The sequence below is a fragment of the Phenylobacterium koreense genome (assembly GCF_040545335.1).
Lineage (GTDB): Bacteria > Pseudomonadota > Alphaproteobacteria > Caulobacterales > Caulobacteraceae > Phenylobacterium > Phenylobacterium koreense.
Map to the genome: position 1 here is coordinate 280725 of NZ_JBEPLU010000003.1, position 55720 is coordinate 336444.

The window sequence follows — 55720 nt, forward strand, 5'->3', positions numbered from 1 at the left end:
GCCATTCTGCTTCAAGGTCCGGGCCGCGGTCAGGGCGAGCCGCGCGCCCGAGGCGCCCAGCGGGTGGCCGATGGCGATCGCCCCGCCATTGGCGTTCACATGGGCCGCGTCGTCCGGCAGGCCCCAGGCTCGCGTGCAGGCCAGGGCCTGAGCCGCGAAGGCCTCGTTCAGCTCGATCACGTCGAAGTCGCCGACCTTGATCCCCAGGCGCGCGGTCAGCTTCTCGACCGCCGGGATCGGCCCGACGCCCATGACCCGCGGCGCCACGCCGCCGGCCGCGCCGCCCTGGATGCGGGCCAACGGCTCCAGGCCCAGCTTCTCCACCATCTCGGCCGAGGCCAGCAGCAGGGCGGCCGCGCCGTCGTTGACGCCCGAGGCGTTGCCCGCCGTCACGGTGCCGCCCTCGCGAACGATCGGCTTGAGCGCCTGAAGGGCTTCCAGAGTCGTGTCGGGGCGCGGATGCTCGTCCTGGCCCACCACCGTCTCGCCCTTGCGATCCTTGATGGTGACCGGCGTGATCTCGCCGTCGAAGAAGCCGGCGGCGCGAGCGGCCCCCACCCGCGCCTGGCTGCGCTGGGCGAAGGCGTCCTGGTCCTCGCGGTTGACCTGATAGTCGGCGGCCACGTTCTCGGCGGTCTCCGGCATCGCGTCCACGCCGTACTGCTTTTTCAGCGCCGGGTTCACGAAGCGCCAGCCGATGGTGGTGTCGTAGATCTCCGGCGTGCGCGAGAAGGCCGTGTCCGGCTTGGCCATCACGAAGGGCGAGCGGCTCATGCTCTCCACGCCGCCGGCCACGATCAGGTCGGCGTCGCCCGAAGCGATGGCCCGCGCGCCGGCGATCACCGCGTCCAGGCCCGAGGCGCACAGACGGTTCACCGTCATGCCCGGCACCGTCTCCGGCATGCCGGCCAGCAGCAGGGCCATGCGCGCCACGTTGCGGTTGTCTTCGCCGGCCTGGTTAACGCAGCCATAGATGACCTCGTCCACCCGCGCCCAGTCGAGTTTGGGAAAGGCGGCCATCAGCGCCTTGAGCGGATGGGCGGCCAGATCGTCGGCCCGCACCTTGGAGAGCGCCCCCGCATAACGGCCGATCGGCGTCCGCAGTCCGCCACACAGATATACAGTCCGGCCTTGCATACTGGTTTCCCGCCGCCTAGTTCGCTGCTGATAGAGGCCGCAAACTAGTGTTTGAAGGCGCAACGAGCAAACCCCCAAAAGGGGGCCAGGGGATGGAATGGACGGCGGCGAAGAGCAGGAGATCGGCGGCTGGAAGCACCAGGTCGTCAAGGACGGCGAGTGGGCCGGATGGGTGCTTTACGGCAATGATCCGTTCGAGGATCACGCAGGCCCCTTCTACTACCGCATGGACGATGACGGCCGGCCGGTCTGCGCCATGCGCGCCGAAAAGCATCACATGAACGGCGGCGGCTTCATGCATGGCGGCGCCATCATGACCTTCGCCGACTACTGCCTGTTCGTGATCGCCCGAGACTCCCTGCAGGACAGCCGCAGCGTCACCGCGTCGTTCAACGGCGACTTCGTGGGCGCGGTGCCGCAAGGCTCGCTGGTCGAATGCCGCGGCGAGGTGGTGAAGGCCGCCCGCAGCATGGTCTTCGTCCGCGGTCTGATCACCACCGGAGGCGAGCCGGTCATGAACTTCTCGGCGATTATCAAGAAGACTCGCCCGAGGATGGCGGCATGAAACTCGACGCCGCCGCGCTGAAGCGCCTGGCCCCCGCCGCCGTCATGGTGCTGCTGGCCGGCCCGATCTTCCTGTTCATGGCCGCCGACCTGATCATCTTCATGGTCATCACCCGCGGCCGGCCCGCCGCCTCCGCAGAGGTGGTGAACCTCTCCATGGAAATCGTGGTCTGCATCTTCACCGGCCTGGTCGCTTCCTACGGGATCCGGTCGATCATGCGGACGCTGAAGGAGTAACCGCCGCCTCTCCTTGAGTGTCATCCCGGTTTCGGTCGCAGACCGAGGACCGGGGCCCATGAACACCGGATACTGCGGGACTGCGCGTCGGAGCCCGACCTCCGTCTCACGGCGCGAATGGGTCCCGGCCTTCCGCTTCGCTTCAGCCGGGATGACACTTCGGGGATGGCGTCAGCTCATCCCCGCCTTCGCCGCGGGCCGCTCCCGCATCGCCTGCATCCAGCGGCCCAGGTGGGTCATTTCCTCCGGCATCGGCAGCTTGATCATCCGGGTGAAGTCGATGCCGATGAAGGCGACGATGTCGGCGATGGTCAGGCGCTCTCCACCCAGCCACTCGCTCTGCGCCAGCCGCCGGTCCAGCACCCTCAGGCCGCGCAGACCCATATCCCTGTTGTAATCGGCCACCGGCGGATTCTGCGTCTCCAGGGCCGCCAGGGCCGGATGGGTGTGACGCACCGCCAGCATGAAAGGCGTGGCCACCAGCATCTCGGCCCGGCGCATCCACATCTCGATCACCGCCGTCTCGTGGACGTCGCCGCCGAACAGGTTCGGCTCCGGATAGATGCTCTCCAGATAGCGGCAGATGGCGATGGATTCGGTGATGGTCACGCCGTCGTCCATCTCCAGGGCCGGGACGTTCGGCAGGCCCGCCTTCTCCAGGTAATCCGCCTGCTTGTGCTCGCCCTGGATCAGGTTGAGGGCGACGACCTCGATGTCGTCGATCCCCTTCTCGGCCATCACCCAGCGCACCCGGCGCGGGTTCGGGGCGATCGGCGTATCGTAGAGCTTCATCCTCGTCTCCTCCCACGGCCGGCCCACGGCTCGCCGCTACTGGCCGAACAGTTCCCGCGGCATCGCCCCCACCAGGGCGCCCGTCATGCAGGTGGCGAGGAAGCCGGCCAGCAGCGCTTTCCACACCATGCCGATGATCTCGTTGCGTCGTTCGGGCATCAGCACGCCCATGCCGGACACGGTTATCCCCACTGACCCCACGTTAGCGAAGCCGCAGAGTGCATAGGTGAGGATCATGCGGGTGCGCTCGGTCATCTCCGCCTCGGGGATCGCGCCGAGCTGGATGAAGGCGATGAACTCGGTGAGCATCAGCTTCACGCCCAGCAGGTAGCCGGCCTTCAGCGCCTCGTCCCAGTGCACCCCCATCGCCCAGGCGAGCGGGGCGAAGATGACGCCCAGGATGCGCTCGATGGTCAGCGGCGCGCCGTTCACCGCCGGCAGCACCGACAGCACGCCGTTGCCGATCGCCACGAAGGCCACGAACACGATCAGGATGGCCGAGATGTTCAGCACCACGGTCAGGCCGTCCATGGTGCCCTTGCTGATGGCGTCGATGGAGGAGTCATATTTCAGCAGCGAGCCGTAGTCGGCGTAGAAGCCGCCCTGCCCCGGCTTTTCCGGCACCATGATCCGGGCCAGCAGGATGCCGGCCGGCGCCGAGATGATCGAGGCGACCAGCACGTGCGCCGCCGCATTGGGCAGCACCGCCTTCAGGATCGTCGCATAGGCCACCATGGTCGAGCCGGCGACCGTCGCCAGCCCCACCACGATCATCAGGAACAGTTCCGAGCGGGTCAGCTTGTCGAGATAGGCGCGGATGACGATCGGGCTCTCGATCATGCCGAGGAAGATGTTCACCGCCACCGCCAGGGCGGAGGCCCCGCCCAGCCCCATGGTCTTCTGGAACAGGAGGCCGAAGGCCCGGGTGATCAGCTTCAGGATGCCCCAATGCCACAGCAGCGCCGAGAGCGACGAGATCACCAGGATCAGCGGCAGCACCTGGAAGGCGAACACGAACAGGGCGCCGGAATTGGTCACCTGATAGGGCTGGTCGCCCCCGCCCATGTAGCCGAACACGAACTGCGTGCCCTTCGCGGTGGCCGCCGCCAGGCCGTCGACCCCGTCGTTGATCGCCTGGATCATCGCTTGGGCGCCGGGCAGGCCGAACAGCAGCACGATCAGCCCGATCTGCACGACGATGGAGCCCAGGGCCAGCCGCCAGGGAAACGCCTTCCTGTTCTCCGACAGCGCCCAGCAGACGGCGATGACAAAGCCCAGGCCCGCCAGGCTCTGGGCGTTTTCAGGTCGGAACATTCATGGCCCCCGGACCGGCCGCCGCGCGCGGCGGTCCAACACTTACTGTCGCGCCCCGTGCGGCGCAGTTTTTCGCGCCTATTGACTACGGAGGGGTATGGCCGCGCAAGCGGGGCGTAGCGCCGCGCTTGCAACGAAAGGAGGCGACTAGGACGCGCCCAGCCGCATCAGCACCTCGCGCGGAATGCCGTAATGCTCGATCGCCGGCTTCTGGTTGCGGATGCCGCAGGCCTCGCGCTGGATGAAGTAGTACCAGACAGCCTTCGCCGCCTCCTTCAGCAGCGCCGGCCGTTCGTCAACCGGCCCGCCCCGCGCGTCGAACGCCCGCAGCGCCGCCAGCGCGGTCTCGACCCGCTGCCCCGCCCGGCCGAGCGCATAGCCGCGCTCCTCCTGGATCTCGTAGTCGAGGATGCTCGCCCCGGTCTTGAAGAGCGGCGAGGACGAGCCCTGCGGCATGCGTAGACTGGACATGCGGCCAATATGGCCGCCGAGGGACGTCGAACCAAGACCCCAACGCGCCCACCCTCCCCTTCATGGGGAGGGTGGATCGGCGCGTAGCGACGAGACGGGTGGGGTCTTGCTGACTCAGGGAGGAAAAACTACTTCCCGGTCAGTTCCTTCACCAGCTCCGTCCGGCCATAGACCTTGGCCAGCGCCTCGGTCGCGGCGGAGGTCGCCACCACCACCGTACGGTTGATCGAGCCGTCGTAGCCGAACGCCCCGCCCAGCGAATGGATGTTGCCGTCGAAGGCCGCGCCAAGAATCTCGCCCTTGGCGTTGACTACCGGCGAGCCGGAATTGCCGCCGATGATGTCGTTGGTGGTGACGAAGTCAAAGACGGTCGAACCGTTCAGCCTGTCCTTGGCCGCCACCCACCGCGGCGCGAGCTGGTAGGGCTCGGCCCCGGTCGCGCGCTCATAGAGGCCGGCGATGTTCGTCGTCGCCGGGATCGTCTGGCCGCGGTAGGTCCAGCCACCGACCTTCCCGTAGGAGAGCCGCAGGGTGAAGGTCGCGTCCGGATAGACCTCCTCGCCATAGGCGGCGAACTTGGCGCGGGCCACGCGCTCGGCGGCCGCATCCGTCGGCGCCTGGACCTCGGTCTCCCAGGTCTTGCGCACCGCCCGGGCGTTCGGATCGTTCCGCAAAGCGAGCTGGATCAGCGGATCGTCCGAGGCGGCGATCGCCTTGGCCCCGCCGTCCCACAGCGCCTTGCGCACCGCCGGGTCGGCCAGCTTGGAGCCGGCGACCGCACGCTGGGCCAGGCCCTCGGGGCTTTCCTTGCCCAGCAGGGTCTTCACGGCCGGATCGTCGGTGGTCAGGTATTCGCGGGTCTTGGAGAGCCAGAACGAGAGATAGGTCTCCTCCAGCGGCGCATCGACCGGCTTGGGATCGAGCAGCGTCTTCTCCATCAGCGCCAGGCGGGCGTCGGCGAACTCGGGCAGACGCTCGGCGCTCGGCTTGCTCCGCTCTTCGGCCGCGCGCACCAGGGTCCGGGCGTAATCGTAGAGCTTCGAATAGGTCGCCCCGCCCTCGATCTGGCGATAGCGGACATAGTTGTTGGCGTAGGCCTCCTGCGCCTTGGCGATGTCGCCCCACGGATCGCCGATCTCGGCCGCCAGCTTCGGATCGGCCGTGATCTTCGCCTTCAGCTCGGCTTCCTGCGCGCGCTTGGCGTCCATGAACGCCTTGTCGTTCAAGGCGAACTGCTGGCCGAAGAAGACCTTGTAGGAGTTCTCGATCCCGAACAGCGGGTCGGTGGCGATGCGCTTGTGCTCGGGGCTCTCTTCCGAGAACCGGATCAGCCGGCCGCGGATCTCCGAGCGTTGGAGCTGCCCGACAGGAATGGTCAGGTCGCGCAGGGTCTCGAGCTGGGAGACCGTCATCAGGCGGTTGGTCGAGCCCGGATTGCCGGAGACGAATGTCGCCTCGCCGTCCTGCGGCGCGCGGCTCGTCCAGGTCAGGTGCTGCGGCGTCGCCGCCGGCTTGCCGTTCTCGTAGAGCCGCACGAAGCCGATATCGAGGTTGTAGCGCGGGAAGTTGAAATTGTCGGGATCGCCGCCGAAGAAGGCCGTCGCGAACTCCGGCGCGAACACCAGGCGCACGTCCGAATACTTGCGGTACCGGTAGAGCTTGTACTGGCCGCCGCGGTACAGGGTCACCACCTGGCAGCGGAGGTTCGGGTCATCGCCGCAGCCGGACTTTTCCAGCGAGGCCATGACCGCGTCGCGCGCCCGCACGAAGTCCTGTCCGGTCTTGCCCAAGCCGGCCGCCTGCACCTCCCTGGTCACGTCGGTGATCGAGGTCAGGATCTCGGCCTGCATGCCCGGGCACTTCTTCTCCTCCTCGCGGGAGGCGGTCAGGAAGCCGTCCTGCACATAGTCGGTCTTGTCCGACGAGAGGTCCTGCGCGCACTCGACCACGCAGTGGTGGTTGGTGAAGACTAGGCCCTTGTCCGAGACCAGCGAGGCCGAGCATCCGGTGGTCAGCCGCACCGAGGCGCCCTGCACCCGGTCCAGCCATTTCTGGTCGAGCTTCAACCCGTAGGCTTCGTTGACCTGGGCGAGGGGGAAGTTGTCGTAGGTCCACATGCCTTCGTCGGCCAGGGCCGGCGCAGCGGAAATCGAGAACGCAGCGGCCAGGCCAAGGCCCGCGCCGTACTTCAGTCGGATCATATTCAGCAGCCTGATGGACACGGGCGCCCCCGAGCGCCCGCCGGATGCTTCCATGTAACGCTCGCGTCCTGGTGTGGCCAGCGCGGCAAGTTCGCCTTACCTCGATTTAACTAGGCCATCGGCCCCGCCTCGCACACATGCTGCGGCTGAGGAGGCCCCATGTCACTGGCTCTGGCGACACTGATCTTCGAATGGCGGCGCTATCTGGCCGCGGTGATCGCGCTCGCCTTCTCCGGCCTGCTGATCCTCGCCCAGGTCGGGATGTTCACCGGCATGGTCCAGGCCGCGACCGCCACCATCGACCGCTCCCGCGCCGACCTGATGATCATGCCGGCCAAGTCGGAGAGCCTGATCAATTCCGGCCCCTCCAGCCTGCCGCGGCGCATCGGGCCGCAGCTCTATCTCAATCCCAACGTCATCGAGGTGGCCAGTTTCGACGGCGGCGGCGGCCGCTGGACCAACCAGCCGGAGGGCGGCCAGAAGCAGGTCACCACCTGGGTCCAGGTCAACATGGTCGACACCGAACCGGGCGCCCTCACCCTGCCCGTCGACTATCCCGAGAACGTGCGTCTGGCGCTCATGGAGCCCAACGCCGTTGCGATCGACCGCTCGGCCCTCGGCCGCCTCGGCGTAAAGCTCGGCGACACCGCCACGGTGAACGGCAAGACGGTCCGAGTCCGCGCCCTGCTCGACGGCTATCCGGACGTGAACCAGGCCTCGATCGTCGTCTCCCGCGACACGCTTCGCCGCCTAGGCATGAACGAGAAGGGCGAGAAGACCGGCCCGCTGATGGTGCGTATCGCCAACCCCGCCCAGGCCGAGGCGATCCGCGACCAGCTCAACGCCGGGGCCAAGGGCGCCTATCGCGCCTGGACCCGCGCCGAGCTCGCCCGGGCCAACGAAGGCGCGCTGATGAAGGAGCAGATCATCGGCATCTTCCTGGGCTTCTCGGTCTTCCTCGGCTTCCTGATCGGGGTCGGCATCACCTCCCAGACCCTGCGCGGGGCGATCCTCGCCAACATCAAGGAGTTCGCCTCCCTGCGCGCCCTCGGCGTCTCCATGGGCTCGCTGCGGCTGATCGTGCTGGAGCTCTCCTTCTGGGTCGGGGTGGTGGGCCTCGGGGCCACCGCCCTCTTCACCTTCCTCATCTCGCTGCTCGCCCGCAGCGCCGGACTGCCCATGGGCTTTCCGACCGGGTGGGTGGCGCTGGTCGCCGTGCTGCTGATGGCGATCTCCCTCGCCTCCGGACTCATGGCCCTGGGCGTCCTCAAGAAGAGTCAGCCTGCGGACCTGCTGCGATGAACGCCCCGCACCCCCAACCGATCGCCCTGCAGGGCGCCGGCCTGGTCAAGCGCTTCAAGACCGGCCGCACCCACATCGAGGTGCTCAAGTCGATCGACTTCGATTGCCGGCACGGCGAGATGACCATGGTCATGGGCCCCTCCGGCTCGGGCAAGTCGACCCTGATCGCCGCGCTCTCGGGCCTCCTGCGCCCCGACGAGGGCAAGGTCACCGCCCTCGGCGAGGACCTCTGGAGCCAGCGCCCAGGTCGGATCGACAAGTTCCGCCTCGACCACTGCGGCTTCATCTTCCAGGGCTTCAACCTGTTCGGAGCCCTGACCGCCCTGCAGCAGGTGACGACGATCCTGAAGTACAAGGGCTACTCGCCGGCCGAGGCCCGCGACCGCGCCGCCATCGCCCTCACCGAGGTCGGCCTCGGCAAGCGGCTGGAGCAGCGCCCGGCCGAGCTTTCCGGCGGCGAGAAGCAGCGCGTCGCCATCGCCCGGGCCCTGGCCAAGGACCCTCGCCTGCTGTTCGCCGACGAGCCGACCAGCGCCCTCGACGGCGAGAACGGCCAGATCGTCATCAAACTCCTGCAGCGCGCCGCCAAGGAGCATGGCGCAGCCGTGATCTGCGTCACCCACGACCCGCGGCTCGAGGCCTATGCCGACCGCATCATCCACATCGAGGACGGCCGCATCCTGGACGACCGGCGCACCGCCGACGTCGCGGCCCAAGCCAAGCAATCAGCGCTCGCCGGAGCCTAGGAAGACCATGTTCGCCTTCGTCAGATCAAACCGCATCAAGATCGCCGCCGTCGCCGCCCTGGCGGTGCTCGGCGCCGGCGGTTTCGTGCTCTCCAGCCAGGCCAAGGCCAAAAAGGCCGAGGAGGCCAAGGCCGCGGCCGCCGCTGCGCCCAAGAGCCCCTTCGTGGCCGTCGCCAACGGCAAGGCCGATGTCGAGGGAGGCATGATCCAGGTCGCCGCCCGCCGCGCCGGCGTGGTGCGCGAGGTCTATGTCCAGGAAGGCGACAAGGTGGTGAAGGGCCAGATCCTCGCCCGCCAGGAGGACGACGACGCCAAGCTCGCCGCCGCCCGCGCCGCCGCCGCGGTCGACCAGGCCCGCGCCCAGATCGGCCTCATCCAGGTCCAGCTCGCCACCGCCGAGCGCGAGCATCGTCGCCTGCAGGGCCTGGCCGCCACCAACTACGTCGCCGCTCAGAAACTGGACGAGGCGGCCGATAGGATCCGGGAGGCCCAGGCCAATCTCCAGGCCCAGCGCGCCGCCGTCGCCACCTCCCAGGCCGCGCTGGAAGAGGCCCGCTACGAGCTGGAGCTCACCGCCATCCGCGCCCCGACCGACGGCCGCATCGCCCGCCGCTACGCCAATCCGGGCTCGGGCGCCTCGACCCTCAACGTCTCCAACATGTTCGACCTGGAGCCGGACGCGGCCCGCATCGTCCGCGCCGAGATCGCCGAGGGCTCGCTGAGCAATGTGGACATCGGCCAGAACGTCCAGATCGCGCCGGAATCCGAGCCCGGCAAGATCTACGCCGGCAAGGTCCTGCGCCGCGCCGCCGTCTTCGGCGCCCGCAAGCTGCAGTCCGACGACGCGACCGAACGCGCCGACGACCGCGTGGTCGAAGTGGTCGTCAGCGCCGACAACGCTCCCTTCCTGATCGGCCAGCGCGTCCTCGTGAAGTTCATGCGCTAGCCGCCCTCCCCTCGTGTTCGTCACGGCCGGCCGCCAGGTCCCGGCCGTCCGTGAACGCCGAGGCTCGTCAGGAAACGCTAGCGCATATCGATCCCCGGCGCGCTTCTCGGCCGAGGATGACGGCCCAGGGGAAGAGCCATGCCTGGGATCCAAACACCCTGTTGACCTCATCTCTCCCGCACCGCACAAACCGCGGCGAGATTTCAAACCCCTGTTTGGATGGGAGACTACCATGGCGGACATCCGCTTCGACGGTAAGGTCGCGATCGTGACGGGCGCGGGCGGCGGTCTGGGCCGTCAGCACGCCCTTGAACTGGCCCGCCGCGGCGCGAAGGTCGTGGTCAACGACCTGGGCGGCTCGGTCGACGGTTCCGGCGGCTCCTCGGCTGCGGCCGACGCCGTCGTCGCCGAGATCAAGGCGGCTGGCGGCGAAGCCATCGCCAACGGCTCGTCGGTCACCGACGACGCCGGCGTCGCCCTGATGGTCAAGCAGGCCATGGACGCCTGGGGCCGCATCGACGTCCTGATCGCCAACGCCGGCATCCTGCGCGACAAGTCGTTCGCCAAGATGGAGATCGCCGACTTCGAGCTGGTGCTGAACGTCCACCTGATGGGCACCGTCAAGCCGGTGAAGGCCGTCTGGGAGATCATGCGCGAGCAGAACTACGGCCGCATCGTCGTGACCACTTCCTCGTCGGGCCTCTACGGCAACTTCGGCCAGTCGAACTACGGCGCGGCCAAGCTCGGCATCGTCGGCTTCATGAACACTATCAAGCTCGAAGGCCAGAAGAACAACATCCACATCAACGCCATCAGCCCGGTCGCCGCCACCCGCATGACCGAGAACCTGATGCCGGCCGAAGTGCTCGAGCGCCTGAAGCCGGAATACGTCACGCCGGGCGTCGTCTACCTGGCCTCGGAAGAAGCCCCCACCGGCGCGATCCTGACCGCCGGCGCCGGCGCCTTCGCCCTCTCGCGCATCTATGAAACCGAGGGCGTCTACCTCGGCGAAGGCGGCCTCTCGGTCGAGGAAGTCCGCGACAACTGGGCCAAGATCACCGACCCGACCGGCCAGCAAGCCTACGTCGCCGGCGGCGAACAAAGCGGCAAGTTCTTCCGCAAGCTCCAGGGCGGCTAAGGGCGCCCAGGCATTCGCCAAGGTTTACGGGCGGCTGTTCCTCACCGGAACGCCGCCCGTTTTTCATTGGGACGCGCAGAGGACTGTTTCCAGGGGCGCCCGCGCCCTACTCCGGGACCACCGGCGGCCGTTGGCGGTACCAGGCAAGCTGCTCGCTGGTCGCCAGCAGCCGCCCGTCGCGCGACCAGTAGCTCGACCGCTCGTCGGAGGCCCCGCCGCCGCCGACCCGGCCTTCGCACTCGATCAGGATGAAGTCGTCGCCCAGCTCGGCCAGTTCCTCGGCCTGTGCGTGCAGGTAGACCGTCAGCGAGAGCGTCGTCGCCATGACGCGATCGAGCGCATACATCGCCCGCGGCGCGGAGTTGTCCGTGACCATCGCCAACAGCGCCTTGTCCCAGGCGCCGAGCCGCGGCCGCACCCAGGCCAGGGACCGCGAGTCCCCGCCGGGCTTGGGTGGAAAACCGTCCAGGGTCCGCCGCTCGAACGCCGCCGTGCCGAAGTGCTCCGTCCCGGCCGGCTGATCCGGGCTCGGCAGGCTCTCCGGAGCCGGAGCCGCCGGGAGGCTTGCGAACGCGAAGGGCGGTGTGGATGGCCGGCGGGCCACGGTGACCATGCCGTGCACCCCGACCTCGCCCGCGCCCTGCGGCGAAAGCTCGACTTCCCAGATCCCGATCGACCCGCCCTGCCGCAGCCGGCGCGTGCGCACGTCCAGTTCTCCGGACGGCAGGGCCGTCGCAAAGGTGAGCGTCAGGGACAGCGCTTCCCCCATCGCCTCCGGCTCGGCCTCCAACGCCCGAACGCAGAGGGCGAGCGCGTAGCCGCCCCAAAGCCCGCCGCCAGGATTGCGCCATTGCGGCGCGGCAAGCGTCGTCCACCGCCCCGGGGCGGCGGCGTTCAGGGAGATGTCGAAGGCCGGATTGGCGGAAGTCGTGGACATCCAGCGGTTCTACCCATTGATCGCCCAGGCGCAAGGCGGTCACGGGTGCAACCTGGGGCGATGGTTCGGGGCCGGAGAGACAACTTCGCCCATCCCGACGAATTCACTTGCCGCCCCCTAGGTGATCGCGCGTAACCTGAGAATAGGAGCAGGCCCGTCAGAGGTCCGCCCGCCCTAGGGAGAAACGAACCTTGACCAAGGCCCCGCCGGCGCAGCGCGCCTCGCTGCCGCTATCCACCATTTTCGCATTCGCGGCGACCAGCCTGCCCATCCAGGCCGTGACGATCGCAGTGGCGGTCTATCTGCCCCGCCACTACGCCAGCCACCTGGGCGTCAGCCTCGCCGCCGTCGGGACGGCCTTCTTCATCGTCCGCATGATCGACATTCCGGTCGACGGCCTGCTGGGTTGGGTCATGGACAAGACCCGCACCCGCTGGGGCCGGTACAGGGTCTGGACCCTGGTCGGCGCGCCCTTCCTGATGGCGGCGATGTATTGGCTGTTCATGCCGGCCGATGGGGTAGGAACCACCTATCTGATCTTCTGGCTGCTGGTGATGTATCTCGGGACCTCGATCATCAGCCTGTCCCACGCCGCCTGGGCCGCCACCCTGGCGCCGGCCTATAATGACCGGTCCCGGGTGTTCGGGATCATGACCGCGGTCGGCGTGCTCGGCGCGGCCACCGTCCTCGCCATTCCGATCATCGCCGAGGCCCGCAACATGCCGGATTCCGGCAACGTGGCGACCATGGGCTGGTTCATCCTGCTGCTGACGCCGATCGCCGTCGGCCTCGTCGTCTGGCGCACGCCCGAACGCATCGCGCCCGAAGTCCCGGGTCATCAGTTCCGCCTGCGGGACTACTGGTCGCTGGTTTCGCGGCCAAGCATGGCCCGCATCCTCGCCGCCGACCTCTGCCTGGCCCTCGGCCCGGGCTGGATGAGCGCCCTCTATCTGTTTTTCTTCACCGACAGCCGCGGCTTCACCACCGGCCAGGCCTCGATCCTGCTGGCGATCTACATCCTCGCGGGCTTCGTCGGCGCGCCGATGGCCGGCCGCCTCGCCATGATGATTTCCAAGCACCGGGCGGTGATGGTCACCACCACCGGCTATTCGCTGATCCTCATGTCGCTGATGCTGATCCCCAAGGGGAGCATGCTGATCGCCATCGGGCCGATGTTCCTCGCGGGCTTCCTCGCCGCCGGCTTCGGCGTCCTGACCCGCGCCATGACCGCCGACATCGCCGACGAGGTCCGCCTCGAACAGGGCCGGGAGCGCTCGGGCCTGCTTTACGCCGTCACCACCATGACCTCGAAGATCGCGGGGGCCTTTTCCATCGGCCTCACCTTCATGGTGCTGGAAGCGGTCGGCTATCAGGCCAAGGAAGGCGTGGTGAATACCCCCGAGGCGATCCGCAATCTCGAACTGGCCTATCTCATCGGCCCGATCGTCTTCGTGATGCTCGGCGGGGCCTGCATGATCGGCTACGGCCTGGACGCGCGGCGCCATGCCGAGATCCGCCGGTTGCTCGACGAGCGCGACGCCCTCTACACCGAAACCGTCACTGTCGAGACGGTCGCCACCGAGAATGCGATCATCGAGACCGTCACCGTAGAAACGGCCATTGTCGGCCGGCCCAATCCGGGTCGATAGTTAGAACCTGTTCTTGAGTCCGCGCCCGACCTCAGCGTCGGGCGTCTAATTTCAAACCGCCCCGCTATATTTCAGGGGCCCGAAATTTGAGGCGTTCATGGCGAATCCCGCCCCCGGCGGCCAAAACCGGCTGCCACTGCATGTGGTCATGGCCTTTGCCTCCACAGCCCTTCCCGTCGCCGCGATCGGCCTGGTCATGGGCGTCTATCTGCCCCGGTTCTTCGCCAGCGCAGTCGGCCTGTCGCTGGCCGCCGTCGGCGGGGCCTTCACCATCGTGCGCCTGATCGACATGGCCCTCGACCCGCTGCTCGGCATGGCCATGGACCGCACCCGCACGCGGTTCGGCCGCTACCGCGTCTGGCTCTCGATCGGCGCGCCGATCGTCATGGCCGCCGTCTACATGCTGTTCATGGCCAAGCCCGGGATCACCGAGTTCTATCTGATCGGCTGGCTGCTGGTGCTCTATCTCGGCATCTCGATCGTCACCCTGTCACAGGCCGCCTGGGGCGCCTCGCTGGCGACCGGCTATCACGACCGCTCGCGGGTTTACGGCCTGATCCAGGCCGTCGGCGTCGTCGGCGCGGTGCTGATCCTGCTGCTGCCGATGGCCCTCGGCCCGAAGGCCGCCGGCGCGGCCGGCGTCCACGCCATGGGCTGGTTCTGCATCATCGCCGTCCCGATCGCCCTCTTCATCTGCCTCTCGCTGACGCCCGAGCGGGTCGCCACCGACGTCGCCAAGGAGCGCGTCACCCTCAACGACTACATCTCGCTGGTCCGCCGTCCGGAAATGGCCCGCCTGATCTTCGCCGACCTGTTCATGGCCCTCGGCCCGGGCACCACCGCGGCCCTCTACCTGTTCTTCTTCCACGACGCGCGCGGCTATTCGCACCAGCAGACCAACTTCCTCCTGGTGCTCTACATCGCGGCCGGCCTGGTCGGCGCCATGTTCTGGGGCTGGCTCGCCCAGAAGGTCGGCAAGCACCGCGCTCTGATGATCTCGACGGTCTGCTACGCCATCAGCCAGTCGGCCCTGATGCTGATCCCGCCGGCCACCATGCCGCTGGCCATTCCCGGCATGATCTCGGTCGGCTTCGTCTCCTCGGCCTTCATCCTGATCGTCCGGGCCATGGTCGCCGACGTCGCCGACGAGGTCCGCCTGGAGACCGGCAAGGAGCGAGTCGGCCTGCTCTACGCGCTGGTCACCACCACCCAGAAGATCGGCACCGCCATCACCGTCGGCATCAGCTTCACCGTCCTCGACCTGGTCGGCTACAACGCCGCCGAGGGCGCGGTGAACACGCCCGCGGCCATCCGCGGCCTCGAGCTCTGCTACGTGTTCGCCCCGATCATCCTGGTGTTCTTCGGCGGCGCGGCCTTCATCGGCTGGAAGCTTGACGCCAAGCGTCACGCCGAGATCCGCCGCAAGTTGGACGAACGCGACGCCCTGGCCGCGGAAGCCGGCCTGCTCGACGCCGTCGCCGGCGCCAGCGTCGCGGTGCAAGCCCCGCACTAACTGGCGCTGATGACCTCTCTCTCCCCTTTCATGGGGGGAGGGAGAGGAAAAGCGGGCCGCCGCCAGGCGGTCCCACCTCTCGATCCCTAAAAGTCAGCCCAGCGCCGTCGCAGCCGCCACGAAGGCAAGGGCCGCGGCGCTCTCGGGCGCCGTCGCCACCAACGGCCGGCCGGCGTCGCAAGCCTCGCGCAGCGTCATCTCCAGCGGGATCTCCGCCAGCAGCGGCACGCCCAGCCGCTCGGCCTCGGCCTTGGCCCCGCCAGAGCCGAAGATCGGGATCGGCGCGCCGGTGCTGGGGTCGGTGAAGAAGGCCATGTTCTCGATCACACCCAGGATCGGGGTCGCGGTCTTGCGGAACATCGAGGCCGCCCGCCGCGCGTCGATCAGCGCGATCTCCTGCGGCGTGGAGACGATCACCACCCCGTCGATCTTCATTTTCTGGATCAGGGTGAGCTGGATGTCCCCGGTCCCCGGCGGCAGGTCGACCACCAGCACGTCCAGCGGATCGGCCTCGCTGCCCCAGGCCACGTCGTTCATCATCTGGCGCACCGCCGAGGAAGCCATCGGTCCCCGCCAGATCATCGGCGCGCCCTCGTCGACCATGAAGCCGATGGACATCACCTTCAGGCCCCAGGCCTCCAGCGGCTGCAGCTTGCCGTCCACGAAGGCCGGCTCCTCGTCGATGCCCAGCATCCGCGGAGCCGAAGGCCCATAGACGTCGGCGTCCAGCAGGCCCACTCGCTGGCCCTTCGCGGCGAACGCCGCCGCCAGGTTCACCGAGACGGTCGACTTGCCCACTCCGCCCTTGCCGCTGGCCACCGCGATGACGCGCTTCACATGGGCCGGGCGCGCAGCGTCGGCCGGCGGCGCCGGGGCGGCCTGCGGGTCCTGGGAGACGCGCGCGCCCTTGCGCACCCGCGTCACGCCCTCGGCGGGCGGTGCGGCGGCGTGTTCGGCGGTCAGGACCACCTGCGCCTTGGCGACGCCCGGCAGGCCGGCCAGCACGCGCTCGGCCTCGTCGCGCACCGGCGCATAGAGGGCGGTCTCGCTGGCCGGCACCTCCAGCATGAAGCCGGCCCGCCCGCGGCCGATCGTCAGTCCACGCACTAGTCCGGCGGCCGACAATCCCCTGCCCGACTTGGGATCTATCACTGCATCGAGCGCCCGAAGCGCCGCGTCGCGATCTGGGTTTGTCGGCTCCATGGGACCCTTTGTCTTGCTTTAACCGGCGTTGGGCCACATATCCGGCTCACAGCGCCGGTTTACAAGCCCGGGATGGGCAGACGACGCGGCCGCGCCGACACGAAGGCAATACGACGCGCCCATGCCTTGGAACGACAACGCGAACCCCGGTCCGTGGGGCGCACCGCCCCCCAATGACGGGAATGGCGACAAGAAACCTGGCCCCCGCCGCCCGCTTGGAGGACCGCGCGGGCCTCGCCGGCCGGATGGGCCCGAACTGAACGCCGCCCTGGAGCGGCTGCAGAATCGTGTGCGCGACTTCTTCACCGGCCCCGGCGGCGACGGCGTGCGCCCCGGCGCGATCGCCGCGGTGGCCGGCGTCGGCGTGGCGCTCTGGGCGCTGTCGGGCATCTATATCGTCCAGCCCAACGAAGTCGGCGTGGTCACCACCTTCGGCGCCTATTCGCGCTCCGAGACCCCTGGCATCCGCTACCACCTGCCCTCGCCCATCGAGCGAGTGGAGAAGGTCCCGGTCACCACCCTCAACCGCATCGACATCGGCGGCGTGGGCGAGACCGACATGCCCGAAGAGAGCCTGATGCTCACCGGCGACGAGAACATCGTCGACCTGGATTTCAGCGTCACCTGGCGCGTCGCCAACGCCCGCGCCTATGTCTTCACCCTTCGCGACCCGGACGTCTCGGTGAAGGCCGCAGCCGAAAGCGCCATGCGCGAAGTGGTCGGCAAGTCCGAGCTCCAGGCCGTCCTCACCACCGGCCGCGGCCAGGTGCAGGCGCAGACCGCCGAACTGATGCAGCGCACCCTCGATAGCTGGGGCGCGGGCATCAGCGTGGTGGAAGTCCAGATCCGCTCGGCCAACCCGCCGGCCGAGGTGGCCGCGGCGTTCCGCGACGTGAACAGCGCCGGCCAGGACCAGGAGTCGGCCCGCAACGAGGCCAACACCTACCGCAACCGCGTCGTCAACGAAGCCAAGGGCGACGCCTCCAAGCTGATCCAGTCCGCCCAGGGTTATCGCGAGCAGGCGGTCCGCGAGGCCACCGGCGACGTGTCGCGCTTCAACCAGATCTACGGCGAGTACCGTCAGGCCCCCGGCGTGACCAAGGACCGCCTCTACATCGAGACCATGCAGCGCGTGCTCCAGAACTCGAACAAGGTGATCATCGACGGCAAGGGCGCCAGCGCCCCGATCATCCTGCCGCCCGACGTCTTCCGTCCGCGCGCCAGCGCCGCGGCCGCCGCGGTCACGCCTCCGGCGACGCCCGCCCCCGAGACGCCCGCCGCGGGAGCCGCCCGATGAACCGCAACTACGCCGTCCTCGGCATCCTCGCCGCCGCCGCCCTAATCGTGCTGTCGCAGACCTTCTTCGTGGTCGACCAGCGCCGCCAGGCCGTCATCGTCCGCCTCGGCGAGCCGGTGCGGATCATCAACGCCCCCGGCGACCCGGGTCCCGGCCTGAAGATGAAGGTCCCCTTCATCGAGACCGTGATCCAGTTCGACAAGCGCAACCTCTCCATCGAGGCCGCCCAGGAAGAGATCACCGCCGCCGACCAGCAGCGCCTGGTGGTGGACGCCTTCGTCCGCTACCGCATCTCCAACCCGCTGCAGTACTACCGCACCCTGCGCGACGAGCAGACCGCCAGCGACCGCATCGAGCGGCTGGTGAACTCCTCCCTGCGCCAGGTGCTCGGCACCGCGACCTCCAACGACATCATCTCCGGCCGCCGCGAGGCGCTGCTGGCCCAGACCAAGGCCGACGTGGCCGCCCGCGCCCGCTCCTCGCGCCTGGGCATCGAGATCATCGACGTGCGGATCAAGCGCGCCGACTATCCGGCTCAGATCCAGGAGTCGGTCTATCGCCGGATGCAGACCAGCCGCCAGCAGGAGGCCGCCCGTATCCGCGCCCAGGGCGAGCAGGAAAAGCGCGAGATCATCGCCGCCGCCGACAAGGAAGTGGCCATCACCCTGGCCGCCGCCCACGAGCAGGCGGAAGCGACCCGAGGCGAAGGCGACGCCGTCCGCACCCGGCTCTTCGCCCAGGCCTTCGGCAAGGACCCGGCCTTCGCCTCCTTCTATCGCTCCATGCAGGCCTACGAGGCGTCCCTCGGCCAGGGCGACACCACCATGGTGCTCTCCCCCGACAGCGCCTTCTTCAGGTACTTCGAACGCGGCCCGACGGGGCGCTGAGGGCGGCGCCCCCTCGGTCGGCCATTCGCTGGCGGCTCCCTAGCGTCTCCTCCCCCTTGATGGGGGAGGTGGATCGCCGAGGGCGAGATGGAGGGGTTCGCCGCCGCTCAGTCCCGATCCGGGGCGCCGAGCGGGAAATACGACCGGTACGGCCGCGCATCGTCCACCGCCCGAACCACTGACGGCCGCGCCAGCAGCCGCGTGCGATAGGCCCGCACCGTCGGATAGGCGTCTGAAATCAGGTGCGTCCAGTCGGCGTAGAACAGGAACGGCGCGGCCGCGCAGTCGGCCATGGTGAAGTCCTCGCCGCACGCCCAGGTCCGCCCGGCCAGCTTGCCTTCCAGCCAGCCATAGGCCCGTTCCAGCTTCTCGACCGCCAGCGCCATGCCTTCCTCGCGCTTCGTCGGCACGCCGCTCAGCGCCCCATCGACCGCGTGCTGGGCCGCGTTCATCACGTGCAGGTCGAAGAAGCGGTCCATGAACCGCACCTCCAGCGCCGCCATCGGATCGGCGGGCAACAGCCGCACCGGCCCCGGATGCTTGAGTTGGAGGTACTCGATGATGATGCTGGTCTCGGCCACGTCGCGACCGCCGTCCACCAGCAGCGGGAACTTCGCCAGCGGCCAGCGCGCCAGCCACTCGTTCGTGTTCTCCGGCTCGTCCGGCGCGATGGTCCGGAACTCGAAGGGCGTGCCGTTCTCGTAGAGCGCGATCAGAACCTTCTGCGTGTACGAGGAAAACAAGTGCCCATAGACCACCAGCGCCATCGTCGACCTCCCATCCACACCACTTGCATTTCGCAAGCGGTTGAACCCTAACTGACTCATTGCATATTGCAAGCAGTCTGCTTCGGAGTTCGGATGTCGCAACAAGGCCGGTCCGGCTGCCCGATCAACCTGACGCTGGAGATGCTCGGCGACCGCTGGAGCCTCATCGTCATCCGTGACGTCATGTTCGGGAACCGGCGCACCTATGGCGAGCTGCTCGCACAGAGCGAGGAAGGGATCGCCTCCAACGTCCTCGCCGACCGGCTCAAGCGCCTGACCTCTGCCGGCCTGCTCACCCGCAGCCCCGATCCCGCCCACCGTCAGAAGATCGTCTACGGCCTCACCGAAGCGGCCATCCAGCTCGTCCCCCTGCTCGCCCACATGGCGGCCTGGGGTCTGCGCCACACCCGGCCCAGCCGCGAGCTCTCGATCCGGGCCGAGCTTCTGGAACAGGGCGGTCCCGAGCTCTGGGCCGCCTTCATGGACGAACTGCGCCACATCCACCTCGGCGCCCCACCGCCGGCCCGGCGGGCGTCACAGGAACTCCAGGCCGCCTACGAAAAGGCGCTCGCCGCCTCGGGCTGACCGCGCGCCTCGCCCACCGGCAGGTCGAAGAACAGCAAGCCGGGCGCATCCAGGGGCAGTTGCGCCACCACGTCGCCGGCCGGGTTCAGCACCGCCGTCGGTCCCCAGGCGACCCGGTCGCCGCGCACGCCGGTCACGTCGGCCGAGATCAGCCAGAGGCCGGTTTCGCGGCACCGCTCCCCGCGCACGGCGTTGTGCCTGTCCTTCCAGGCCTCCGCTGCGGCCCGCGGCAGCATGTTGTTGGCCGGCGACACCAGCAGCGAGGCGCCCCCCAGCGCCACCGCCATCGCGACCTCCGGGAAATTGCTGTCGAAGCAGATGTTGATCCCAAACCGCAGGCCCTCGACCTCGAAGACCGGGCAATCCTCACCGGGCGTAAAGCACAGCTCCGACTTCAGCAGCCGCCGCTTGCGATAGCGCCCCACCACCGCCCGGCCGCCGATCACCGCAGCCGTATTGTAGAGCTCCCCGCCCTCTGCCTCGATCAGGCCGACGACCATCATCGGCGCCCCTTCGGGAAGCTGCTGCAGGAGCCCGGCGAACTCCGGCGAGGCGAGATTGACCGCCGCCCGCCGCGCAGCCGCCTCGTCCGTCAGATAGCCCTGCAGGAAGCCCTCGGGCGTGCAGAGCAACGCCGCCCCGCCATCGCGCGCAGCCTCGGCCGCCTGCGCCAGATGGACGAGCGCCGCAGCCACGTCCTCCCGGAACTCCGGCGTCTGGGCGGCGGCGATCCGCACGGTTCTGGCTGCGTCTCTCATCCGAGGGACTATAGGCGGAAGGATGGCGACCTCGTGTAACGTTCTGCAGCGAGCACGAGGACAAGCCCATGGACTATCGCCATTACGCCGAAGCCGATCTGCCCGGCGTCCTCGAACTCTGCGCCATGGAGGGCTGGCCGAGCCTGCCGGAAGATCCGGGTCGCGCGCACCGCGCGCTCACCGCTCCTGGTGTGACCACCGTCGTCGCCACCGAAGACGGCGCGCCCGTCGGCTTCGCCCAGCTTCTCAGCGACGGCCAGATCCAGGCCTATCTCGCCCTGATCTCCGTGCATCCGGAGCATCGCCGCAAGGGTGTCGCCCGCAAGCTCATCGTCACCGCCCTTCGCCTGGCCGGCGGCCTGCGCGTGGACCTGCTCACCGACACGGCCGACGGCTTCTATCGGTCCCTGCCGCACCTGCGCATGAGCGGCTATCGTCTCTATCCCGAATATTCCGGCCCGGATCGCTACGATCCCGGCGTCTCCTGGGATCGCGGCAGGAAGGTCCCGAACCCCGGCTGATCGACGCCCATCGCCAAAATCGTCACGCATCGAGGTTAAGCCGCGAACCCGCCCCACTCACCCGAGCCGCCGAATGCCGCAACCTGTCGTCATCTTCCCCTATGACCCAGCCTGGCCGCAGGTCTTCGCCGCGATCGAAGCGCGCCTTGCCGAGGCCCTCGGGGGGTGCGCCCTGGCCATCGAGCACGTCGGCAGCACCGCGGTTCCCGGGCTCGCCGCCAAGCCGATCATCGACATAGACGTCGTCATTGCGGCCGAGACCGACCTGCCGCTCGCGGCCGGCAGACTCGCCAGCATCGGCTACGCGCACAAGGGCGAACAGGGGGTGGCCGGGCGGCACGCTTTCAGTCGCCCGCAGGACCTGCCTTCGCATCACCTCTATGTCTGCGCCGCCGACAACCTGGAGCTGGCCCGCCACCTCGCCTTTCGCGACCATCTGCGCGCCAGCCCTGGCGACGCCGGAGCCTATGCCCGACTGAAGTACGAACTCGCCGAGCGCTTCGGCGCCGACCGCGACGGCTACTCCCAGGCCAAGTCGGCCTTCGTCGAACAGATGCTACGCAAGGCTGCGTCCCACTGATCGCCAGGGCGAGCCTCGCCTCCCCTAACCACTTCGTCGCACCCTTTCGATGGAACCAAGCTGCGCCTTGGCCGCTTTCGCCGTGAATAAATTCGTCCGGAGCCAGCCTTGCGTACCCAACAGCTTCTCTACGCCGCGGCCGGCGTGGTCGTCTTTGTCATCCTGCTGCTGATCGGCTGGGGGCTCACCCACAAGCCCGAGGGCGGGACGGTGCGGGGCGCGACGAATTTCGTGAGCGCCGTCGACCGCGCCCAGGCCGCCACCGTGATGGTCACCGTTTCCGGATCGGGTGACCAGGAAACCATGCAGATGGGCTCCGGCTTCGTCGTCTCTCCCGACGGCCTGGTCGTGACGGCCGCCCATGTCACGGGCCGCCTGCCGGTGGTCAACATGGTCTTCGCCGACGGCAGCGTCGCCCGCGCCGAACTGGCGGCTTCCGACGACGCCTCGGACGTGGCCGTCTTCCGCGTGACACCGGGCAAGCCGCTGATCGCCCTCTCCTTCGCCGACAGCAACCAGGTCAAGGCCGGCCAGCCGGTGCTGCTGATGGGCGCCCCTTACGGCCTCGTCGGGACGGCGACCTCCGGCATCGTCTCCGCCGTGAACCGCCAGATCGGCGCAGCCCCCATCGACGAGGACGATCCCTTCGCCCAAGGCTCCCTCAGCGGCCCTGTGAAGTCCTACATCCAGACCGACGCGGCCCTGACCGCCGGCGGCTCCGGCGGCCCGCTGCTCAACGCCGCCGGGCAGGTGATCGGCATGGCCAGCGCCCGCGAGTCCCGCGGCGAACCCGGCGCAGGCCTGGCCTTCGCCATCCCCTCCAACGTCGTCAAGGACGCCGTCGAGCGCGTGAAGAACGCGCCCCAGCAAGCGCCGCCTCCGCCCATGCCACAGCCGAACAAGCGGTAGGACTCCTGCCGGCGGCCCCCGCAGGGGAGGATGCGGCTTAACCTGCCACCCTGATCCAGCGCTCCACCTCGTGCAGGTCGCGGGCGATCTGCACACACAGCGCCTGCATCTCTTCGGTGGCGTCCAGCAGGTCCGGCACCATCACCGTCATCATCCCGGCGGACGAGGCCGCACGCACGCCGTTGTGGCTGTCCTCCAGGGCCAGGCAGTCCTCCGGTGAGATTCCCAGCCGCGCGGCGGCGGTCAGGAAGGGATCGGGATTGGGCTTGCCCCGCGCATAGTCTCCGCGCGCCACGACCGCATGGAACCGCGGAATGATCCCGCTTCGCCCCAGATGCGCCTCCACCGCCCGGTGGCTGGACGAGGTGGCGATGGCCCGCGGGACGGCCAGTTCGTCCAGGTGATCGAGCAGCTCCAGCACCCCGGCCTTCAGCGCGATGCCAATGGCGCAGGCCGCGTCCACGTGCTCCATCACCCGCGCATTGAAGGCGTCGATGGGAAAGTCGCCGCCGAAGTGGTCGATGACCTTCTGGTTGCTGGCCGGTCCCGGCAGCCCGATCATGCTCTTGAACAGCGAGAGCGGCATGTCGTGGCCATGCTCGACCGCCGTGGCGATCATCGCGTCGCGATAGACCACCTCGGTGTCGCAGAGCAGGCCGTCCATGTCGAACACGACGGCCCTGGGTTTGCGCGGCAAGCTCATGCTGGGCTTCTACCGCCTCGCCGCGCCGGCGGAAAATCAAACCCGGCTTCAGTCGGTTACGAACTCGTCGGCCCGATAGCCCTGGAAGTAGAGCAGCGCCGTCAGGTCCGCATGGTCCACCTTGGCGTCGGCCTGGGCCGCGACGATCGGTTTGGCGCGATAGGCGACCCCCAGGCCCGCCTCCTCGATCATGCCCAGGTCGTTGGCCCCGTCGCCGATCGCCAGGGCCTCGGCGAGGGTGATCCCCTGCCCCTGCGCCTCATCGCGCAGGGCCGCGAGCTTGGCCTCGCGGCCTAGGATCGGCTCGCCCACCGTACCGGCGAGGGCCGTCTCGTCGTGGTGCAGGATGTTGGCCCGGTCGGCATGGAAGCCCGCAGCCGCCGCCACCTTGCCGGTGAAGAAGGTGAAGCCGCCCGAGACCAGCACGCAGCGCGCGCCGTGCTCGGCCATGGTGCGGACAAGGGTGCGCGCGCCGGGGTTCAGCCGAACCCGCTCGTCGAACGCCTGCTGCAGAGCGCTCAGCGGCAGGCCCTTCAGCATCGCCACCCGCTCGCGCAGGGCGCCTTCGAAGTCGAGTTCGCCGCGCATGGCCCGCTCGGTGATCAGCGAGACCTGGGCCTTCACGCCTGCGAAGTCGGCCAGTTCGTCGATGCACTCGCAGCCGATGATGGTCGAATCCATGTCGGCCACCAGCAGCCGCTTCTTGCGTCCGTTCCAGGGCTGGGCGCACACGTCGATGGGCCAGGGGGCCAGGGCCGCCTCGGCCGCCGCCCGCACCGGACCGATGGCGTCCGCCTCGACAAGCAGGTCCAGCGCGCCGTCGCCGAGCACGCGCGGCTCCTTGACGCGAGCGTGCGCGCCTGCGAGCGCTGGGGTCAGGGTGGCGACGGCAAGCGCCGCCGCATCTGAATCGGGACCGACAAGGGTAAGGGCGATCTGCATGGAGCCCCGCATCTGGCTGATCGCCGGGCCGACCGCAAGCGGCAAGTCCGCCCTGGCCCTGCGCCTCGCCCGTCACATCGGCGCGGAAATCATCAACGCCGACGCCCTGCAGCTCTATTCCGACCTGCGCCTGCTGACCGCCCGCCCCTCGGCGGCGGAGGAGGCCCAGGCTCCGCACCACCTGTTCGGCGTCGCCGACGCCGCCGACGGCTGGTCGGTGGGGCGCTGGTTGCGCGCAGCGACCGCCCTGATCGACGAGATCACCGGACGCGGCCGCCCGGTGGTGGTGGTCGGCGGCACCGGTCTTTATTTCCGCGCCCTCACCCATGGCCTTGCCGAAGTCCCCAACACGCCGCTCGGCGTGCGCGAAACCGTCGCCGCCGAGTTCGAGGCCCTGGGCGAGGCCGCCTTCCGCCAACGCCTGGCCAAGGCCGATCCCGCCGCCGAGGCCCGCATCTCCCCCTCCGATCGTCAGCGCCTGACCCGCGCCTGGGAGGTCTATGTCGCCACAGGGACCTCGCTCAGCGACTGGCAGGCCCGAACCTCCCCGGCCCTCGCGCCGAGAAGCTGGAGCGCCGTCGCCCTCGACCCGCCGCGTCCCGCCCTCTTCGCCCGCTGCGACGCGCGCCTGGGGCTGATGGTCGCGCAGGGCGCCCTGGACGAGGTCGCCGCCCTGGCCGCCCGCAACCTCGCCCCCGACCTGCCGGCCATGAAGGCGGTCGGCTATCGCGAGCTCGCCGCCGTGGTCCGCGGCGAGGTTCCGCTATCGGCAGGTTTGGAGGCGGCTCGGCAGGAAACCCGCCGATACGCCAAGCGACAGGCCACCTGGATGCGCGGTCAGATGGCCGATTGGCCCCGCATCGACGCGATCGAGCACGAGGCCCAATGGAGGCAGTTTATTGCGTTAAACCCCGTCTTGACGGCCTGAGCGGGGCATGCCATGAGCCTTCCAGAGTTTATTTGGAGAACGCTCGTGCGTGAGCTTCTTGTACTTTCTGGGCGACCCCTCGCGGACTGACCTCGTGTCGGACCGCTAAAGGTCGCTCGTCCAGGCCCCTTGAGGGCCTTTTTTATTGCCGAAAATCAAGGCCTTGCTCAAATGACCGCCCATCAGACGATAGCTGCCGAAGCGACGATAGACACCCTGACGGGTGCGGAGATCGTGGTCCGCGCCCTGATCGACCAGGGCGTAGAGGTGCTTTTCGGCTATCCCGGCGGCGCGGTCCTTCCGATCTATGACGCGCTCTTCGAAGAGAAGCGCCTGCAGCACGTCCTGGTCCGCCACGAGCAGGGCGCGACCCACATGGCCGAGGGCTACGCCCGCTCGACCGGCAAGCCCGGCGTCGTCCTGGTCACCTCCGGCCCGGGCGCGACCAACGCCGTCACCGGCATCGTCGACGCCCTGATGGACTCGATCCCGCTGGTCGTCTTCACCGGCCAGGTCGCCACCCACCTGATCGGCACCGACGCCTTCCAGGAGTGCGACACCATCGGGATCACCCGCCCGATCACCAAGCACAACTACCTGGTCAAGGACGTCGCCGACCTGCCGCGGGTCATCCACGAGGCGTTCCACATCGCCACCTCCGGCCGTCCCGGCCCGGTGGTCATCGACATTCCGAAGGACGTCCAGTTCGCCAAGGGCGTCTACAAGGGCCCGGCCGAGGTCGTTCACGCGCACAACTACGCGCCACGCACCAAGGGCGAGCCCTCGAAGATCGCCGAGGCGGCGGCCATGATCGCCGGCGCCCGCCGGCCGATCCTCTATACCGGCGGCGGCGTCATCAACGCCGGCCCCCGCGCCGCCGAACTGCTGCGCGAGTTCGCCGCCCTGACCGGCGCGCCGGTCACCTCGACCCTGATGGGCCTGGGCGCCTTCCCGGCCTCGGACCCGGCCTGGCTGGGCATGGTCGGCATGCACGGAAGCTTCGAAGCCAACAACGCCATGCACGACTGCGACGTCATGGTCGCCGTGGGCGCCCGCTTCGACGACCGCGTCACCGGCCGCCTCGACGCCTTCGCCCCGCACTCGAAGAAGATCCACATCGACATCGACGCCTCGTCGATCAGCAAGAACGTGCGGGCCGACATCGGCATCGTCGGCGACGCCGCCAGCGTGCTGGAAGACCTCGTTTCCGTCTGGAAGAGCCGCAACCTCTCGACCGACAAGCCCTCGCTGGACGACTGGTGGCGCCAGATCGAGGCCTGGCGCGCGCGCCAGTCGTTCCGCTACCGGCCCGACGCCAAGCTGATCAAGCCGCAGTACGCCATCGAGCGCCTGTACGAGCTGACCAAGGACCGTGAGACCTACATCACCACCGAGGTCGGCCAGCACCAGATGTGGGCGGCCCAATACTATCACTTCGACAAGCCCAATCACTGGATGACCTCCGGCGGCCTCGGCACCATGGGCTATGGCCTGCCCGCCGCCGTGGGTGTGCAGATGGCCCATCCGGACGCCCTGGTCGTGGACATCGCCGGCGACGCCTCGGTGCAGATGACCATGCAGGAGATCGCCACCGCCATTCAGTACGACCTGCCGATCAAGGTCTTCATCCTGAACAACGAATGGATGGGCATGGTCCGCCAATGGCAGCAACTGCTGCACGGCGAGCGCTACAGCCACTCCTATTCGGAGAGCCTGCCGGACTTCGTGAAAATGGCCGAGGCGTTCGGCGGCGTCGGCATCCGCGCCGAACATCCGGACGAACTGGACGACAAAATCCGCCAGATGATCGAGTCCAGGAAGCCGGTCCTCTTCGACTGCCGGGTGACCAAGGAAGAGAACTGCTTCCCGATGATCCCCTCCGGCAAGGCCCACAACGAGATGATCATGGCCGAGGAAGCCCGCGACCTCGGCTCGATCATCGATGACGCCGGCAAGCGCCTGGTCTGACACGGAGAGTTTTTAAGCCGGCCACGCAACTCACTGGTGTGGTTGCGGCTTTTCTTGGAGATCGCGGCTGCGGCTGGGAGCTCCACATGTACGACTACGACCGGACGAACATCGTCCTGATGGAGTGGGGGCCGCGACTGCTCGCGGCCGTCGCCATCCTCATCGTCGCGCATTTCGTGGGCAAGGCGGTGCAGTGGGGCCTGGCCAAGCTCATCGACCGCTTCCCCGGCGCGGCGCGGCATAATGCGGGCGTCCCACCCAAGCAGAGCATCGGCTACCAGCTCGGCCAACTCGGCTATTGGCTGGTGCTGCTGATCGGGCTGGTCGCCGCCCTAGGGGTCATCGGCCTTCAAGGCGTCGTCACGCCGCTGAACACCCTGACCACCGGCTTCCTGACCTTCGTCCCGAACGTGGTCGGCGCGGCGGTGATCTTCTTCGTCGGCATGCTGCTGGCGACGATCGCCAAGCGCGTCGTCGAGGTCGCGCTTGGCGCCGCACGTGTCGACGCCTGGCTGGAAAAGGCGGGACTTTCCCGCACCACTGGCGCGTCGGGCCTGTCGAAGGCGGCCGGCACGCTGGTCTTCGTCCTGATCCTGATCCCGGCGACGATCGCGGCCCTCGAGCAGCTCGGCATCGCGGCGATCTCCGACCCTGCCGTCCAGGTGCTGAGCGCCGTCCTGGCCGCGATCCCGCGCATCGTCGCCGCCCTGATCGTTCTTGCCCTGGCCTTCTTCATCGGCCGCTGGGTGGCCAGCCTGATCGAACAGCTACTGCCGTCCCTGGGCTTCGACCGCATGTTCCGCGGCATCACTGGCCGCGCCGAGCCGCTCACCCCGCCCGAGGAACTCACCGGCGAAGCGCCGGCGGCGCCCACGACGGTCAGCCCCTCGAAGGTCGTCGGCCAGCTCGCCCTGGCCGCCATCGTGCTCTTTTCCGCGGTCGAAGCGGCGCGCCTGCTGGAATTCGTCGCCATCGCCTCGATGCTGGAGCAGATCCTTCAACTGGCCGCCCACGTCCTGTTTGGAGGCGTGATCATCACCGCCGGGGTGCTGGTGGGGAACTTCCTGGCGAGGCTGATCGACAGCTCGACCGGCGGGGCCGACAGCTTCGCATCGGTCATCGTGCGCTGGGCGACCATCGCCCTGGCGACGGCCATGGGCCTGCGGTTCATGGGCATAGCCGACGAGATCGTCATCCTCGCATTCGGCCTGATCCTGGGCTCGGCGGCGGTCGCGGCCGCCCTGGCCTTCGGGATCGGCGGCCGCGAGACCGCCCACCGCCTGCTCGAGCGCTGGACAGCCCCGCTGCAGGGGGGCGGGCCGAGGCCGCCGCCGAGGCCCCGCAGGCCTCCCCCGACGCCTCCGCCCCCCGCGATCTAGCTCACTCGCCGTAGAAGAAGCGTTCCTCGGCGATCTTGCCGTTCTTCACTGTGTAGACGCCGACCTCGTCCATCTGCATGCGGTTGCCGGACTGCTTCTCGGTCAGGTCCATCTTGAAGCGCACCGCGAACTGGTCGCCGTTCACGTAAGGCCCTTCGACCGAGGTGGAGTGGATTTCGTGGGCGTTGTTCCACCACTCGCCCTTGCCGCGAACCGCCTCCTTGCCGCGCATCTCGGCCATATCTCCGGGCGCGGCCTCGACGCTCAGGACGTCGTCGGCCCAGTACTTCTCGCCCGCCTCGTCGAACTTGCCGGCCTTGCACAGGGCCACAAGGTCATTGGCGATGTCTTGCGTGCTCATGACTGTCAGCTCCGGTTGGGCGCAGGCCCCAGCCCGCGCGAAGAGGCGATTTCACTCACCAAACACCGTTCTTCGCAAGTGAATTGTTTATGATTTGTTCCGGCCTACGTGATCCCTCTCGCTTGCGCCCGGCGAACGCATGTGACACCTCCATGGCGACTGACGTTCAGAGAACCCGCATGCCCGATCCTCAGCCCGCTTCCGTCTACGATCTCAGCCACGCAGAGGAGGCCGAGAGCCTGGCGACCTTCGCCATCCTCGTGGACAACGAGCCGGGGGTCCTGCATCGCCTGGTCGGGCTGTTCGCCGCCCGCGGCTACAACATCGAGAGCCTGACCGTCGCCGAGACCGACCGGCGCGCCCACACCAGCCGGGTCACCATCGTCACCCGCGGCGCGCCCCACGTCCTCGAGCAGATCGAGGCCCAGCTCCAGAAGATGGTCGCCACCCGCCACGTCCAGGACGTGACCCGTGACCCGAACGGCCTGGAGCGCGAACTGGCCCTGGTGAAGGTCAAGGGAACCGGCGCCGACCGGGTCGAGGCCCTGCGCATCGCCGACATCTTCCGGGCCCGGGTGATCGACACCACCATCGACAGCTTCATCTTCGAGCTCACCGGCGCCTCGGGCAAGATCGACAAGTTCATCGAGCTGATGCGCCCGCTCGGCCTGGTGGAACTCTCGCGGACCGGCGTGCTTTCCATCACCAGGGGCGCAGCCGCCATGTGAGGAGGATCGCGTGGTCCGTTTCGCCACGATCGCCTTCTGCCTCGCCTGTTTTTCTCAAGCCTCGGCCCAGCCCGCCCCGGCGGCGCCTCCGGCGCAAGCCGCAATTCCGCCTTCGGCCCTCGATTGGCCCTGGCCCCAGCCGGATCCGAAATCCTGGTGGGACGACAAGTGGCCGGTCGCCGACGAGGCGGCCGATCCCCTGGCAGGCCGCCGGCTCGGCCGCCGCGAGCGCCTGCCGGTCATCGACAACGGCTATGATCCCCTGCTCTACCGGCTGTGGGGCCTGCAGCCGCTGCAGAACCAGATCCTCCGCTCCGGTGAGATGATCGTCGAAGTCGCCGTCCGTCCCACCACCTCGGCCCGCCAGACCCTCGTACGGGCGACCGTCCGCCGCGACGGCAAGGCCTTCATCCAGGCCCGCGCAGGCCTCGGCTGCTGCGATCCGGGCGTCGCCCGCCGCATTGGTTTCGATGTCGAAGCCCCGCCTGGCTCGGCGGAAAGATTGCTGGCCTTGCGCGAGGACCCGCTGTGGAGCGCCCCGCGCGAGGTGCGGGTGGACTATGGCTCCGGCGCGGCCGACGCTCTCTGCGTGGAGGGCACCTCCTATGATCTGACCCTGCTGGTCCCGGGCCAGTCGCGGTCGGTGCGCCGCGCCTGCGATACGGCCGAGATCGGTCAGGCGGCCGACGTCCTGGAAACCGTCCTTGGCCTGGCGCTCGGCCACGAGCCGCGGATTGACGTGATCTATCCGGGCGGCGCCGATTTCTCCTCGGCCCGCGCCGCCTATCAGAGCCTCGGCGCCGAGGGAGGCCAGTTGAAGCCGGCCCCCAACACCAGGCCGCAGCCGCCGGCCTTCCCGGTCCCGCCGCCGGAGACGGAAACCTTGGCCGTTCCGCCGACGCCTAGCGCAGGACCTTGAGGCGGTAGAGCGCCCCGCCGATCACCGCGCCGATCAGCGGCCCCACGAAGAACAGCCAGAGTTGGGAAAGGGCGGTCCCGCCCACCAGCACCGCCGGCCCGAAGCTGCGGGCCGGGTTCACCGACACGCCGGTCACCTGGATGCCGACGATGTGGATGACCGCCAGGGTGATGCCGATCGCCAGGCCCGCAAAGCCCGCGGGGGCGCCGGCGGCGGTCGAGCCGAGAATCACGATGGTGAAGAGGGCGGTCATCACCACCTCGAACACCAGCGCCGCCTGCATGCTGAACTCGCCGTTGTAGCCCGGCCCCCAGCCGTTGTGGCCCAGGCCGCTGGCCACGCCGGCCAGCACTGCGAGGATCCCCGCACCGGCCAGAGCGCCGAGGAACTGGGCGACCCAGTAGAGTCCCATCTCGCGGGCGTTCATCCGTCCGGCGATGAACACCGCCAGGCTGACGGCCGGGTTCACGTGACAACCGGAGATCGAACCGATCCCATAGGCCATGGCGACGATGGCGAAACCGAACGCCAGCGCGATGCCGAGCTGGCCGACATGGTCTCCCCCCAGGACGGCCGCGCCGCATCCGAACAGGACGAGCGTGAGCGTACCGATGAATTCAGCGACGAACTTCTGCATGGCAGCCTCCCATTTGTTCTGAAGCTAACCCGGGGTTGAGATTTGACATAGCTCACTGGGCGAATTTCGCTCCTGGGTTATGTAACCAATTGTCGAAGCTCGCCTGGCCCCTCAAGCTATGGGGGCGCTGGGCTGGTTAAGGGATCCGGGCGCCCGCAACACCCGCCGCCAGACGGCTGCGGCAATGTCCAAAGACAGGGAGACACAATGTACAAGCACATCCTCATCTCGACCGACGGCTCGGATGTCGCCCAGAAGGGCGTCGACCAGGGCCTGGACCTGGCCAAGGCGATCGGCGCCCGTGTCACCCTGATCACCGTGACCGAGCCCTTCCCCATCTATGCCAGCGCCGCAGGCGGATGGGTGCCGGCCGAGATGGCGAACTACGACGAGATCCAGAAAGAGCACGCCCAGCGGATCCTGGGCCGCGTGAAGGAAGCCGCCGACAAGCTCGGCGTGACGAACGAAACCCTCCACGTCCCCAACACCCCGCCGGCCGAGGCGATCATCGAGGCCGCCAAGTCGCGCGGCTGCGACCTGATCACCATGGGCTCGCACGGCCGCCGCGGTCTCGGCCGCCTGTTGCTGGGCAGCCAGACCTCGGAAGTGCTGTCGCACGCCCCGGTCCCTGTGCTGGTCGTCCGCTAACGGCGTCGGTGGGCGCGATGGGCCTTCAAAAACCCTCCGCCCGCCCCTATATTCATCCCGTCGGGTTCGCCCGACTATGGAGATAAACGCGCACGAAATAAGCGGACTGGACCCGGGTGCGATTCCCGGCGGCTCCACCAATCTTCCCCGGTCGTTATCGCCGGAAAGCATGGGGCCGATCAGCATCGACAGACGTCTAAAGGTGTTTGCTTTCTCTCGGCTTGGCCCACCGTTCCGGGCTTTAAACTAACTGCGAACGATAACTTCGCTGAAGAAGTCCGTCTGGCTGCGTAAGCGGTCCGATAGATTTCGACCTAAACTCCTAGCGTCTTAGCAGCGCTAGGCGGGGCCGGGAGGGGGCCTTGCAACAGAACCCCTCCACCTTTCCCCGGAAAAACATTGCGATAGAACGTCCCGCAGGGTGCGACTCGCCTTGCGCGCGGGAACCGAGACGCTACCCTCGCGCAATTCAGTACCCCCGGAGTTTCGATGGCCCAGGATCCGCCGGCCCAAGACCAGATGCACTATGACGCCATGGCCCAAGAGGCTCTGCGCGGCGTGGTGAAGGCCGCCCTGAAGCGTGCAGCGGCGCCGGAAGGCCTGCCGGGCGCGCACCATTTCTACATCACCTTCAAGACCAACGCCCCGGGGGTGTCGGGTCCCAACGACCTGCTCAGCAAGTATCCCGACGAGATGACCATCGTCCTGCAGCATCAGTACTGGGACCTGGCGCCGGGCGAGACCTTCTTCTCCGTCACCCTGAAGTTCGGCGGCCAGCCCAAGCGCCTCTCGGTGCCCTATGCGGCGGTCACCCGCTTCTACGACCCCAGCGTCCAGTTCCTGCTGCAGTTCGAAGCCCCGGCCGGCGCTGCGCCCCTGCCGACCGCCGAGCCGCCCGCCGCGCCGGCGGCCCCGGCCGATCCGAACGCTCCCAACGTCGTCTCGCTCGACACCTTCCGTAAGAAATAAAAGCCATGACCGACGTCGCGCCCGAGCCCGAAGTCCTCACCGACGAAGCGATCCTCGCGCGCTTCCAGCGCTCGAAGAACCAGCCTACCGGCTCCCAGACCCTGGGCTTCCGCATCGTTGCGGTCAGCCAGGCCGAGAAGTCGGTCGAGGTCGAGTTCGAGGCCAAGGCCGAGCTCCTGCTCAATCCCATGAAACAGGTCCAGGGCGGCTATCTCTGCGCCATGCTGGACGAGTGCATGTCGGTGGCCTGCATGGTCGCCTCGGGCATGACCCACGTAGCCCCCACCGCCGAGATGAAGACCACCTTCTTCCGGCCCGCCCTTCCAGGCAAGCTCAGGGGGGTCGGCAAGGTCGCCAAATGGGGCCGAACCATCGCCTTCACCGAAGGCGAGCTCTACGACGGCGATGGCCGCCTGCTCGCCAAGGCCACCGGCACCGCGGTGCCGACGCCTTTCCAGCGCTACAAGAGCTGACATGGCCTGGCGCGCTGGCATTGTCAGCGTGCTCTTCGCCTTTCTTTCCGCGTTTGCGGCTCCTGCCCTTGCGGAAACCCCATTCGAAGACTGGGCCGCGATCGTCGTCGCCGGCGATTTCCACGGTAGCGGCGGCGGCCCGACCGAGGCCTTCGACAACGCCCGCCGCGACGTCGCCAGGGAATTGCAGCGGCTGGGCTTTTCTTCGGAAAACACCCGCCAGTTCTCGGTCCGCCCGTTCCGCTACAAGGAACAGCCCCTCAAGTCCGAGCCGCGGGCGATCTACGAGACCCTCAGCGGCCTGGCCGGCAAGGCCAGGTCCGGCTGCCTGCTCTATTTCACCTCCCATGGCCTGCCGCAGGGCGTGGTGATCGACGACGCGATCCTCACGCCCGGCATCCTCGGCCGCATCATCGATGCGGCCTGCCCGGGCCGCCCGACCATCGTCATCATGTCGGCCTGCTATTCGGGGGTGTTCGTCCGGCCGCTGGCCCAGGCCAACCGCATGATCCTCACCGCAGCCCGGCCCGACCGGACCTCGTTCGGATGCGGCGAGGACAACGTCTATCCATTCTTCGACGACTGCGTCCTCAAGTCGAGCCCCTCGGCCAGGGACTTCGCGACCCTGGCCGGCGCGGTGAAGACCTGCGTCGCCCTGCGCGAGAAAGCCGAGGGCATGAGCCCTCCGTCCGAACCGCAGGTCTGGATCGGCGGCGAGCTCCGGCCGATGCTGCCGCTCTACGCCTTCCCCCGATCACCGCGCGGAGGAGGCTAGGCCGGCCTTCCACAGGCCATGCGTCCAGGCGCCCGCGAGCGCTCTAGCGACTCCCGCCAAGGGCGCCCTACAAAAGGATTCTGCAGACAGATCAGGGCCCTTCGTCGATGCGTTTGATCTCCAAGGCCGTCTTCTCGCTCGCGCTCGCCTGGGCGGCCACGCCGGCCCTGGCCCAGGACGCTCCGCAGCAGGCAAGCCCGCCGCCCTCCGCGGGCATGCCCAAGGCCCCGATCCCCTACACAAGCCTGCAGAAGAAGGCCGCGCCGCGCCCACGGCCGGCGGCCGCGCCAGCAGCGAAAGCCGCCGCCCCGGCCGCAACGGCGCCGGCTCCCGCGGCCGCCCTCCCCGTCACGCCCAGCGGCGCGCGGCTGGCGCCCGGCCAGCCGATCCCGCAGGCCGAGCTTGAGGCCTTCGTCGACGGCGCCGTTCGCAGCGCCATGAGCCACGATCACATCGCCGGGGTCACCGTCTCGGTCGTCCAGAACGGCCAGGTCGTGCTCAAGAAGGGCTACGGCTTCGCCAGCCTCTCGCCAGCCCGCAAGGTCGACCCGGACCGCACGCTCTTCCGCATCGGCTCGATCTCCAAGACCTTCACCTGGATCGCCCTGATGAACGAGGTCGAGGCCGGACGCATTCGCCTGGACGCCCCGGTGAACCTCTACCTGCCCGAACGGGTCCAGGTCCGCGACCAGGGCTTCCGGACGCCGGTCCGGGTCATCAACCTGATGGACCATTCGCCGGGCTTCGAAGACCGCGCGCTGGGCCATCTGTTCGAAAGGAACTTCGACCGCGTCCGTCCCCTGGCCGAGTACCTGCGCCAGGAGCGTCCCAGCCGGGTGCGCGCACCCGGCTCGTCGCCCGCCTATTCCAACTATGGCGCGGCCCTGGCCGGCGAGGCGGTGTCCTACGTTTCCGGCAAGCCGTTCGAGCGCCTGATCGAAGAGACGATCTTCCTGCCGGTCGGCATGAACAGCACCAGCTTCCGCGAGCCGCATCCGCCCAAGGCCGGTCTGCCCGGCCCGATCCCCGAGCGCCTCGCGGCCAACATCTCCGACGGCTATCGCTGGACGCCCAGCGGCTTCGAACAGCGCCCCTTCGAGTTCATAAGCCAAGTGGCGCCGGCCGGCTCGGCCTCGTCCACCGCCGCCGACATGGCCCGCTACATGCAGCTCCTGCTGGCCGGCGGAACCCTTGACGGCAAGGTGGTCTACGGCCCTCGCGCCGCCCAGGCCTTCCGCACCCCGATCCGCCGGACGCCGCCTGGGATCAACGGCTGGCGGCACGGCTTCATCGAATACCCGCTGGCGGGCGGCCGGACCGGCTTTGGCCATGCGGGCGGCACGCTGTCGTTCCTGTCCAACATGGTGGTCGCCCCCGACCTCGGCCTCGGCGTCTTCGTCAGCACCAACACCGAGACCGGCGGCCCCCTGGCCAACACTCTGGCCGGCAGCATCGTCCAGCAGTTCTACGCCCCGCCCCAGACCTTCCCGCGTGAAGGCTCGCGCCAGCTCGCTGACCGGGCCGGCGACTTCGCCGGGCACTATGTCGGGACCCGCCGCGCCTATGGCGGGCTGGAGGGCATGGTCGGCCTGATGATCGGCGGCGCCTCGGTCAGCGTCACCGACGACGGACGCCTGGTGGTCAGCGCCGGCCGGGAGACCCGCGCCTTCGTGCCGGACGGCGACCTCTCGAACGGCCGCTTCGTTTCCGTCTCCGGCCCCGAGCGTCTCGCCTTCGCCATGCAGGACGGCAAGGCGGTCAGCTTCCGCACCAGCCTGGGCGAGCAGACCTTCGAGCGGACCGGATTCTGGCTGCGGCCAGGAGTGCTGGCGGTCCTGGCCGTCCTGACCGCGCTGGCCGCCCTGGCCACGCTCGGCGGCCTCCTGTTGCGCAATCGCCGCGAGTTCCGCGAGACCTCGGTCCAGCGCCAGGCCAGCCTCCTGCAGAACACCCAGGCCGTGCTCTGGCTGACCGCCTTCGCCCTATTCGGCGCCTGGGCCAGCCGCACGTCCGACGTCGCCAACATCATGTACGGCTGGCCGGGCGCTTCCCTGATCATCGCCTCGGCCTGCGTCCTGGTCGCCACCGCCCTGACCATCGGGGGGCTGATCCTGCTGCCCGGCGTCTGGCGAGGCGGCCGCCGGGTTGATTCGTGGTCGCCCCTGCGCAAATTCGCCTACTCGTTTACGGCTTTGCTGTATGGAGCCTTCGCCGTCGTCCTGGGCTTCTGGGGCGCACTTAGCCCTTGGAATGGTTAAGCTTTACAGCGCCCGCTCATCAGACTCCGTTCGGCCAAATGGGGCAGCCCCGCCCCAAATGTAAACGCGTCGTTTACCAACTGCTGGGTAAATCCTGCCTAGCGGAGGGCGAGTGACGTCCGACCCGCGTACACTGGGAAGGGGCGCCCGCTGTGAACAACTTCGTCGCTGCGCTGCAGAGGTTCGGGATCGGCCGCCTGGCCGCCATCCTGGGCATCGGCGCCGGGGTTGCAGCCACGCTCGTCGCTCTCACCATGAACCTGGGCGAGCCCAAGGCCCTGCTCTATTCGAACCTCGACCTCAAGGAGGCGGGCTCGATCACCAGCGCCCTCGACCAGGCCGGGGTGAAGTACGAGGTCAAGGGCGACGGCTCGACCATCATGGTCCCGCGCGATGAGGTCGCCTCGACCCGCCTGATGCTGTCCAGCAAGGGGCTGCCGACCTCTGGCTCCGTCGGCTACGAAATCTTCGACGAGACCTCGGCCCTCGGCCAGACCGACTTCGTCCAGCAGCTCAACCGCCAGCGCGCCCTGGAAGGCGAGCTCGCCCGCACCATCCGCAGCCTGGACGGGGTGACCTCCGCCCGCGTCCACCTGGTGCTGCCCAAGCGCCAGCTCTTCGAGGAAGAAGCCGAGCAGCCCTCGGCCTCGGTGACCATCGGCGTCGGCGGCCGCGCGCCCTCCGCCGACCAGGTCCAGGCGATCCAGAACCTGGTCTCCAGCGCCGTGCCGAACCTAAAGCCCGGCCGCGTCACCGTCGTCGACCAGCACGCCAAGACTCTCTCCACCGGCGAGGACGGCTTTGGCGGCCAGGTCGCCGACGGCCGCCGCGGCGAGATCGAACAACGCATCGCCAAGACCGTCACCAAGCTGGTTGAAGGCGTCGTCGGCCCCGGCAAGGCCCGGGTCAACGTCACCGCCGACCTCAACCTGGCCCGCGTCACCGTCCAGCAGGAGACCTTCGACCCCGACGGCCAGGTGGTCCGCTCCGAGACCACCAACGAAGAAAACGCCCGCGAGAACCAGCCGGACTCCAACGGCGGCGTCACCGCTACGGCCAACATTCCCGGCGGCCCGCCCCTGGCCGGCGAGACGCTCAACCAGTCCCAGAGCGGCCGCACCGAATCCACCACCAACTACGAGATCTCCAAGACCATCCGCACCGAGGTGCAGGAGCCTGGCGACCTGAAGCGCCTCTCGGTCGCTGTCGCCGTGGACGGCCTCACGACCCCTGGAACCGGGGGCAAGCCCGGCGCCTACACGCCCCGCTCGGCCGAGGAGATGCAGCGCATCGAGCAGCTCGTGCGCACCGCCGTCGGCTTCAACGCCGACCGCGGCGACCAGGTGACGGTGGTCAACACCCGCTTCGCCGCCCCCGAGGCCGAAGGCGGAGTCGAGGCCGCCAACCCGCTGATGGGCTTCGACAAGAACGACATCATGCGCGCGGTCGAGCTGGGCATCCTGGCGCTGGTGGCGATCCTGATGATCTTCTTCGTGGTCCGTCCGATGCTGAAGCCGCCAGGCGGCCGCGGCGGCCTGCCGGCCCTGGCCGGGGGCGGTGCTCCTGGCGTCACGCGCCTGACCACCACGCCGGACGGCCAGCCGCTGCATGTCACGGTTGATCCGGTGACCGGTCAGCAGCTCGCCCTGCCCGGCCCAGGAGGCGCCGCCGAGCTGGAGCAGCGCATCGACATCGCCCGCATCGAGGGCCAGGTGAAGGCCTCCTCCGTGAAGCGGGTCTCCGAGTTCGTCGAAAACCACCCGGAAGAATCCGTCTCGATCCTGCGTAGTTGGCTCCACGAGTCGCAATGAACGCCCGCCTGAAAGCCATTTCCGATCCGACCCAGCTCACCGGCCCCGAACGGGCCGCGGTGGTCCTTCTCGCCTTGGGCGAGGAGCACAAGACGATCTGGGAGCACCTCGACGAAGAGGAGATCAAGGAGATCTCCCAGGCCATGGCGAGCCTCGGCACCGTCTCGGCCGGCGCGGTCGAGCACCTTCTCGTCGACTTCATCTCCGGCATGTCGGGCGCCGGGGCGATCATGGGCTCCTTCGAGCAGACCCAGCGCCTGCTGCAGGCCTTCCTGCCGGCCGACAAGGTCGACGCCCTCATGGAGGAGATCCGCGGTCCCGCGGGCCGCACCATGTGGGACAAGCTGGGCAACGTGAACGAGGCGGTGCTCGCCAACTACCTGAAGAACGAATACCCGCAGACCGTCGCCGTCGTGCTCTCGAAGGTGAAGTCCGACCACGCCGCCCGCGTGCTGGCCGCCCTGCCCGAAGACTTCGCCCTGGAGTGCGTCACCCGCATGCTGCGCATGGAGCCTGTGCAGCGCGACATCCTCGACAAGATCGAACAGACCCTGCGCACGGAGTTCATGTCCAACCTGGCGCGCACCTCCAAGCGCGACAGCCACGAGATGATGGCGGACATCTTCAACGCCTTCGACCGCCAGACCGAGGCCCGCTTCCTGACCGCCCTGGAAGAACGCAACCGCGAGAGCGCCGAGCGCATCCGCGCCCTGATGTTCGTCTTCGAGGACCTCTCCAAGCTGGACCCCGGCGGCGTCCAGACCCTGCTGCGCAACGTCGAGAAGGACCAGCTCGCCCTGGCCCTCAAGGGCTCCTCGGACTCCCTGCGCGAGATGTTCTTCTCGAACATGTCCGAGCGCGCCTCGAAGATCATGCGCGAGGACATGGAGAGCATGGGCCCGGTCCGCCTGCGCGACGTCGACCAGGCCCAGATGGCCATGGTCCAGGTCGCCAAGGACCTGGCCGCCAAGGGCGAGATCATGCTGGCCGGCGCTGGCGGCGACGACGAGTTGATCTACTGATGGGCGGCTTCCTCTCACTCCTCCTCGATCCTCACCCCCTGGGGGAGGTGGCCCGATGCGCAGCAACGGGACGGAGGGGCGGCGCGCTCGCATGACGACGCCCCACCAGAAATTCGGCTTCGACACGGTGTTCGACAACGCCGGCGGCGCTTACGCTCCACCGCGGCCCAAGCGCCTCTTCCCCGCCGACGAGGTCGAGGCGATCCGCGCCCAGGCCTTCGCCGAGGGCGAGCGCCAGGGCCTCGGCTCCATGGCCGCTCTCGAGGCCCAGGCCCTGTCCCAGATCGCCGCGGCCGTGGGCCAGGCCCTGCCGCGCCTGGCCGGCGTCGCCCATGAGCACCGCGAAGCTTCCGCCGCCCTGGCCCTCGCCTGCGCGCGGGCCATCGCCGACGCGGCCCTCGACGCGTTCCCGGTCGCGCCGATCCGTGCGGCCATGGAAAACCTCGCCCGCGAGATCGAGGCCCAGCCCCGCCTGATCGTGAACGTCTCGGCCCAGCTCGCCGAAGGCCTCCAGGCCAAACTCGAGGAAACCGCCCGGGCCATCGGCTATCCCGGCGCCATCCAGGTGCGGGCCTCGGCCTCCATCGGCCCGGCCGCCTTCACTCTCGACTTCGGCGACGGCGCGGCCGCCTTCGATCCGGCCGCCGCCGCCGAGCGCGTCGCCGGCGCCCTGCACGCCGCCCTCGCTGCCGAGGGCCTGCACGCCGAACCCCTTATTCCTGGAAGCGAAGGCTGACCGCCATGGCCGACAACGACCTCAAGCTGGACGAGTTCGCCCCCTCCAATCCGATGGAGATCGGGATGGAGATCGAGGAGAAGACCGCCACCGACCTCGCGCCGGTGTTCGACGTGCCGGTGTCGATCTCGGCGGTGCTCGGGCGCGCCACCATGTCGGTGGCCCAGCTCCTCCAGCTCCAGTCGGGCAGCGTCCTCGACCTCGACCGCAAGGTCGGCGAGGCCATCGACATCTATGTGAACAACCGCCTGGTCGCCCGCGGCGAGGTCGTCATCGTCGACGACCGCCTGGGCGTGACCATGACCGAAATCATCAAGGACGGCGACACCCAGGGCTGATCCGCCCCGGTCTGTCAGTAGGAGATAGTGCTATGCGGCTTTTGGTTGTCGGAAAACTGAACGGTCAGCTCGCCAGCGCCGTGAAGATGGCGATGACGGCGGGCGCCAAGGTCAGCCATGTCGAGACCGCCGACGCCGCGACCCACGCCCTGCGCGCTGGTCAGGGCGCGGACCTGCTGCTGGTCGATTACGACCTCGACATCGCCGCCCTCATCGCCGCCAACGAGGGCGAGCGCATCCACGTGCCGGTCGTCGCCTGCGGCGTCGACGCCGACGCCCGCAAGGCTGCCAACGCCATCCGCGCCGGCGCCAAGGAGTTCATCCCGCTCCCGCCCGACGCCGAGATGATCGCCGCCGTCCTCTCGGCCGTCTCGGACGACGACAAGCCGATGGTCGTGCGCGATCCGGGCATGCAGTCGGTCATCGGCCTGGCCGACCAGGTCGCGCCCTCGGAAGCCTCGATCCTGATCACCGGCGAAAGCGGTTCGGGTAAGGAAGTCATCGCCCGCTACGTCCACCAGAAGTCCCGCCGCGCCACCCGTCCGTTCATCTCGGTGAACTGCGCCGCCATTCCCGAGAACCTGCTGGAAAGCGAGCTCTTCGGTCACGAGAAGGGCGCCTTCACCGGCGCGGTCGCCCGGCGCGTCGGCAAGTTCGAGGAAGCCAACGGCGGCACCCTGCTGCTCGACGAAATCTCCGAGATGGACGCCCGCCTGCAGGCCAAGCTGCTGCGCGCCATCCAGGAGCGCGAGATCGACCGGGTCGGCGGCGCCAAGCCGGTGAAGGTCGACATCCGCATCCTCGCCACCTCCAACCGCGACCTCGCCCAGGCCGTGAAGGAGGGGACCTTCCGCGAGGACCTGCTCTATCGCCTCAACGTCGTGAACCTGCGCCTGCCGCCGCTGCGCGAGCGCCCCGGCGACATCGTCGCCCTGGCCGAGTTCTTCATCCGCAAGTACGCCAAGGCCAACGGCATGTCCGAGCGCCCGCTCTCGGCCGAGGCCAAGCGCCGCCTGGTCGCCCACCGCTGGCCTGGCAACGTCCGCGAGCTGGAAAACGCCATGCACCGCGCGGTGTTGCTGGCCGCCGGCCCCGAGATCGAGGAAGGCGCCATCCGCCTGCCCGATGGCCAGCCGCTGGCCGCCCCCGATCCGGCCGCCCGCGCGGCCCAGGCCGCCGCCGACGTGGCGGAGGCCGTCACCCGCACCTTCGTCGGCCAGACCGTCGCCGACATGGAACAGCGCCTGATCCTCGACACCCTGCAGCACTGCCTGGGCAACCGCACCCACGCGGCCAACATCCTCGGCATCTCCATCCGGACCCTGCGCAACAAGCTGAAGGAATATTCCGAGGCCGGCGTGACGGTGCCCGCGCCGCAGATGGGCGCCAGCGCAGCCTAAGGTCGGACCTGGGGGCGGATTTCAGATGACGGACACGACGATCTCGCAACGCCCGACCGCCCGCGACGTCATGAGCTGGGTGATGAAGGGCGAGGTCGCTCTCGCCCTGGGCGTGATCGGCATCGTCGTGCTGCTGATCCTGCCGATCCCGCCCTTCATGCTGGATCTGCTGCTGGCGGTGTCGATCACCTCGTCGGTTCTGATCCTGATGACCTCCCTGCTCATCAAGAAGCCGCTCGAGTTCACCGCCTTCCCGACCGTCCTGCTGGTCACCACCCTCTATCGCCTCGGCCTCAACGTCGCCTCGACCCGCCTGATCCTCGGTCATGGCCACGAGGGCGCGCACGGCGCCGGCAAGATCATCGAAGGCTTCGGCAAGCTGATGATGGGCGGCAACTACGTCATCGGCGTCATCGTCTTCGCCATCCTGGTGATCGTGAACTTCGTGGTCATCACCAAGGGTTCGGGCCGGATCGCCGAGGTTTCCGCGCGCTTCACCCTGGACTCCATGCCCGGCAAGCAGATGGCCATCGACGCCGACCTCTCGGCCGGCCTGATCGAGGAGGCCGAGGCCAAGACCCGCCGCAAGGAGCTGGAGCAGGAAAGCACCTTCTTCGGAGCCATGGACGGCGCCAGCAAGTTCGTCCGCGGCGACGCCATCGCCGGCCTGATCATCGTCGCCATCAACATCATCGGCGGCATCCTGATCGGCGTGGTCCAGCACAAGGTGCCGCTGGGCCAGGCGGCCTCGACCTACACCATCATGACCATCGGCGACGGCCTGGTCAGCCAGATCCCGGCCCTGGTGATCTCCATCGCCGCCGGCTTCCTGGTGTCGAAGGCGGGCGTCGACGGCTCGGCCGACAAGGCCCTGGTCGCCCAGCTCGCCATGAACCCGATCAGTCTGGGCATGGTCTCGGCCTCGGCCGGTGTCATCGCCCTGATCCCCGGCATGCCGATCGTCCCCTTCGCGGCCCTGGCCGCCGGCGCCGGCTATCTCGCCTGGAAGCGCTCGCAGCAGGCCGCCGCCCCGCCGCCGGTGGACATAGTCCCGGCCGCCGCCCCGGCCGAGCAGCAGGAAGAGTCCATCGCCCAGTCCCTGGCCATCGACGAGGTCAAGATCGAGCTGGGCTATGGCCTGCTTTCGCTGATCAACGACCTCGAAGGCCGCCGCCTCACCGACCAGATCAAGGCCCTGCGCCGAACGCTCGCCCAGGACTTCGGCTTCGTCATGCCGGCGGTCCGCATCCTCGACAACATGCGCCTGCCCTCCCAGGGCTACATGATCCGCATCAAGGAGATGGAGGGCGGCGGCGGCGAGGTTCGGCTGGGCTCGCTGATGGCCATGGACCCCTCCGGCGGCCAGGTCGACCTGCCCGGCGAGCACATGCGCGAGCCGGCCTTCGGCCTGCCGGCCACCTGGATCGACGACTCCCTGCGCGAGGAAGCCACCTTCCGCGGCTACACCATTGTCGACCCGGCCACCGTGCTGACCACGCACCTGACCGAGATCCTCAAGGAGAACATGCCCGACCTGCTCTCCTACGCCGAAGTCCAGAAGCTGCTGAAAGAACTGCCGGGCGAGCAGAAGAAGCTGGTCGAGGACCTGATCCCCAGCGTGGTCTCGGCCACCACGGTCCAGCGTGTCCTCCAGGCCCTGCTGCGCGAGCGGGTGTCGATCCGCGACCTGCCGGCCATCCTCGAGGGCATCGGCGAGGCCGCCCCCCACACCAGCTCCATCACCCTGCTGGTCGAACAGGTCCGCAGCCGCCTGGCCCGCCAGCTCTCCTTCGCCTATCGCGGCGACGACGGCGCCCTGCCGATCATCACCATGTCCGGCGAGTGGGAGAACGCCTTCGCCGAGGCCCTGGTCGGCGCGGGCGAGGAAAAGCAGCTCGCCCTCGCCCCCTCGCGCCTCCAGGACTTCATCCGCGCGGTCCGCGAAAGCTTCGAGCGCGCCGCCCTGGCCGGCGACAGCGCCGTCCTGCTGACCAGCCCTCAGATCCGCCCCTACGTCCGCTCGATCATCGAACGCTTCCGCGGCCAGACCCCGGTCCTCAGCCAGAACGAAATCCACCCCAAGGCCCGCCTGAAGACCGTCGGCCAGATCTGATCTGGCCCTCCCTCAGAACTGGATCCGCAATCTTCCTCGAATCGCCATCCCCGGCCGCGTGAGCGTGCCGGGGATCCATACGCACCAGCGTTTCCGGCTATCCTCGGCGTTTAGGGATGACCGGGACCTGCCGGCCCGGCCATGACGAACCGGCGTGAGCTTCAAATGCGATGGGCCCCGCGCCGCCCCTCAAACCAGCGGCTTGGCGAAGATGTACTGCGGCCCCATGCCTTCCTCGTGTCGCTGGCCGGTATCGACGAAGCCGATCTTCCGATAGGCATTGATCGCGGCCGTGTTGCGCGAGTTCACCGCCAGCATGAGCTGCGGCTGCACGGGCCGTTCCCGCGCGAACCATTCTTCCAGCAGGCTGATGCAGCGCCGCCCCACGCCCTTGCCCTGGAAGCCCGGGCGGACGCGGAAATTGTGCAGGCTCACCGTCCCCGGCGGCGCCCAGGCCGGCCGGCGCAGCCCTTCGCGCAGGACGAAGAAGCCGACCACCTCGCCGTTCGGCTCGATCACCGCAAAGCCCTGTTCCAGGCCCACGGCGCCAGGCTCGTTAAGGCGCCCGAACACCTCGTCCAGGCTGCCGGCGAAGGCCTCCTGCTCAGGCGGCAGCGCAATGGCCTCGACCAGCTCGCGGTCGGCGCCGGAGATCGGCTCAAGTTTCCAATCGGCCGCTTGTATCGTCGGTCCCATGATCGAACGCTAAATACCGAATGTCGTGATCTCGGAAACCGACGGTAGCACAAAGCCCTGACTCCGCTCTTCTTTTTTGGCCGCTCCGAAAAAGCTGGCGGCGTAGCCTTGCGGCCTGCCATTTCACGCAACATATGATGTTTCATGAGACGAGACAGCAAGCTGTCGGGCGTGCTCCACGTCCTCCTGCACCTGGCCGAGCACGACGGTCCGGCCACCTCCGAGGTCCTGGCCAAGGCCATGAGCACCAATCCGGTGGTGGTCCGCCGGGTCATGGCTGGCCTGCGCGACCATGGCTATGTCCGCTCCGAAAAGGGCCACGGCGGCGGCTGGACCCTCGCCTGCGACCTCTCCAAGGTCACCCTGCGCGACATCTACGAAGCCCTCGGTTCGCCCGGCCTGCTGGCCATGGGCAACCGCACCGAGTCGCCCGGTTGCCTCGTGGAGCAGGCGGTCAATGCGGCTCTCGACCAGGCCTTCCACGACGCGGAGGCCTTGCTGCTGGCCCGCTTCGGCGAAGTGACCCTCGCCATGCTCTTCGCCGACTGTCACGACCGCCTCGTCAGCCGGGGCGGCGCCCACGACCTGGAGTCTGTTCATGCGTCATGACGCGATCATCGTCGGCGGCAGTTTCGCCGGCCTCTCGGCCGCCATGTACATCGCCCGCGCGCGGCGATCGGTCTGCGTCGTCGACGCCGGCGCCCCGCGCAACCGCTTCGCCGCACAGTCGCACGGCTTCTTCGCCCAAGACGGCAGTTCGCCCCGCGCCATGCTCGCCGCCGCCCGGGCGCAGGTCGCCGCCTATCCGACGGTCAGCCTTGTCGACGGCGAGGCCGTCGCGGCCCGCGCGCAGGATGATGGCTTCCTGGTCGAGCTCGCCGATGGCCGAACGCTCGAAGGCGCCCGGCTCGTGCTGGCCTTCGGACTCGCCGACGAATTGCCACCGCTGCCCGGCCTCGCCGAGCGCTGGGGCGCCTCGGTGATCCACTGTCCCTACTGCCACGGCTTCGAAGTCGCCGATCGCAGGCTCGGGGTCCTGAACCTCTCGCCGATGTCCGTCCACCAGGCCGCCCTGATCGCCGAATGGGGTCCGACGACCTTCTATCTGGACGGTGGCGAACTCGACCCCGCCGCCGCGGCCGATCTCGCCGCGCGCGGAGTCCGGATCGAATCTGCGAAGGTCGAAGCGCTGCACGGCGAAGGCTTGGGCCTTTCGGCCATCGCCCTGGCCGATGGTCGGAGCGATCCCCTGGACGCCCTGTTCATAGGTCCGCGCAACCACCTGGGCAGCCCCATCGCTGAACAACTTGGCTGCGATATGGATCAGGGCCCGCTCGGGGCGATCGTCAAGACCGACGCCTGGAAAATGACAACGGTTCCAGGTGTTTACGCAGCCGGCGACATCTCACGCGGCGCGCACAGCGTCACCTGGGCCTCGGCCGACGGGGTCACCGCCGGGGTCGCCGTGCATCGCTCGCTGGTCTTCTGACCAACGCCGCATCGCCTGCGGCCGATCGGCCGACCCCAGCGTCACGAACGTTGCAGGCGCGGTCCCCGGCTGGTAGCGATTTGCCCCTGCGGCGGTCACTGTCGGCCGCGAAGCGTTGGATATCGAATGCGGCGACCTGCTTCCCCGACCCGGCGCGGCCCGGGCAGCTCGATCTTCTGGGATCTGCTGACCTTCGAACGGCTGATGACCAACCAGGTGATTCACCTGATCTATTGGGCCGGGCTGGGCGTCATCGCATTGCTGGCGTTCGGCACCGTCGGCGCGGCCGTGGGCGTCGCCCTGCGCGAGGAAAACTGGTTCGGGATCCTGCTGGCGATTCCAGTGCTGGTCGCCGGCCTGCTGGTGGTCGGGGGCCTCATCCTCTTGTGGCGCTCGTTCTGCGAGCTCTATGTCGCCCTTTTCCGCCTGAGCGACGACCTCCACGCCCTGCGCCAGGCCGCCGACGCCGACCAACTCGAAGCCACCACCGCGCGCGTCCAACAGCGCCAAGCCCCGCCCGGCCCGCTGAACTGAGCATCCTTCAGATGCTCCCCGCTGGGGAGCTGTCAGCGAAGTTGACCGAGGGGCCCTCCCCGCCAGGAGAGGACGACGGTGTGGGACGATCTATGTCGTCCCCCTTACCGCGCTGCGACGCGCCGCAGGCCCATCTCGTCTAGCGCGGCGGTCTCCCGGCGGCTCGCCTCCTTGAGCTGGGCCAGCCGGATGCCCTCGGCCACCTGCTCGTATTTCTTCTGCTCCTCGAAGGCCAAGGCCAGGGCGTCGCGCGCGCCGGCTTCCTCCAGGGCGATGCGGTCGATCTCGACCTGGACCATCGCCTTGCGGGCCCGCAGGCCTTCCCAGAAACCCGCCTGGTAAAGCCCCGCCTCGGCGTCCTGCCGTGTGCGCATGGCCTCGGCCTCGCCCTCGGCCTCCAGCATGGCCAGCTTCATCTCCGCCTGCATCCGCCGGCCGGCGATCTCCCCCAGCCGCTTCTGCAGCAGTTCCACTTCATAGGTCGAAAGCTTGATCAGGGATTTGGCCCAACTCATGCGGCTTCACCGTTCAGGATGCTGGCAAGGGTGTCGAAGCTCTCCTCCAGCCCGGTCGCCTCGTCCTTGTCCTGGCCGAGGAACGCCTCGAGGGCGGGGTTGAGCGCGATGGCGCGGTCCACCATCGGGTCGGCGCCGGCGCGATAGGCGCCGATGCGGATCAGTTCTTCCATGTTGGCGTAGGCGGCCAGCGACTGGCGCGCCGCCTTCACGATCTCCCGCTCGTGCGGCAGATGGCAGCCGGGCATGGTCCGGCTGATCGACTTCAGGACGTTGATCGCCGGGAAGCGCCCGCGCTCGGCGATCGCCCGCTCCATGACGATGTGCCCATCCAGGATACCGCGCACGGCGTCGGCGATCGGCTCGTTGTGGTCGTCCCCATCCACCAGCACGGTGAAGAGACCGGTGATCGGCCCCGCCGTCGTGCCGTCCGGGCGGATCGGCCCGGGGCCGGCCCGCTCCAGCAGCTTGGGCAGTTCGGTGAAGACGGTCGGCGTGTAGCCCTTGGTGGTCGGCGGCTCGCCTGCAGCCAGGCCGATCTCGCGCTGGGCCATGGCGAAACGCGTCACCGAGTCCATCAGGCACAGCACTTCCAGGTCCTGGTCGCGCAGGAACTCGGCGATCGCCAGGGTCATGTAGGCCGCCTGCCGGCGCTTCAGGGCCGGCTCGTCGGAGGTGGCGACCACCACCACCGCGCGCTTCAGCCCCTCTTCGCCCAGGGTTTCCTCGATGAACTCGCGGACCTCGCGGCCCCGCTCGCCGATCAGGCCGACGACCACGGCGTCGCAGTCCGACTGCTTGGCCAGCATCGACAGCAGCACCGACTTGCCGACCCCCGAGCCGGCGAACACCCCCAGCCGCTGCCCCCGGCAGCAGGTGGTGAAGACGTTCATCGACCGGACGCCCAGGTTCAGCCGCTCGCCCACCCGGCCCCGCGCATGGGCCGGCGGCGGCGGCGGACGCAGCGGATAGGCCGCCGGCCCCTGCGGCAGCGGTCCTTTGCCGTCGATCGGTTCTCCGAAGGCGTCGACGATCCGGCCCAGCCATCCCGTCGTCGGCCGCACGGCCGAGCCCTGCGGTTCGATGCGGATCGCCGCGCCGGGCGCCACGCCCTCTACCGGGCCGAACGGCATCAGCAGGGCCCGGGTCTCGCGAAAGCCGACCACTTCGGCGGTGAGCGGCCTGTCGTTGCGCCGCTCGATCTCGGCGCGGGCTCCGACCGCAAGGCGCGTGAGCCCGCCGCGGGCCTCGATCAGGAGGCCGTTCACGGCCGCGACGCGGCCGGATACGGTGAGCGGATCGATCCGCTCCACAGCGGCGATGAGACTGCGCAAACCCAGACCCCAGAGCATTTTCCGCCGAAGGTCGCCGGTTCGGCGAAGAAAATGCTCTATTCCCTAAGAGTCTTCGGCAGCACTCGTGCTGCTGAAGCGGCCGGATTCGGCCACTGGGGAGAGTCGGTCAGGCGCCGTTAACTCCTGGTGAAGATACGGCCACGCTTGGAGCCAATCTTAACGCAAGGCGCTCGCGAGCCGCGCCGCCTGCCGCGGGTGCTTGGCCACCAGCTTGGCGGTGGAGACCGGCCGGCGCATGGCCGCCTTCACCAGGATCGGTCGGGCCGCCCGCGCCAGGGCAGGCCGTGCGCCGCGGGCGATCTGGTCGCGGCCCAGCAGGGCGGCGATCCCGATCACCGCCAGGGCGCCCAGTCCGACGGTCACGCCCGGATGCTTCTGCGCCTCGGTATAAAGGCTGAACCGGCGGCCCTTCAGGCTCTCGCTCTCGGTCATGCCGTCGACGCCGGGCTCATAGAGGCTGTCGCTCGCCAGCGGCTGGCCCCGGCGGCGCGACAGCGGGGGAATGACCTTGGCCAGCACCCGGTCGGTCAGGTGCGGCGCCGCAGCCGAGCCGATGACGATCGGCCGTCCGCCGGCTCCCACCGCCAGGTCGCGGACCGGATGGGTCGCCGCGTGCAGGATGGCGTCGGCCACCACGTCGGGCGAATAGCGCGGCGGCGGAACCGAGGCGGCCTTTTCCATCAGGTTGCGGGCATGATCGGCAAAGGGCGTCGAGACGCTGGACGGCTTGACCAGCGTCACCGAAACCGGAGCCTTCTCCCGCAGCAACTCCACGCGTAGGGCCTCGGTGAAGCCCTTCACCGCGTGCTTGGAGGCCGAATAGGCGCCCAGCAGGGGCGTGGCGACGTCCGAGTTCGCCGCGCCGACATTGATCAGCGCGCCGGACCCGCCCCGCGCCCGGAAGTGCTTGATGGCCTCCAGCGAACCGTTCACCACGCCGAAGTAGTTGGTGCGGAACAGCTGCTCGTGATCCTCCGCCGGCGTCCGGCTCAGTTCACCATAAAGACCGACCCCGGCGTCGTTCACCCAGGTGTCGATCCGCTCGAAGCGGGCGATCGCCGCGCGCGAAACCTTCTCCATGTCGTCCGGGCTGCCGACGTCGGCGACCACCGCGTGGGCCCGCCCGCCCTCGGCGTTGATGTCGTCGCAGATGGCGCGCAGCGCATCTGCGTTGCGCGAGACCAGCACCACCGCGGCTCCGGCCTTGGCGGCCTTGCGCGCGGTCGCCAGGCCGATGCCCGAAGAGGCTCCGGTGATGACGATGACCTGGTCGGCGAGCGGCTTCAGTTTCACGGCCATGGGAATCCTTTTGGGCTGGGGGTTTCAGGTCCAAACGGACCGGATCGCCTCCTGTTCCCCTCCGCCCGCGGCGCACGCCGCGTTCGCCCGCAAAGTCCAATCACGAAAGATTCAACAGCCCCTGCGACTCGCCCACGGCACCGCTGCTTGCTGCCGATTCCCGAAGCGCGTTAACGATTCGCTCGGAGGCACTTCACCATTAACCGATCATAAATTAACTCGCTGGCAAGGTAACCGCGAGGATCGAGGCGAATTGCCGAAATCGTGGGCTTGAGCGCTACCGTTCGAGGAGGAACTGATGCGCGTACTACTTATCGAGGACGACAGCGCGACTGCGCAAAGCATCGAACTGATGCTCAAGTCCGAGGGCTTTAACGTTTATACGACTGACCTCGGAGAAGAGGGCGTGGATCTGGGCAAGATCTACGACTACGACCTCATCCTCCTCGACCTGAACCTGCCCGACATGAGCGGCATGGACGTCCTGCGCACCCTGCGGGTCGCCAAGATCAACACCCCGATCATGATCCTGTCGGGCACGGCGGAGATCGACACCAAGGTCAAGACGTTCGGCGCCGGCGGCGACGACTACATGACCAAGCCCTTCCACAAGGACGAACTGGTCGCCCGCATCCACGCGGTGGTCCGCCGCTCCAAGGGTCACGCCCAGTCGGTCATCCGGACCGGCGACATCACCGTCAACCTCGACGCCAAGACCGTGGAAGTTAACGGCATGCGCGTCCACCTGACGGGCAAGGAATACCAGATGCTGGAGTTGCTCTCGCTTCGCAAGGGCACCACCCTGACCAAGGAAATGTTCCTGAACCACCTCTATGGCGGAATGGACGAGCCGGAACTGAAGATCATCGACGTCTTCATCTGCAAGCTGCGCAAGAAGCTGGCCGCGGCCGCCGACGGCAAGCACCACATCGAAACGGTCTGGGGCCGCGGCTACGTCCTGCGCGACCCGAACGAGGCGGTGGTCGCGGCCTGACCACCCACGCCTTTCGAGCCCGAATGAACGCCCGCCGCTCCTCCGGCGGGCGTTTTGTTTTGGGGATCGCTCAAGCGAGCAGCTTCGCTTGTAGGATGCAAGCCGCTAGGCTTGGCCGAAAACTCGCGGGGGAGGCGAGACGGTGGGAAGATCCATTGCGCTGATCATCTGTCTGGCGGTCGCGTTCGCGCTGGCCTGGGCCAACGAACGCACGCCCAGCCCTGCCCCGGCCAATGCGCCAGCCACCACGTTCTCCGCCGCCCGCGCCATGGCCGACGTCGAGGTCATGGCCAAGGAGCCTCACCCGATCGGCAGCCCGGCCAATGCGGCGGTGCGCGAGCATCTGGTGCGCCGCATGACCGCCCTCGGCCTTTCCCCCCAAGTGCAGCGCACAAGCGTGCTCCGCCATCGCGGCGACCTCGCCGTCGGCGGAGTGGTCGAGAACGTCGTCGGCGTGTTGCCCGGGCGTGACCGCGCTTCCCCGGCCGTCGCACTCATGGCCCACTATGACAGCGTCCCGGGCTCGCCCGGCGCCGCCGACGACGCCGCCGGAACCGCCGCCGCCCTTGAGATCGTCCGCGCCTTCAAGGCTCAGGGCGCGCCGGCGCGCGACGTCGTCGTCATCCTGACCGACGGCGAGGAAAGCGGGCTCCTGGGCGCCCAGGCCTTCTTCGACCAACACCCCCTGGCCGCCCGCATCGGCTTCGTCATCAACATGGAGGCGCGCGGCGGCGCCGGCCGCGCCCAGATGTTCCAGACCGGCCCGGACAACGCCGGCACGATCGCCCTGCTGAAGAAGGGCTCTGTCGCGCCCGCCGCCTCGTCCCTGACCGTCTTCATGTACGAGCAGATGCCCAACGACACCGACTTCTCGGTTCCGCGGGCCAAAAACATCTCCGGCCTGAACTACGCCTTCATCGGCGGCCAGTTCGACTATCACTCCCCGACCTCGACGCCCGCCAACCTCGACAAGGGATCGCTGCAGCACCTCGGCCAGGAGACCCTCGCCGCCGCGCGTGAAGCCGCCTTCGCTCCGGCCCTGCCGGCCAAGGCCCCGAATCTCGTCTACGCCAACACCTTCGGCGGCCACATCCTCGCCTATCCGCCGGCCATCGGCTGGGCGGTGCTGGCGCTGGCCGCCATCCTCTTCGCCGTGGGGATCGTGCGGGCGCGCAGCCGCGGCGCCCTGCCCTGGCTCGACATGCTCAAGGGCGCCGGCGCGGCGCTCTACGCCGTCTCGCTGGCCGCCGTGATCTTCCGCCTGGCCCGCCGGGCGACCGGCGCCGGTTTCGGCTATTTCGAGCAGCGCGATCTGCTGGCCCAGGCCGTCCGCTGGGAAGTGGCCCTCGCCCTGCTGGCGATCGGCGCCCTGGCCATGGCCGCCGCCGCGGTCGGCCGCGGGCGCACACGCCTGGCCGGCGCGGCCTTCGTCCTCGGCCTCGGCGCAGCCTGCTCGCTGTTCGGCACGCTCGACACGCCCGGCCTCGTGCTCGGCGGGTTCGGCGCGGCCCTGGCGCTGCTGAGCTTCGGCCGCCCGGCCAGCGTCGCCGGCGCCTGGGCCGGCGTGCTGCTCACCGGCTTTGCGGCCGCGATCGCGCTGCAGATCCTGGCCCCGCCCACCGCCTTCCTGGCCGCCTGGCCGCTGACCCTGGCGACCCTCGGCGCGGCGCTCACGGCCCTGGCCAGCCGCCGCAACCTGCCCCAGCTCGCCGTCCTCGCTGTTCTCGGCGCGTTGGGTGTGAGCTGGCTGCTGGCCTTCGGCCACGGCCTCTATCTCGGCCTCGACCTGCCCGAGCTGCTGGCCGCCATCGTCTGGCTCGCGGCCCTGCTGCTGTGGCCGCTCGCCCAGCCCGGCGAGGACCAGAAGGGCGCGCGCCTGGCCGCCATGGCGGTGATCCTGCTGGGCGTGGCGGCCGTCGGCATCGTCCGCCTCGACCCGCCCTGGAGCGCCCGCCATCCCCAGGCCACCCACCTCGCCTATTATGTCGACACCGCCCGCGGACTTTCCTGGCGCATCAGCGACATGCCCCGCCTGCCTCATTGGACGCAGGGGGTCCTCACCAGCGACGGCGGCAAGGCGCAGAAGCTCTCCCTGCCCTTCCTACGCCGAGGCGACACCTGGGCCGCGCCGGCCCGCGCCGTCGCCGCCGCCCCGCCCACCGTCGCCCTGGCCCGGGAGACGGGCGGCCGCCTGCGCCTGAGCATCCTGCCCCCGCCCGGCGCCAGGACCCTGCTCGTCAGCGCAAAGACCAGCGCCGCCCTCGCGGGTGTCGCCGTCAACGGCCGGCCCGCCAAACTGCTCGGCAAGGCCGGAAGCTCGGCGAAAATCTACTGGGAGGTTCCGGCGGAAGGCCTCACGCTTACCTTCGCCAGCGCGGCGCCCGGGACCATCGAGGTCGACTACGCCGCCGTGCTCGACCAGTGGCCGGCGGACGCGGCGCCCTTGCCGCCCCGCCCTGCCGATCTGATGGCCTTCGGAACCTCGGGCGCGACCTATGTCGGCGGCGCCCGCAGGTTCTCCTGGTAAAGCTCTATTTCTCGAACGCCGCGGTGATCTTCACCTTCACCTCGTCGCCCACCACCGGCGCGGCATAGCCGAGGCCGAAGTCGCTGCGCTTGAGGGTCGTGGTCGCCGAGAAGCCGACCGTCTCGACCTTGCTCATCGGGTTCGCGCCGGCGCCGGTCAGCTTGGCGTCCAGGTTCACCGGCTTGGTGACGCCATGCAGGGTCAGGTCGCCGGTGATCTTGGCGTTCTGACCGTTCACCACCACCGCCGTCGAGACGAACTTCGCGGTCGGATGGGTGGCGATGTCGAAGAAGTCCTTGCTCTGCAAGTGCTTGGTGAAGGCCGGCGACGGGTTGGTCATGCCCGAGATCGGGATGTCGATCGCCACCTTGGCCGCCGACGGATTGGCCGGATCCAGCGTCAGGCTGCCCGACATTTCCCCGAACATCCCGTAGAGAATCGAAAAGCCCATGTGATCCACCGACCAGACCACCTGGGTGTGGTGCGGATCGACCTTGTAGGTCGCCGCGGAAATCCGCGAGACGTCCGGCGCGCCTGGCATGGCCGGCGCCTGGGCCAGCACCGGCGTGGCGATCAACGTCACCGCCAAGCCGGCGGCCGCAAGCAGCTTCTTCATGTTTCGCAGTCCTCCGTGTGGGCCCCCGTGGGCCGCGGCGAGCTTAGATCAAACTGCGCCCTGGGGGCGTCAAGCAAACCGGCGTTCGTGGAATGGAACAGGCTATTGCGTTTCCGGCGCCCCTCCAGCGCGCTTGGCGAGCAAAGCCGCCGAGACCGGGAACATCGTCATCCCACTTCCAGCAGCCCCCGGGCAGGAACGCAAGCTCTCAGCGAGATTGTTGAAATTTCGCAGATATTGCGACGTTTAAATTACAAACAACATTCACATATCTAAGCTTTTTATGAAAACTTTCACTCTCGGGATAGAGCTGAAAATTCTGTCATAATCTACGGATACAGGCCCCGCCTCCGAAGACGACAGGCATATGGGGCCCAAGTATTATGTTGCGTAAGTTTGCGCGGCGATCGAGCGCGCGTGCGCTTTTGCTTTCCGCGAGTTCAATGGCGATTCTGGCCGGTGGGCTTACGGCCGCTCATGCGGCCGAAGCCTCGGACGCGGCCAGCGTCGATGAAGTCATCGTCACGGGCTCGGTGCTGCGGAGCCGCGCCGAGATCAACTCGCGTCTGGAATCGGTGGCCGTCGTCGACACGCTTTCCCGTGACGACATTGGCGCCCTGCCCGATGTCACCGTCGCCGATTCTCTTCGCCGGATCGTCGGCGTGACCACGGTCTACAACGACGACATCGGCCAGTTCGCGTCGATCCGCGGCCTGCATCCGGACTTCATCCCCGTCACCATGGATGGCCTGACGCTGGCCACCACCGGCGACCTGGGAGAAGGCACCCGCAAATCCAACCTGCAGGTTCTTCCCGGCGAAGCGCTCAGCCAGGTCCAGGCCTATAAGACCATGTCGCCCGACATGGACGCCGGCGCCCTCGGCGGCCTGATCAACCTGGTTCCCGTCAGCGCCTATGACCCGGGCGTCGCCCAACTGCTGGCGACGGTCAGCGCCAGCTATTCGAGCTACATGGACGTTCCCGACGTCAACAGTTGGGGCAATAGCAAGTCGTCCCCATGGGGCGGCGAGGCGAACGTGATGGCTTCCAGGCTGTTTGGCTCGCAGGACCAGTTCGGCGTCACCGTCAGCGGTTTCTGGTCGCGGCGACCACGCACCCAGACCAACTGGGCCGTCGTCAACCGCACCTACTACAATAACGCCATGGGAACCACGAACCCCGAGGCGGGGGACTGGAACGGCCTGACCAGCCCCACCAACTTCACGTCGCACAACTATACGAACCTGTTCAGCAAGTGGGGCGGCACGGCCCGCTTCGAATACAAGCCCACCGACCGCCTCTATGCCAGCCTGTTCGGCTTCGCCTACTATTCGGACGAACAGGAGACGCGGAACTCAAACCGCGTCTACGGATTCGACCAGCCGCAAGACATCACCGAAACCACGGGCAGCCTTCGCGCCAAGTCGGCCGACACGCAGTGGCGCTACAACACCTTCGAGCGCGACCAGCGCGGCCTGCAGGGCAAGGTCGTCGCCGCCATCGGCGACCGCGGCGAACTCAAGGCCGCCGGCGGCTGGTCCTATGCCCGCTTCCTCTCCTACCGTCCGTTCGTGTCGTTCATCGCCACGCCCAACCGGCGCGTGACCTACGACCTGACCGACTTCCAAAGCCCGGTGCTCGACGATCCCGGCTTCTATCTCGATCCGGCCAACTACAAGATGACCGGAACCTATCAGGACTGGCGCCACACGATCGCGGAGACCTGGGAAGGCCGCGCCGATTACGGTTTCAACAACAAGAGGGACGACCGAGGCTTCGGCTTTGCGGTAGGCGTGAACTATCGCGACATGGACCTCGGCCGCGACATCACCTCGATCAACTACAAGAACGGCCGGGGCATGGCGGGGTACGCCCTGGAGCCGCTCTCGGCTCCAGGCTTCTTCGATCAGGTCTTGTGGATCGACGCCGACACCTTCTGGAAGGACCCAGTCCTGCCGAGCCTGGAGGATGGCGCGGCCTCGGCCAACGCCTCCCGTCGGAACGACTACCAGTACCGCGAGAAGGTTTCCGCCGCTTACGCAAACCTGTCCTACGCGACCGACCAGCTCAACCTGCAGGGCGGGCTGCGCCTCGACCACACGAGCTTCGACGCCACCATGGCGTCGGTGCAGG

The 55720-nt window shown here is 68.5% G+C and carries 54 protein-coding genes and 1 other RNA gene (2 of these 55 only partly in view); 37 read left to right on the plus strand and 18 right to left on the minus strand.

Annotated elements, in window-relative coordinates:
* Nucleotides 1–1137 carry the 5' portion of a 3-oxoadipyl-CoA thiolase gene (gene pcaF / locus ABID41_RS17375; RefSeq protein ID WP_354298276.1) on the minus strand. It extends 72 nt beyond the left edge of the window, so only the first 1137 of its 1209 coding nucleotides appear in the window; the start codon lies at nt 1135–1137; the stop codon falls past the left edge of the window.
* A 97-nt stretch (nt 1138–1234) separates the two neighbouring features.
* Between pcaF and ABID41_RS17380 the strand changes: the two genes are divergently transcribed.
* Both ABID41_RS17380 and ABID41_RS17385 read left to right on the plus strand, forming a co-directional pair.
* On the plus strand, nt 1235–1702 hold the full coding sequence (locus tag ABID41_RS17380) for a PaaI family thioesterase (RefSeq protein ID WP_331932921.1): 468 nt from the start codon (nt 1235–1237) through the stop codon (nt 1700–1702).
* Complete coding sequence (locus ABID41_RS17385) at nt 1699–1938, plus strand: hypothetical protein (protein ID WP_331932922.1); 240 nt, start codon at nt 1699–1701, stop codon at nt 1936–1938. Before ABID41_RS17380 ends, ABID41_RS17385 begins: the two co-directional genes overlap by 4 nt.
* A gap of 171 nt (nt 1939–2109) precedes the next feature.
* On the opposite strand, the gene ABID41_RS17390 is transcribed toward ABID41_RS17385, so the two are convergent.
* The 4 genes from ABID41_RS17390 to ABID41_RS17405 form a co-directional block, all read right to left on the minus strand.
* Nucleotides 2110–2730 (minus strand): glutathione S-transferase family protein, encoded by a 621-nt coding sequence (locus ABID41_RS17390; protein WP_331932923.1) that lies wholly within the window; start codon nt 2728–2730, stop codon nt 2110–2112.
* A 36-nt stretch (nt 2731–2766) separates the two neighbouring features.
* Nucleotides 2767–4044 (minus strand): NupC/NupG family nucleoside CNT transporter, encoded by a 1278-nt coding sequence (locus tag ABID41_RS17395; RefSeq protein WP_354298277.1) that lies wholly within the window; start codon nt 4042–4044, stop codon nt 2767–2769.
* 147 nt (nt 4045–4191) lie between these two features.
* The gene (locus tag ABID41_RS17400; protein WP_331932925.1) at nt 4192–4515 is read right to left on the minus strand and encodes a DUF6665 family protein; all 324 of its coding nucleotides are present in this window, start codon (nt 4513–4515) and stop codon (nt 4192–4194) included.
* A 128-nt stretch (nt 4516–4643) separates the two neighbouring features.
* A complete protein-coding gene (locus ABID41_RS17405; RefSeq protein ID WP_354298278.1) occupies nt 4644–6737 on the minus strand; it encodes a S46 family peptidase in 2094 nt (697 codons plus the stop codon).
* A 138-nt stretch (nt 6738–6875) separates the two neighbouring features.
* Between ABID41_RS17405 and ABID41_RS17410 the strand changes: the two genes are divergently transcribed.
* The 4 genes from ABID41_RS17410 to ABID41_RS17425 all read left to right on the plus strand — a co-directional run bounded on the left by ABID41_RS17410 (nt 6876) and on the right by ABID41_RS17425 (nt 10848).
* On the plus strand, nt 6876–8018 hold the full coding sequence (locus ABID41_RS17410; protein ID WP_331932927.1) for an ABC transporter permease: 1143 nt from the start codon (nt 6876–6878) through the stop codon (nt 8016–8018).
* Nucleotides 8015–8764, plus strand: coding sequence for an ABC transporter ATP-binding protein (locus ABID41_RS17415; protein ID WP_354298279.1), 750 nt, complete (start codon nt 8015–8017; stop codon nt 8762–8764). The genes ABID41_RS17410 and ABID41_RS17415 overlap by 4 nt, the downstream gene beginning before the upstream one ends.
* Before the next feature lie 7 nt (nt 8765–8771).
* Nucleotides 8772–9710 (plus strand): HlyD family secretion protein, encoded by a 939-nt coding sequence (locus ABID41_RS17420; protein WP_354298280.1) that lies wholly within the window; start codon nt 8772–8774, stop codon nt 9708–9710.
* Nucleotides 9711–9942: 232 nt separating this feature from the next.
* Nucleotides 9943–10848 carry an SDR family NAD(P)-dependent oxidoreductase gene (locus tag ABID41_RS17425; RefSeq protein WP_331932930.1) on the plus strand — a complete coding sequence of 302 codons (906 nt, stop codon included), beginning with the start codon at nt 9943–9945 and terminating at the stop codon, nt 10846–10848.
* Nucleotides 10849–10954: 106 nt separating this feature from the next.
* Here ABID41_RS17425 and ABID41_RS17430 read toward each other — a convergent pair whose 3' ends face one another.
* Nucleotides 10955–11785, minus strand: a complete 831-nt coding sequence (locus ABID41_RS17430; protein ID WP_354298281.1) for a thioesterase family protein — start codon at nt 11783–11785, stop codon at nt 10955–10957.
* A 191-nt stretch (nt 11786–11976) separates the two neighbouring features.
* Between ABID41_RS17430 and ABID41_RS17435 the strand changes: the two genes are divergently transcribed.
* On the plus strand, nt 11977–13434 hold the full coding sequence (locus ABID41_RS17435) for an MFS transporter (RefSeq protein WP_331932932.1): 1458 nt from the start codon (nt 11977–11979) through the stop codon (nt 13432–13434).
* Nucleotides 13435–13531: 97 nt separating this feature from the next.
* Nucleotides 13532–14947, plus strand: coding sequence for an MFS transporter (locus ABID41_RS17440; RefSeq protein WP_354298282.1), 1416 nt, complete (start codon nt 13532–13534; stop codon nt 14945–14947).
* Nucleotides 14948–15040: 93 nt separating this feature from the next.
* Here the strand turns inward: ABID41_RS17440 and ABID41_RS17445 are convergent, their stop codons facing one another.
* Complete coding sequence (locus tag ABID41_RS17445) at nt 15041–16150, minus strand: Mrp/NBP35 family ATP-binding protein (RefSeq protein WP_354298283.1); 1110 nt, start codon at nt 16148–16150, stop codon at nt 15041–15043.
* A 121-nt stretch (nt 16151–16271) separates the two neighbouring features.
* Between ABID41_RS17445 and hflK the strand changes: the two genes are divergently transcribed.
* Together hflK and hflC are read left to right on the plus strand one after the other, a co-directional pair.
* The gene (gene hflK / locus ABID41_RS17450; protein ID WP_354298284.1) at nt 16272–17447 is read left to right on the plus strand and encodes an FtsH protease activity modulator HflK; all 1176 of its coding nucleotides are present in this window, start codon (nt 16272–16274) and stop codon (nt 17445–17447) included.
* Nucleotides 17444–18334, plus strand: a complete 891-nt coding sequence (gene hflC / locus ABID41_RS17455; RefSeq protein ID WP_354298285.1) for a protease modulator HflC — start codon at nt 17444–17446, stop codon at nt 18332–18334. The genes hflK and hflC overlap by 4 nt, the downstream gene beginning before the upstream one ends.
* A 107-nt stretch (nt 18335–18441) precedes the next feature.
* On the opposite strand, the gene ABID41_RS17460 is transcribed toward hflC, so the two are convergent.
* Nucleotides 18442–19101, minus strand: a complete 660-nt coding sequence (locus tag ABID41_RS17460) for a glutathione S-transferase family protein (RefSeq protein WP_354298286.1) — start codon at nt 19099–19101, stop codon at nt 18442–18444.
* Between the two features lie 93 nt (nt 19102–19194).
* On the opposite strand from ABID41_RS17460, the gene ABID41_RS17465 reads away from it, so the two are divergent.
* Nucleotides 19195–19686, plus strand: coding sequence for a winged helix-turn-helix transcriptional regulator (locus tag ABID41_RS17465; protein WP_354298287.1), 492 nt, complete (start codon nt 19195–19197; stop codon nt 19684–19686).
* Here the strand turns inward: ABID41_RS17465 and ABID41_RS17470 are convergent.
* Nucleotides 19656–20444 carry a carbon-nitrogen hydrolase family protein gene (locus ABID41_RS17470; RefSeq protein ID WP_354298288.1) on the minus strand — a complete coding sequence of 263 codons (789 nt, stop codon included), beginning with the start codon at nt 20442–20444 and terminating at the stop codon, nt 19656–19658. The two genes, ABID41_RS17465 and ABID41_RS17470, sit on opposite strands and share 31 nt — an antisense overlap.
* A gap of 68 nt (nt 20445–20512) precedes the next feature.
* Here ABID41_RS17470 and ABID41_RS17475 point away from each other — a divergent pair, with 68 nt between their 5' ends.
* From ABID41_RS17475 to ABID41_RS17485, 3 genes are all read left to right on the plus strand, one after another.
* Nucleotides 20513–20965, plus strand: coding sequence for a GNAT family N-acetyltransferase (locus tag ABID41_RS17475; RefSeq protein ID WP_354298289.1), 453 nt, complete (start codon nt 20513–20515; stop codon nt 20963–20965).
* Nucleotides 20966–21038: 73 nt separating this feature from the next.
* Nucleotides 21039–21545 carry a GrpB family protein gene (locus ABID41_RS17480; protein ID WP_354298290.1) on the plus strand — a complete coding sequence of 169 codons (507 nt, stop codon included), beginning with the start codon at nt 21039–21041 and terminating at the stop codon, nt 21543–21545.
* A gap of 108 nt (nt 21546–21653) precedes the next feature.
* Complete coding sequence (locus ABID41_RS17485) at nt 21654–22454, plus strand: S1C family serine protease (RefSeq protein ID WP_354298291.1); 801 nt, start codon at nt 21654–21656, stop codon at nt 22452–22454.
* A 37-nt stretch (nt 22455–22491) separates the two neighbouring features.
* Here ABID41_RS17485 and ABID41_RS17490 read toward each other — a convergent pair whose 3' ends face one another.
* Together ABID41_RS17490 and serB are read right to left on the minus strand one after the other, a co-directional pair.
* Complete coding sequence (locus tag ABID41_RS17490; RefSeq protein ID WP_331930072.1) at nt 22492–23157, minus strand: HAD family hydrolase; 666 nt, start codon at nt 23155–23157, stop codon at nt 22492–22494.
* 48 nt (nt 23158–23205) lie between these two features.
* Nucleotides 23206–24099, minus strand: coding sequence for a phosphoserine phosphatase SerB (gene serB / locus ABID41_RS17495; protein WP_331930074.1), 894 nt, complete (start codon nt 24097–24099; stop codon nt 23206–23208).
* On the opposite strand from serB, the gene miaA reads away from it, so the two are divergent.
* The 3 genes from miaA (at nt 24098) to ABID41_RS17510 (ending at nt 28374) form a co-directional block, all read left to right on the plus strand.
* Complete coding sequence (miaA, locus tag ABID41_RS17500; protein WP_354298292.1) at nt 24098–25027, plus strand: tRNA (adenosine(37)-N6)-dimethylallyltransferase MiaA; 930 nt, start codon at nt 24098–24100, stop codon at nt 25025–25027. The two genes, serB and miaA, sit on opposite strands and share 2 nt — an antisense overlap.
* A 171-nt stretch (nt 25028–25198) precedes the next feature.
* The gene (locus ABID41_RS17505; protein WP_354298293.1) at nt 25199–26995 is read left to right on the plus strand and encodes an acetolactate synthase 3 large subunit; all 1797 of its coding nucleotides are present in this window, start codon (nt 25199–25201) and stop codon (nt 26993–26995) included.
* An 86-nt stretch (nt 26996–27081) separates the two neighbouring features.
* Entirely contained in the window at nt 27082–28374 is a 1293-nt protein-coding gene (locus ABID41_RS17510; protein WP_354298294.1) for a mechanosensitive ion channel, read from the plus strand.
* Nucleotide 28375: 1 nt separating this feature from the next.
* Here ABID41_RS17510 and ABID41_RS17515 read toward each other — a convergent pair whose 3' ends face one another.
* On the minus strand, nt 28376–28735 hold the full coding sequence (locus ABID41_RS17515) for a nuclear transport factor 2 family protein (protein WP_331931911.1): 360 nt from the start codon (nt 28733–28735) through the stop codon (nt 28376–28378).
* 179 nt (nt 28736–28914) lie between these two features.
* Here ABID41_RS17515 and ilvN point away from each other — a divergent pair, with 179 nt between their 5' ends.
* Entirely contained in the window at nt 28915–29463 is a 549-nt protein-coding gene (gene ilvN, locus ABID41_RS17520) for an acetolactate synthase small subunit (RefSeq protein ID WP_331931910.1), read from the plus strand.
* A 10-nt stretch (nt 29464–29473) separates the two neighbouring features.
* Nucleotides 29474–30382 (plus strand): hypothetical protein, encoded by a 909-nt coding sequence (locus ABID41_RS17525; RefSeq protein ID WP_354298295.1) that lies wholly within the window; start codon nt 29474–29476, stop codon nt 30380–30382.
* On the opposite strand, the gene ABID41_RS17530 is transcribed toward ABID41_RS17525, so the two are convergent.
* Nucleotides 30366–31019, minus strand: coding sequence for an aquaporin (locus ABID41_RS17530; RefSeq protein ID WP_331931908.1), 654 nt, complete (start codon nt 31017–31019; stop codon nt 30366–30368). The genes ABID41_RS17525 and ABID41_RS17530 overlap by 17 nt on opposite strands.
* Before the next feature lie 207 nt (nt 31020–31226).
* Here ABID41_RS17530 and ABID41_RS17535 point away from each other — a divergent pair, with 207 nt between their 5' ends.
* The 12 genes from ABID41_RS17535 (at nt 31227) to flhA (ending at nt 43562) form a co-directional block, all read left to right on the plus strand.
* Entirely contained in the window at nt 31227–31667 is a 441-nt protein-coding gene (locus tag ABID41_RS17535; protein WP_331931907.1) for a universal stress protein, read from the plus strand.
* Between the two features lie 20 nt (nt 31668–31687).
* Nucleotides 31688–32050, plus strand: a transfer-messenger RNA (tmRNA) gene (ssrA, locus tag ABID41_RS17540).
* A 106-nt stretch (nt 32051–32156) separates the two neighbouring features.
* Entirely contained in the window at nt 32157–32636 is a 480-nt protein-coding gene (locus ABID41_RS17545) for an SspB family protein (protein ID WP_354298296.1), read from the plus strand.
* Between the two features lie 5 nt (nt 32637–32641).
* Nucleotides 32642–33109, plus strand: coding sequence for a PaaI family thioesterase (locus tag ABID41_RS17550; RefSeq protein ID WP_331927670.1), 468 nt, complete (start codon nt 32642–32644; stop codon nt 33107–33109).
* A 1-nt stretch (nt 33110) separates the two neighbouring features.
* Complete coding sequence (locus ABID41_RS17555; protein WP_354298297.1) at nt 33111–33884, plus strand: C13 family peptidase; 774 nt, start codon at nt 33111–33113, stop codon at nt 33882–33884.
* Between the two features lie 107 nt (nt 33885–33991).
* Entirely contained in the window at nt 33992–36142 is a 2151-nt protein-coding gene (locus ABID41_RS17560) for a serine hydrolase domain-containing protein (protein WP_354298298.1), read from the plus strand.
* 152 nt (nt 36143–36294) lie between these two features.
* Complete coding sequence (gene fliF / locus ABID41_RS17565) at nt 36295–37953, plus strand: flagellar basal-body MS-ring/collar protein FliF (protein ID WP_354298299.1); 1659 nt, start codon at nt 36295–36297, stop codon at nt 37951–37953.
* Entirely contained in the window at nt 37950–38975 is a 1026-nt protein-coding gene (gene fliG, locus ABID41_RS17570; protein WP_331931121.1) for a flagellar motor switch protein FliG, read from the plus strand. The genes fliF and fliG overlap by 4 nt, the downstream gene beginning before the upstream one ends.
* A gap of 91 nt (nt 38976–39066) precedes the next feature.
* The gene (locus ABID41_RS17575; protein WP_354298300.1) at nt 39067–39711 is read left to right on the plus strand and encodes a FliH/SctL family protein; all 645 of its coding nucleotides are present in this window, start codon (nt 39067–39069) and stop codon (nt 39709–39711) included.
* Between the two features lie 5 nt (nt 39712–39716).
* Entirely contained in the window at nt 39717–40049 is a 333-nt protein-coding gene (gene fliN / locus ABID41_RS17580; RefSeq protein WP_331930092.1) for a flagellar motor switch protein FliN, read from the plus strand.
* 32 nt (nt 40050–40081) lie between these two features.
* Nucleotides 40082–41449, plus strand: coding sequence for a sigma-54-dependent transcriptional regulator FlbD (flbD, locus tag ABID41_RS17585; protein WP_354298301.1), 1368 nt, complete (start codon nt 40082–40084; stop codon nt 41447–41449).
* A 25-nt stretch (nt 41450–41474) separates the two neighbouring features.
* The gene (flhA, locus tag ABID41_RS17590) at nt 41475–43562 is read left to right on the plus strand and encodes a flagellar biosynthesis protein FlhA (RefSeq protein WP_331930088.1); all 2088 of its coding nucleotides are present in this window, start codon (nt 41475–41477) and stop codon (nt 43560–43562) included.
* A gap of 189 nt (nt 43563–43751) precedes the next feature.
* On the opposite strand, the gene ABID41_RS17595 is transcribed toward flhA, so the two are convergent.
* Entirely contained in the window at nt 43752–44258 is a 507-nt protein-coding gene (locus tag ABID41_RS17595) for a GNAT family N-acetyltransferase (protein WP_331930086.1), read from the minus strand.
* Between the two features lie 144 nt (nt 44259–44402).
* Here ABID41_RS17595 and ABID41_RS17600 point away from each other — a divergent pair, with 144 nt between their 5' ends.
* From ABID41_RS17600 to ABID41_RS17610, 3 genes are all read left to right on the plus strand, one after another.
* Entirely contained in the window at nt 44403–44867 is a 465-nt protein-coding gene (locus ABID41_RS17600) for an Rrf2 family transcriptional regulator (protein WP_354298302.1), read from the plus strand.
* Nucleotides 44857–45747, plus strand: coding sequence for an NAD(P)/FAD-dependent oxidoreductase (locus tag ABID41_RS17605; protein ID WP_354298303.1), 891 nt, complete (start codon nt 44857–44859; stop codon nt 45745–45747). Before ABID41_RS17600 ends, ABID41_RS17605 begins: the two co-directional genes overlap by 11 nt.
* A 126-nt stretch (nt 45748–45873) precedes the next feature.
* On the plus strand, nt 45874–46281 hold the full coding sequence (locus ABID41_RS17610; protein WP_331930080.1) for a DUF4282 domain-containing protein: 408 nt from the start codon (nt 45874–45876) through the stop codon (nt 46279–46281).
* 104 nt (nt 46282–46385) lie between these two features.
* Here ABID41_RS17610 and ABID41_RS17615 read toward each other — a convergent pair whose 3' ends face one another.
* The 3 genes from ABID41_RS17615 to ABID41_RS17625 form a co-directional block, all read right to left on the minus strand.
* Nucleotides 46386–46796, minus strand: coding sequence for a flagellar export protein FliJ (locus ABID41_RS17615; RefSeq protein ID WP_331930079.1), 411 nt, complete (start codon nt 46794–46796; stop codon nt 46386–46388).
* A complete protein-coding gene (fliI, locus tag ABID41_RS17620) occupies nt 46793–48130 on the minus strand; it encodes a flagellar protein export ATPase FliI (RefSeq protein WP_354298304.1) in 1338 nt (445 codons plus the stop codon). Before fliI ends, ABID41_RS17615 begins: the two co-directional genes overlap by 4 nt.
* A gap of 177 nt (nt 48131–48307) precedes the next feature.
* A complete protein-coding gene (locus ABID41_RS17625) occupies nt 48308–49450 on the minus strand; it encodes an SDR family oxidoreductase (protein WP_354298305.1) in 1143 nt (380 codons plus the stop codon).
* A gap of 298 nt (nt 49451–49748) precedes the next feature.
* Between ABID41_RS17625 and ctrA the strand changes: the two genes are divergently transcribed.
* Complete coding sequence (ctrA, locus tag ABID41_RS17630) at nt 49749–50444, plus strand: response regulator transcription factor CtrA (protein WP_331932231.1); 696 nt, start codon at nt 49749–49751, stop codon at nt 50442–50444.
* Between the two features lie 142 nt (nt 50445–50586).
* On the plus strand, nt 50587–52971 hold the full coding sequence (locus ABID41_RS17635; protein ID WP_354298306.1) for a M20/M25/M40 family metallo-hydrolase: 2385 nt from the start codon (nt 50587–50589) through the stop codon (nt 52969–52971).
* A 4-nt stretch (nt 52972–52975) separates the two neighbouring features.
* Here ABID41_RS17635 and ABID41_RS17640 read toward each other — a convergent pair whose 3' ends face one another.
* Nucleotides 52976–53587 (minus strand): YceI family protein, encoded by a 612-nt coding sequence (locus tag ABID41_RS17640; protein WP_354298307.1) that lies wholly within the window; start codon nt 53585–53587, stop codon nt 52976–52978.
* A gap of 443 nt (nt 53588–54030) precedes the next feature.
* On the opposite strand from ABID41_RS17640, the gene ABID41_RS17645 reads away from it, so the two are divergent.
* Nucleotides 54031–55720 carry the 5' portion of a TonB-dependent receptor gene (locus ABID41_RS17645; RefSeq protein WP_354298308.1) on the plus strand. Its footprint extends 875 nt past the window's final position, so the window shows 1690 of its 2565 coding nt (coding positions 1–1690); its start codon is at nt 54031–54033; its stop codon lies beyond the right edge, outside the window.

Excerpts from the sequence above, each read along its gene's own strand:
- ABID41_RS17505 (WP_354298293.1), top strand. The coding sequence starts at position 25,199 with ATGACCGCCCATCAGACGATAGCTGCCGAAGCGACGATAGACACCCTG.
- ABID41_RS17440 (WP_354298282.1), top strand. The coding sequence starts at position 13,532 with ATGGCGAATCCCGCCCCCGGCGGCCAAAACCGGCTGCCACTGCATGTG.
- ABID41_RS17430 (WP_354298281.1), bottom strand. The coding sequence starts at position 11,785 with ATGTCCACGACTTCCGCCAATCCGGCCTTCGACATCTCCCTGAACGCC.
- ABID41_RS17425 (WP_331932930.1), top strand. The coding sequence starts at position 9,943 with ATGGCGGACATCCGCTTCGACGGTAAGGTCGCGATCGTGACGGGCGCG.
- ilvN (WP_331931910.1), top strand. The coding sequence starts at position 28,915 with ATGCCCGATCCTCAGCCCGCTTCCGTCTACGATCTCAGCCACGCAGAG.
- ABID41_RS17610 (WP_331930080.1), top strand. The coding sequence starts at position 45,874 with ATGCGGCGACCTGCTTCCCCGACCCGGCGCGGCCCGGGCAGCTCGATC.
- ctrA (WP_331932231.1), top strand. The coding sequence starts at position 49,749 with ATGCGCGTACTACTTATCGAGGACGACAGCGCGACTGCGCAAAGCATC.
- ABID41_RS17415 (WP_354298279.1), top strand. The coding sequence starts at position 8,015 with ATGAACGCCCCGCACCCCCAACCGATCGCCCTGCAGGGCGCCGGCCTG.
- ABID41_RS17515 (WP_331931911.1), bottom strand. The coding sequence starts at position 28,735 with ATGAGCACGCAAGACATCGCCAATGACCTTGTGGCCCTGTGCAAGGCC.
- ABID41_RS17460 (WP_354298286.1), bottom strand. The coding sequence starts at position 19,101 with ATGGCGCTGGTGGTCTATGGGCACTTGTTTTCCTCGTACACGCAGAAG.
- ABID41_RS17480 (WP_354298290.1), top strand. The coding sequence starts at position 21,039 with ATGCCGCAACCTGTCGTCATCTTCCCCTATGACCCAGCCTGGCCGCAG.
- ABID41_RS17470 (WP_354298288.1), bottom strand. The coding sequence starts at position 20,444 with ATGAGAGACGCAGCCAGAACCGTGCGGATCGCCGCCGCCCAGACGCCG.
- ABID41_RS17595 (WP_331930086.1), bottom strand. The coding sequence starts at position 44,258 with ATGGGACCGACGATACAAGCGGCCGATTGGAAACTTGAGCCGATCTCC.
- ABID41_RS17490 (WP_331930072.1), bottom strand. The coding sequence starts at position 23,157 with ATGAGCTTGCCGCGCAAACCCAGGGCCGTCGTGTTCGACATGGACGGC.
- ABID41_RS17385 (WP_331932922.1), top strand. The coding sequence starts at position 1,699 with ATGAAACTCGACGCCGCCGCGCTGAAGCGCCTGGCCCCCGCCGCCGTC.
- ABID41_RS17410 (WP_331932927.1), top strand. The coding sequence starts at position 6,876 with ATGTCACTGGCTCTGGCGACACTGATCTTCGAATGGCGGCGCTATCTG.
- fliG (WP_331931121.1), top strand. The coding sequence starts at position 37,950 with ATGAACGCCCGCCTGAAAGCCATTTCCGATCCGACCCAGCTCACCGGC.
- ABID41_RS17600 (WP_354298302.1), top strand. The coding sequence starts at position 44,403 with ATGAGACGAGACAGCAAGCTGTCGGGCGTGCTCCACGTCCTCCTGCAC.
- serB (WP_331930074.1), bottom strand. The coding sequence starts at position 24,099 with ATGCAGATCGCCCTTACCCTTGTCGGTCCCGATTCAGATGCGGCGGCG.
- ABID41_RS17400 (WP_331932925.1), bottom strand. The coding sequence starts at position 4,515 with ATGTCCAGTCTACGCATGCCGCAGGGCTCGTCCTCGCCGCTCTTCAAG.
- ABID41_RS17555 (WP_354298297.1), top strand. The coding sequence starts at position 33,111 with ATGGCCTGGCGCGCTGGCATTGTCAGCGTGCTCTTCGCCTTTCTTTCC.
- fliN (WP_331930092.1), top strand. The coding sequence starts at position 39,717 with ATGGCCGACAACGACCTCAAGCTGGACGAGTTCGCCCCCTCCAATCCG.
- hflK (WP_354298284.1), top strand. The coding sequence starts at position 16,272 with ATGCCTTGGAACGACAACGCGAACCCCGGTCCGTGGGGCGCACCGCCC.
- ABID41_RS17605 (WP_354298303.1), top strand. The coding sequence starts at position 44,857 with ATGCGTCATGACGCGATCATCGTCGGCGGCAGTTTCGCCGGCCTCTCG.
- ABID41_RS17420 (WP_354298280.1), top strand. The coding sequence starts at position 8,772 with ATGTTCGCCTTCGTCAGATCAAACCGCATCAAGATCGCCGCCGTCGCC.
- ABID41_RS17625 (WP_354298305.1), bottom strand. The coding sequence starts at position 49,450 with ATGGCCGTGAAACTGAAGCCGCTCGCCGACCAGGTCATCGTCATCACC.
- ABID41_RS17530 (WP_331931908.1), bottom strand. The coding sequence starts at position 31,019 with ATGCAGAAGTTCGTCGCTGAATTCATCGGTACGCTCACGCTCGTCCTG.
- ABID41_RS17575 (WP_354298300.1), top strand. The coding sequence starts at position 39,067 with ATGACGACGCCCCACCAGAAATTCGGCTTCGACACGGTGTTCGACAAC.
- ABID41_RS17550 (WP_331927670.1), top strand. The coding sequence starts at position 32,642 with ATGACCGACGTCGCGCCCGAGCCCGAAGTCCTCACCGACGAAGCGATC.
- ABID41_RS17475 (WP_354298289.1), top strand. The coding sequence starts at position 20,513 with ATGGACTATCGCCATTACGCCGAAGCCGATCTGCCCGGCGTCCTCGAA.
- miaA (WP_354298292.1), top strand. The coding sequence starts at position 24,098 with ATGGAGCCCCGCATCTGGCTGATCGCCGGGCCGACCGCAAGCGGCAAG.
- ABID41_RS17545 (WP_354298296.1), top strand. The coding sequence starts at position 32,157 with ATGGCCCAGGATCCGCCGGCCCAAGACCAGATGCACTATGACGCCATG.
- ABID41_RS17640 (WP_354298307.1), bottom strand. The coding sequence starts at position 53,587 with ATGAAGAAGCTGCTTGCGGCCGCCGGCTTGGCGGTGACGTTGATCGCC.
- flbD (WP_354298301.1), top strand. The coding sequence starts at position 40,082 with ATGCGGCTTTTGGTTGTCGGAAAACTGAACGGTCAGCTCGCCAGCGCC.
- ABID41_RS17380 (WP_331932921.1), top strand. The coding sequence starts at position 1,235 with ATGGACGGCGGCGAAGAGCAGGAGATCGGCGGCTGGAAGCACCAGGTC.
- ABID41_RS17445 (WP_354298283.1), bottom strand. The coding sequence starts at position 16,150 with ATGGAGCCGACAAACCCAGATCGCGACGCGGCGCTTCGGGCGCTCGAT.
- ABID41_RS17535 (WP_331931907.1), top strand. The coding sequence starts at position 31,227 with ATGTACAAGCACATCCTCATCTCGACCGACGGCTCGGATGTCGCCCAG.
- ABID41_RS17395 (WP_354298277.1), bottom strand. The coding sequence starts at position 4,044 with ATGTTCCGACCTGAAAACGCCCAGAGCCTGGCGGGCCTGGGCTTTGTC.
- ABID41_RS17510 (WP_354298294.1), top strand. The coding sequence starts at position 27,082 with ATGTACGACTACGACCGGACGAACATCGTCCTGATGGAGTGGGGGCCG.
- ABID41_RS17615 (WP_331930079.1), bottom strand. The coding sequence starts at position 46,796 with ATGAGTTGGGCCAAATCCCTGATCAAGCTTTCGACCTATGAAGTGGAA.
- flhA (WP_331930088.1), top strand. The coding sequence starts at position 41,475 with ATGACGGACACGACGATCTCGCAACGCCCGACCGCCCGCGACGTCATG.
- ABID41_RS17560 (WP_354298298.1), top strand. The coding sequence starts at position 33,992 with ATGCGTTTGATCTCCAAGGCCGTCTTCTCGCTCGCGCTCGCCTGGGCG.
- ABID41_RS17465 (WP_354298287.1), top strand. The coding sequence starts at position 19,195 with ATGTCGCAACAAGGCCGGTCCGGCTGCCCGATCAACCTGACGCTGGAG.
- ABID41_RS17390 (WP_331932923.1), bottom strand. The coding sequence starts at position 2,730 with ATGAAGCTCTACGATACGCCGATCGCCCCGAACCCGCGCCGGGTGCGC.
- hflC (WP_354298285.1), top strand. The coding sequence starts at position 17,444 with ATGAACCGCAACTACGCCGTCCTCGGCATCCTCGCCGCCGCCGCCCTA.